Genomic DNA, 57,671 nt, shown 5'->3' with positions numbered 1-57,671 from the left:
AAACCATGCAGCTGAAAGTCTTTGAGGATATGACCAACTGGCTGGAACAGGGTCTAGAGATTCTCCCAATTTCGATCAACGCAGCACCCGTCGAATTCCTGCGTGATGATTATGCTGAAAAGTTATTAGAACGGCTGTCTCGCTTTGATATTCCAGTCGACAAGGTGGAACTGGAAATTACTGAACAAAGCCTGTCAGAACGTGGGGCTAATTATGTGATCCGGGCTCTGAACTTGCTAAAACAGGCTGGCATTCATATTTCCATAGATGACTTCGGTACCGGCCATTCTTCCTTGACCCGTTTGCAGGAATATCCGGTGGACTGTATCAAGATTGACCGTAACTTTGTGAAACGGCTGAATACTGACCCCTCTGCATTAGCGATTGTCAAAGCCATTACCCAGATCGGTTCCAGTATTGAGCTCGATGTGCTAGTGGAAGGTATTGAAAATACCGAGCAACTTTCTACCTTGATTAAGTGTGACTGCCAGATCGGACAAGGTTTCTATTTTTATCGGCCAATGGCAGGCAACGCAGCACAAGAATTACTGCATAGCACCGTGTGTTAGATCGAAAGTTCTAGCGCACCCAGCGCACAATATGGTCTTCCATTTCGTCTTCATCGACTTCAAGCTCACTCAAGCAGCGACCTGCAGCAGACTTGCGTGCTTTAATCACACTTTCACGTGAACCACTAATCAGATAGTGCCAAGATGGCAACTGCTTTCCTTCTGCAACTCTGCGATAGGCGCAACTGGCTGGCAACCAGTGAATCGCTGCCAATTTTTCAGGCGTAAGCTGAATACAGTCAGGAACAAACTGTAAACGGTTGGGATAATTCGAACAGCGTGCCGTTTGGCAGTCAAGCAGTTTACAGGCAACGCGTGTATAGGTGACTTCCTGAGTATCTTCATCTTCAAACTTGATGAGGCAGCAGAGCCCACAACCATCACATAATGCCTCCCATTCCTGAGGCTTCATTTGGTTCAGGGTATAGTATTTCCAGAATTCGGGACGCAAAGTATCAGTCATAACAACAGGCAGAGATGAGACAGGAGAAATCTATTATAACAGTCCTGCACCAGACAAACGTACTGTAAGCATCTGATAACTATACTCACACGATTACTAACCATTAGACAGATTATCAACAAAAGACGAACAGTTTGAGGAGTTTATTGTCCCTATACTGATTTTGAGAATAAAAACACATGGAGATTCAAAGATGTTTCGTTGGGCTATTATATTCGCTGTTATTGCATTAATTGCCAGTCTGCTCGGTTTTGGTGGAGTAGCCGGTCTATCTAAAGATTTCGCGATTATTCTGTTGGTGATTGCGGTCATTCTTGCAATTGTTGGCTTCTTGTCCCGCGGTAAGGTCTAGAGTAACGGATCTTGTCATGACTCAAAGCCATCTAATGATGGAATAAGAAGTAAAAAATAAGAGCTCAATGGCTCTTATTTTTTTATATGAATTTTATGGTTTAAGATGTCGCGGTCGGAAGCCGGTCAAGACCAATGCAAGCAGGTAAACTGCAACTCCGACAATGCATAGCCCGATGACTTCAGCCACGCGGATCCATTGTGATACATCACCATTATACCAGGTCAGTGCATACGCCAGCGCTGCGATCATGGCAAAGTTGGCAAAACCAAACTGCAACATGAGCTTTTTCCAGTGGCCACCAAAGCGGAAAATATCACGCTTATGCAGATAGAAATATAGCATTCCGGCATTTACCAAAGCGGAACCTGAAGAGGCTAAAGCCAATGCCATGTGTTCCGCCTCCCAGTCAATCAGCTTGAAGAATCCAATAAAGATGACGTTCAAAATCGCATTGGCAGCTACTGCAATCAAACCGACACGTACCGGTGTTCTGGTATCTTGCTGGGCATAAAAACCTGGTGCAAAAACTTTAATCAACATGAATGAAATCACGCCAGCACTCATACATTGCAGTGCCATTGCCGTCATCTGGGTATCTTCCAGATCAAACTGACCACGTTGGAACAGTGCCTGAATGATCGGCGTAGAAAGCATGAACAGTGCAATACTGGCCGGTAGGCCGACCATCACAATCACTTTCGCTGCCCAGTCGATCATGCTGCGGAATTTGGCCTGATCCTGCTCGGCATGACGTGCCGACAGAGATGGCAGAATCACGGTACCGATCGCCACGCCAATCAAGCCCAATGGCAATTCTGTCATACGTTCAGCACTGTAAAGCCAGGACACCGAACCATCCTGCATAAAGGATGCCCAGATGGTATTAAGTAACAGGTTAATCTGCGTCACCGAAACACCAAATAGCGCTGGCAACATCAGTTTCATGATGCGGTCTACACCTTCATGCTTGAAATCAACTTTTGGTGGAATCAGCAGTTTCTTGCGCCATAATTCCGGGATCTGAATCGCCAGTTGCAAAGCACCGGCAATCAATACTGCCCAGCCTAATGCCATGATCGGCTCAGCCATGTGCGGGGTAAGCCACAATGCGCCAGCAATCATTGCCACATTCAAAAGCACCGGTGCAAAAGCAGGTGTAGTGAATGAACCGTAGCTGTTCAGGATACTGCTGGCAAAAGCCGTCAGCGACATAAACAGCAGATAAGGAATGGTCAGGCGGAACATGTCTGACGCCAATGCGAACTTCTCAGGGTCTGCATGGAAGCCCGGTGCATAGACATAAATAATGGCAGGTGCAGCTACCATCGCCACAAAGGTCAGCAGACTCATAACGGTAGACAGGCAGCCAAATACCCGGCTAATCAGGATCTGCACCTCGGCATGCGTGCGTGTCGTTTTATATTCGGTCAGTACCGGGATAAAAGCCTGTGAAAAAGCCCCTTCCGCAAACAGACGCCGGAAGAAATTGGGAATACGGAATGCGACCACGAAGGTATCGAAGTCCTTGCCTGCACCAAAGACATTGAGCAGTACAATATCCCGGACCAGACCCAGTACCCGTGACAACATGGTCATCGCACTGACAATGACGGTCGAACGCCACAGCGCCATACTGTTCACCTAATGTTTAAATTTTGCCTATTGTAATGAAACTTCTGACAGAAGTTCATTGCTTTATCACATTCCTATTCAGGTATTGATGTATTTTTATAATGATGCAATTGTTCACGGAATGCGGCCCAGTTGAAATGTAGGCCTGGATCAGTTTTACGTCCCGGCGCAATATCAGAATGTCCGGCAATGTGCTGCTGAATTTTTGGATAATGAGCTTGCAAACAGGCAGTTACCTGTACCAGCGCATCGTACTGTGCCTGTTCAAATGGAAGGTCATCGCTGCCTTCAAGCTCGATGCCGATAGAATAATCATTGCATTCTTTCTTCGCGAGATAGGTCGAACGACCTGCATGCCAGGCACGGTCATTAAAATTAACAAACTGCAGCACTTCCCCATTACGCAGGATCAATAAATGGGTAGAGACTTGCATGCCCTGAATGGTCTGAAAATAGGGATGCACCGACCAGTCCAGCTGATTCTGGAAAAACTGCTCGATATAACCACCACCAAATTGGGATGGCGGCAGGCTGATGTTATGTACCACGATCAGCTGAATCTCGGTATTTTCCGGACGCTGGTTAAAGTTGGATGAGGGAATCTGGCGTGCACCGATGAGTTGTCCATCCTTCACATGAAACGCAGGTGCTTGTTGCATAAAAACTTTCCTATCCCCAACTAAAATGACTGCTGCATAATGCAGCTGGCTTAATGCTAAAACTTTCGCATCCAAATCTCAATTCGGCGGTGATGAGTATGCGAAAAATCGCTCATTTTTATGTAACAGTGCTAATATAACGCGCAATTTTCACGGCTTAATAAAGATACGGAAATACTCATGAGCATATCTCAAGCTTTGCTAGAACAGTCGATTCAGATCAATATTCAACAGGCGCTGGCAGAAGACATTGGTGATGGCGACATCACTGCCCTGCTGACCCCTGAAGATGAACAGGCTACTGCCACCATCATTAGCCGTGAAGATATGGTACTGGCTGGACAACCTTGGGTGAATGCTCTGATTCAGGCCTATGATCCAGAAGTTGAAGTGATCTGGCTGAAGAATGACGGTGAACTTGTCCAGGCCAATGAGGCCTTCCTGAAACTGGCAGGTTCTGCGCGTAGCCTGCTCACTGTAGAACGTCCGGCACTGAACTTTGTGCAAACTTTGTCTGCGGTTGCGACCAAAACAGCAAGCTATGTAAAAGAGCTGGAAGGTCTTCATACCAAGTTATTAGATACGCGTAAAACCATTCCAGGCCTGCGTATCGCACAGAAATATGCCGTCGCAATTGGTGGTGGTCAGAATCATCGTCTGGGTCTGTTTGATGCCTTTTTAATTAAAGAAAATCACATCATGGCGGCTGGTGGAATCACCCAAGCGATTGCCAAGGCACATCAGATTGCACCCGGCAAGCCGGTAGAAGTTGAAGTTGAAACCTGGGATGAGCTGAATCAGGCTCTTGAAGCTAAAGCAGATATCGTGATGCTGGATAACTTTAGCCAACAACAAATGATTGATGCCGTAAAGCATGTAGCAGGTCGTTGCAAACTGGAAGCTTCGGGCAATATTACGATTGAGAATTTGCGTGAAGTAGCAACTACAGGTGTAGATTACATTTCTATGGGCGTTCTCACCAAGGACGTGAAAGCAGTTGATTTATCAATGCGTTTTAATGCCTAGATTTTGCTAAACACGCGGTAGAAGAAGGGTGCGAAGCACCCTTCTTTTATTTTTCGATTTTTTTGCGCAGTTTTTGCACAAAAAAATAATAGAGATGAATGAAGTGATACTTGGGTGTGATTACTAATTGGTATTTTGTCCTGCTGGTGCAGAAGCACCATCCCGATCTGCATCACGGGAATTATTATCACAGGCGGCAAGACCAAGAACTGTACAAACTGAAAGTGCCATGAAGAATATTTTCATACTTTGACCCTCTATATTTGAGTAGATTAAAAATCATCTCTCGAAATACAGCGATACAGTAGGCAGGTCCTGTTCAATTTTTGTGAGACAATGTTGAAGCCTAAAACAGCCATAAAAAAACGCATCCGAAGATGCGTTTTTTACCAGAAGATTACCAGCCCAAAGCTTCTTGCTGTTTCTTGATCAGCTCCTGGATGCCCTTCTCCGCCATTTCCAGCATGTCATTGCATTGGCTACGGGTAAATGGCTTGTCTTCCGCAGTGCCCTGAATTTCAATAAATTCACCCACTTGCGTCATCACGACATTCAGGTCAGTCTGGCAGTTAGAATCTTCTTCGTAGCAAAGATCCAGTAATACTTCATCTTTGAAAATACCCACAGAAATTGCAGCAACCAGACCTTTGAGTGGGTCCTGCTTGATTTTTTTCTTCTCAAGCAACACATTCATCGCATCGATGAGTGCGACTGCAGCACCGGTAATAGAGGCTGTACGGGTACCGCCATCCGCCTGGATCACATCACAGTCGATAGTAATCGTGTTTTCACCGAGTTTTTTCAGGTCCACCATAGCGCGTAGGCTACGGCCGATCAGACGCTGGATTTCCTGAGTACGGCCACTCTGTTTGCCACGTGCCGCTTCACGGTCACTACGAGTATGTGTTGAACGTGGCAGCATGCCATATTCTGCGGTTACCCAGCCTTGGCCCTGACCTTTCAGGAAACGGGGTACCGAGTTATCAATGCTGGCAGTACAAAGCACTTTAGTATGACCAAATTCAACCAATACTGAACCTTCCGCATAACGTGTGTAGTTGCGGGTAATTTTGATGTCACGTAATTGATCTAATGCTCGCTGGTCGATACGCATAATAAGTCCTGCTTTGACTGAAAAATAATTGCGGCTCAGTATAGCAGAAGCCTCTGCCAAGATTGCCCAGCCCTTGGCATGATTTACAAAATCAATCGGTTTTGTTCGATCAAAATACAAAATCAGATCATTTAAATGGCACTGTGTGATTGCTTATTTTTTGTTAGACTTAAAGGGAAATATCGAGAATATTTTTATGTCTTTACGTGAAGAACGCAAGCAGCAAAGTCATCAGGCGATTATTGATGCCGCACTGGTACTGAGCAGTCGTGGTCGGGCATTTAGCAATATTAGTCTGCGTGAACTTTCCCGTGAAGTAGGGCTGGTTCCAACGGCATTCTATCGACATTTTAAGGACATGCAACAGCTGGGTCTGGAATTGCTCGATCAAGTCGCTCTTAAATTAAAAAGTATCCTGAATCAGCTCGTTGATGCTTATCTACATCAGGTGCATTCAGATACTGAAACCAGTATCAGTCTGTTCTTTCAGGCAGTTGAAGAGCATTCTGAGCCCTGGTTATTTTTTAGTACCGAGCGTTGGGGTGGATCGGACTTTTTGCGAACCAGTATCGAGCGAGAATTGCAATTTTGGATTGCTGATCTGGTAGATGAGCTGGGAAATCTTTATTCCGCTCAGGGAATCGAACAGCCTCAACATTTGAAGCTGCTGATCCAAATGCTCATGGATTTATCCCTGAATTGGGCGATGGGTTGGCTGAGTATTCAGGCGCTGGCAGATGTGAATCTTAAACAAAGTCGCGCAGCAGAATTTAAAGCTCAAACTGTGATTCAGATGCAACTGCTGTTTCAAGGCATTCATGCATAAACCGCCTTCAGACAGCTAGCGTAGATATTTTCAACAATAAAAAACCTGCAGCAATGTGCAGGTTTTTTAAGATCAGGCAGAAATTATTTTGCCTTACGCTCTTTTTCTACCAGAAAATTTACCACCTGAATGACTTTGGCATCATCACCCTGAACGACATACTTACCATTCACTGTCACGGCTGGTACACCCGTTAACTGATAAGATGCTGCCAGATTTTTCGCCTGGGCGATTTTTGAAGAAATCGGGAATGATTTATAGGTGCTGTTGAACTTCGCTTCTGAAATACCATAACGGGTATAGAATTTCGCTAAGCCTGGCTGTTCAAGCAGGCTTTGGTTACGACCTTCATGAATATTATGGAACAATTGTAAATGGGCTTTTTGACGAACACCCAAGGCTTCAGACACATAATAGGCACGTGCTGCCTGTTCCCATAGTGGGTTCATTGCGGCTGGGGTACGGACAAAACGGATATCTTTAGGTAGTTGTTTCAACCAGGTCTGCATATGCGGTTCAAGTGTGTAGCAGTGACCACAGCCATACCAGAAGAATTCACGTACTTCAATTTTCCCCGGCTTTTCAACTTTGACTGGATTCGCCAGCACTTGATAGTCTTGGCCTGCTACAAAGTTGGCCATCGCACTGCCAGAAAATGCTAAAACGGATGCGGCGACAGTGCCTAAAATAAATTTTTTCATTGGAATTATGATCCTCTAAATCTTTATGATTAGCTTATGCAGATACTATAAATCAAATATGCGGCTTTCGTTTTTATTCTGTGAACTTTTTTAAGGCTTTTATCGCTTTTTTTGCAGGAAGCGCTACACTAATCAGCATTGAACTTTTTTAAAATATAACGACTTGATTGAGGTGACACCGATGTCGCAATTGAATGTTGATCCACAAGAAATTGCCAAATTTGAAGCTTTCGCAGCCATATGGTGGGATCAGCATTCCGAGTTCCGCCCTTTGCACATGATTAATCCATTACGTCTGAACTGGATTGATGAGCATGCTGGTAGCTTGAGCGGCAAGAAAGTTCTGGATGTGGGCTGTGGCGGCGGCATTCTGGCAGAAAGCATGGCACGCCGTGGTGCTGATGTGCTCGGGATTGATATGGGTGAAGCACCCTTAAATGTGGCACGTCTGCATGCCGAACAGGAAGGTGTCAGCAATATTCAATACCGTCAGGTTCCTGTTGAGCAGCTGGCAGAAGAACAGGCGGGTCAATACGACGTAGTGACCTGTATGGAAATGCTGGAGCATGTTCCAGACCCGGCTTCTATCATTCAGGCTTGCCATAAGCTGGTAAAACCAGGCGGCCATGTGTTCTTCTCCACCATTAACCGTAATCCGAAATCGTATCTGTTTGCCATTATCGGTGCGGAATATGTGCTGCGTATGCTGGCACGTGGTACCCATGACTACAGCAAATTTATCAAGCCATCTGAACTGGCACATGACATCCGTAATGCTGGCCTGAAACTAAAAGATATGACTGGTCTGCACTATAACCCGCTGACCAAACGTTACTGGTTAGCACCAAATGTGGACGTTAACTATATGGTCTACACGGTAAAAGAAAATGCCCATGGAGCTGCTGAATGAAAGCAGTTCTCTTTGATCTGGATGGCACCTTAATTGACACAGCCGCTGACTTTGTCCGCATTCTTCAGGACATGTGCCGTGAAGAAGGTCGTGAAGTAATAGCCCCAGAGCTGATCCGGACTCAGGTTTCAGAAGGTGCTCGCGCCATGGTCAAGCTGGTTTATCCAGAACTCGAGCTGGAAGATCCATTACTATTGGCTCATCGTCAGCGTTTTCTGGACCTGTATGGGGCCGATATTGCAGTAGATACTGACTTATTTGACGGCATGTATCCCCTGCTGGAAGCTTTGGAAGCACACAGTATTCCTTGGGGCATCGTTACTAATAAACCACGCTGGTTAAGTGAATCACTGCTTGCCGCATTGAATTTATCAGAGCGCTGTTCGGTACTGGTCTGTCCGGAAGATGTTGGCCGTACCAAACCAGATCCAGAACCCATGTATCTGGCAGCGAAACAGATTGATCTGGCGGCTGAAGACTGTATCTATGTCGGTGATCATCCACGTGATATCGATGCCGGACGTGCAGCCAATATGTATACCATTCTGGCGGCCTATGGTTATCTGCCCCTAGAACATAAAGACGATTTAAACGCTTGGCAGGCGGATTGTATCGCGCATAGTGTAGAAGAATTACATCAACGAATTCAGGATCTGGTTTTAAAGCCGGTACTCAGCTAAAACCCCGGTTCCGATCAGAACATTAAACTTAACAACAATAAGCAAGAAATCAGGAGGTCGTTCATGAAGTATTCAGAATATCAACCTCGCTCAGACCTGTTAAAGGATCGAATTATCCTGATCACAGGTGCCGGCGATGGCATTGGACGTGCGGCAGCAATCAGCTATGCCCTGCATGGCGCGACAGTAGTGCTGCATGGTCGTACCCTGAACAAGCTCGAAGTCATCTATGATGAAATTGAAGGTTTGGGTGCACCACGCCCAGCAATTTTGCCTTTACAGCTTTCCAGTGCGTCTGAGCGTGATTACGAGCTCCTGTTCGAGACCTTAAGTAAACAGTTTGGCCGTCTGGACGGAATTCTGCATAATGCGGGTATTCTCGGTGAACGTACTGAACTGGCAAATTATAGTCCCGGTGTCTGGGATGATGTCATGGCTGTCAACCTACGTGCGCCGTTTGTGCTAACTCAGGCCCTGCTTCCTCTGCTCGAAAAATCTGAGCATGCTTCCGTCGTCTTTACCAGTTCAGGTGTAGGCCGTCAGGTGCGTGAACGCTGGGGTGCTTATTCGGTATCAAAAATCGCTATTGAAGCAGTGAGTCAGTTATTTGCCAAAGAAAATGTACATCCAAATGTACGTTTTAACTGTATTAACCCAGGTGCAACCCGGACTGCGATGCGCTCTAAAGCCTATCCGGATGAAGATCCACTGACCTTGCCAGCACCAGAATCGATCATGCCGGCTTATCTTTACCTGATGGGCAATGACAGTCTGCATATGAATGGCCAGAGTATTGATGCGCAGGATTAAATCCTGATCGAAGTAAAGATGATTAAAAAAAGGGAGCCATGGCTCCCTTCTTTATTGCAGTTTCCAAGCGAAATAATGCATAAATCTTGCCGAAGTCCCCCTTAGTCGCATTGAGTTTCGCTAAAATTCACCCATACTACCTCTATAACAGATTTTGATTCGAGTGCAACATGACTGACTTAAACAACATCACCGTGACCACTTTGGAAGATGGCATGGTGTCGCTTCTGATTGATCAGCAACCGATTTCTGATAAATACGGCGTGAAGTTTGAAGCCAGCATTGTGGACGACATCAAAGCACTCGAAAATGGCGGCAAGCTAAAGCTATTCGAGCAGTTTATCTTTTCCCATACCGATCTGAACTTTAAACATGCCTATTACTATGTCACTGGCATTGAAAAACTGGATGATGGTTACCGTTTAGCGAAACATTTTGTGTATCGCATTAAAATTGAAAGTCAGCCGGATATCGAACATGTGATTACCAATCAGGGCAAAGCAATGACCGCTGATGATGTGCGTGCCTTTATTAATGCACATATCCAGAAGTCCCTGACTGACTATACCGATCTGAACTACGCTTACTAATCGGATTTCCAACCTTTTCTAAGAGCACGCCAAGCGTGCTTTTTTTATTCGGCCAATCTTTTATAAACAACAATAAATCGTTTTTTTATATTGTTATGATAATTTTATTCGGTTTTTCAAATCAAAGTCTGTACACTATGATGCCTGTATTCAAGATGATGACCAGATACAGGAGAGCACAGCATGGCTGACCAAAAACGTAAAATCGAGACCATTCGCCATATTGAAAGCCTACAATTATCAGATACCTTGATCCACGCTCTGGATGATGCCAATACAGCTGAATGTGTGGCTGAAGCAATCCAGTCTTTACAGGGTTTGACTGAACAATGGAACTAGTTCAAATCTGCAAATACTGAAGTGCTATTCGACTGGAATATAGGAGATAAATTGCCCTAATTGACCGGGTTTTCCTTGACCTCAAAATACATTGCCCTCAGGATAGTATCCTACAGCTTCTCAAGCGCTTAGCCTGTACAAGGCGTTCAAAAACTGCTGAAATTATGGCATAGTCATAATCTCTCTGCATTCTTTAAAGAATACATGCCTGATCTTCACAGTTTCTCTGCAATTTTTGCGTAAATTAGACCTGTAGAAAATGAACAATTGATTGAGGGTTCACCATGAAAAAGCTTTTGGTTGCTTTGACAATGTCTATCAGTGCATTAATGCTGACGAATGTTGCCAATGCTGCACCGCATTTTGATGATGAACGTCATATGGATAAACGCCAAGGTCAGGCTAAGAAATTCCGTGATCGCGCAGATAACAACCAGGAAGACCGTCGCCGCATGCGTGAAGAACGTGGGGTGAAGCGTTTACAGCAAATGAAATGGCAACCCGGCTATGTAATGCCACAGCATTATCGCGGTAAAGGTTATAAAGTTGAATACAGAGACCACAAGTTGCCTAAACCTGACCGTAAACAGCAATGGTATAAGGTTAACAATGAATACATTCTGGTCGATTCAGACAATAACAGTATCATTCGAATTCTTGGACATTAAGTCCTAATATCTTCATAGACCCAACTTGTTTGGGTCTTTTTTATTTTGGCTAGCTGTTCTTTGATGCGGTTCTGGGCTAAAAAATCTGTAATTCCCTCTTATCCTTCTTTTTTTCTTCATAAATTTAACAATTCGCCTAAATTGCCCTCACGGTTTATCTCTACTGATCCGCTAATTTAGTCTCATCGAAACGATAATGATGAATTCAGGTGAATGCCATGAAAAAAGTGTTAACAACAATCGCTTTATCCTTGAGTGCTTTAGTTGCAACTTCTGCAATGGCGGCACCGCAACATGATCCGCGTTATGCGCCACATAAACCGGCACCGCATTGGGATCATAAAGATGCGAAAAAATGGGACGATCGCCGTGATGACCGTCGCTGGAATGATAAACGCTATAACAACCGTGTAGTAAATCCAAGCCGTGACTGGCGTGTTGGCCAAAAGTTGCCTAAACAATATGACAACCGCCGTTTTGAAGTAAGTGGTTATGAAGCGCGTCGTCTACCAAATGCAAATAGAAACCAGCAGTGGTACAAGATCAATGGTGATTACGTGCTCGTAAATGAGCGTAATGACAAGATTATTCGTATCATCAACTAAGTCTCAATTCTAAATCTTTTCTCTATTACACCTGAAGCCCACGCTTCAGGTGTTTTTTTATTGCTGTACTTCGTTCCCGGCTTTTTTTAGAATCAAATTCAATTAAGTATTATTTTTTAATATAGGTCAGCGCATGAATTCAGCAGAACCTTCTCAAAGCACAACTTTGCAATATGTGCATTGGTTTCGACATTCTGCGCCCTATATCAATGCGCACCGCAACAAGACCTTTGTGATCATGTTTGATGGCGAGGCGGTGCTGCATGACAACTTCCAGCATATTATTCATGATATTGCCCTGCTACATTCCCTCGGAATCCATCTGATTCTGGTGCATGGTGCGCGTCCACAGATCAACCAGAATCTGGCAGCGAGCCAGATGAGCACGCCGTTTCATCGCCAGCGCCGAATCACCACCCGTGAATCGCTAAGCTGTGTCATGAATGCAGTGGGTTCAATCCGCCTGCAGATTGAAGCCCTGCTCTCGATGGGACTAGCCAACTCACCCATGTATGGTGCCCGCATTGATGTGGTATCCGGTAATTTTGTGACTGCCAAGCCTTATGGAATTCGTGACGGTATTGATTTCCAGTTAACCGGTGAGGTCCGTACGGTAGATACCGATGCGATTCAGCGTCATCTCGACAGCCATAACATTGTAGTGCTTGGACCAACCGGCTATTCCACCACTGGCGAAGTGTTTAACCTGCTGGCTGAGGAAGTGGCAACTAAAACTGCGATTCGCATTAAGGCAGATAAGCTGATTTTTCTGGGTAAACAGCATGGCCTGCTGAATACGGATGGACAATTGCAGCGTGAAGTGCAGCCAAGTCAGCTGGATGCTTATATGATGCAGGATGCTCAAGACGTGCCATCCGAACTTACTTTGCAACTTCGTGCCGCACAGGAAGCCTCGATGAATGGCGTCAATCGCGTACATCTGATTTCCTATGCTCATGATGGCGCGCTGCTGGAGGAACTATTTACCCGAGATGGTTCCGGCACCCTGATTACCGATGCACATTATGAAGATGTACGCATGGCCACCATTCAGGATGTTGGCGGTCTGATTAACCTGCTACGTCCTTTGGAAGAAGAAGGCATTCTGGTGTATCGCTCACGCGAACGTCTGGAAAATGAAGTTGAGCAATTTGCGGTTATTGAACGTGATGGCATGATTCTGGCCTGTGCCGCATTATACCCGATTCCAACCACAGGGAATGAGCTGCGTTCTGCTGAAATTGCCTGTGTTGCTGTGGATCCGAGTTACCGCAAGTCCAACCGCGGCAGCCAGATTCTGAATTATCTGGAAGATAAAGCCCGAAGCATGGGTATTCAACAGCTATTTATTCTCACTACTCGCACCGCACACTGGTTCCTGGAACAAGGCTTTGAACAGTCTTCTGTCGATGATCTGCCCGATGCCCGTCAGGCGCTGTATAACTATCAGCGTAATTCTCTGGTGTGTAAGAAGTCACTTTAATGTGACTTTTTATTTGCTCATATATCTTATTTTTTGCTAAAGATATTTAGATTTCTTAAGTAGTTACCTGAATAATCTTTGCATGGATTTTCATATCGATATCTTTATATTTCATTAATGAAATTAAATATATATTTCAATAATTTAAATAATATAAAAATTAAATTCTATAAAAATTATAAATCACTTTTCTGCATAAGTTTTGCGCTTTTTTATTTATCTTTTTTTCTCATTAGAAATTCCCGAATTGTTATTTTTTTGAAAAATAAAAAACGATTAGCGTATGCCTAACTTATCTATTCCATCTAATTGACTTTTTGTCAGGAGTTTATATTCATGCGCCAGTCTACGATTAAGTTCATTGCAAAAACAGCAGCTCTCAGTACTGCTATTGCTGGCGTGATGTTGCTCTCTGGCTGCTCCAAAAAAGAAGAAAATGTAACGCTGAATATCGGCTTCCAAAAATATGGCGTACTTCCAATCTTGAAAGAACGCGGCACCTTGGAAACCTCATTAAAACAACAAGGCGTAAATGTGAAATGGGTAGAATTCCCGGCGGGCCCACAGTTACTTGAAGGTTTAAATGTGGGCAGCGTGTCTTTTGGTGAGGCGGGTGAAGCACCACCCATCTTTGCACAAGCAGCGAACTCAAAGCTGGTGTACGTAGCCAACCAGCCTGAAGCACCAAAAGCTGAAGCTTTAATCGTACAAAAAGACTCAAACATTCAGTCTGTACAGGACCTGAAAGGCAAACGTGTTGCACTAAACAAAGGTTCAAACGTTCATTATTTACTATTAAAAATCCTTGAAGCCAATAATCTGAAACTCAGTGATATCGAAGTGGTTTACCTGCCACCTTCTGATGCACGTGCAGCTTTTGAGCGTGGTGCGGTTGATGCCTGGGTGATCTGGGATCCGTTCTTCGCCGCAGCAGAACATCAGATTGGTGCACGTGTAATTGCAACTGGTGAGAATATCGTGAGCAACCATCAATTCTATCTGGCTGATCGTAAGTTTGCTGAAGCCAACCCACAGATTATTGAAGCGGTGGTGAATGAGTTGAACCTGACGACAGAGTGGGTGTATAGCCATCAGGATGAGGCAGCGAAACTTCTAGAAAAACCGACAGGCCTGGCATTTGATGTATTGAAAACCTCAATTTCACGTATGAGCTTTGGGGTAAAACCACTGACTCCAGAAGTGGCGCAAAAACAACAACAGGTCGCGGATGCCTTCTATGGCCAGCAACTGATTCCAGCAAAACTCAATATTCAATCAGCAATTTTAACCAAGTAAATCATAGGAAAATATCAGGGGATTTAATAATGACTCAACATCAGCGACACAACAAAGCAATTACATGGTTCAAGACCTCCAGTCATGGCATGAATGCCGTATTAGTTGCTTGTTCGATGTTGGGTTCAAGTGCCGCCTGGGCAGTGGATCCATCCGTGAAGCAGCTTCGTGTAGGCTATCAAAAAGCTTCAGTAAATCTGGTCATTGCAAAACAGCAAAAGCTGTTTGAACAGGAATTTCCAAATGCAAAAATTACCTGGAATGAATTTCCAGGCGGGCCGCAAATTTTAGAAGCATTAGCTGTAGGTTCTATTGATATCGGTGCAACTGGAGATACTCCTCCTGTCTACGCGCAAGCTGGCAATAAGCCATTACACTATTTTGCGTATGAAACTGCAAAACCGCTAGCATCTGCCATTCTGGTACAACACAATTCCAAAATTACCAAACTGAGCCAGTTAAAAGGTAAGCGTGTCGGCGTTCACCGTGGTTCCAGCTCACATTATTTACTGGTCCAGGCAATACGTAAAGCCGGTTTGCAATGGACTGATATCCAGCCCATCTGGTTAAGCCCTGCGGATGCACGTGCAGCTTTCCAGAAAGGTGCAATTGATGCCTGGGCGATTTGGGACCCGTACTATGCCGCAGCACAAATAGAAGATAAAGCAAGAGTCTTATCTTCAGGGAAAGGCTTAAGTCCCAATTACACCTTCTATCTGGCTTCAGAAAATTTAATCAAAAATCAACCGCAAGCATTAAAAGGCATTATCAAGCAGGTCAATGTTGCAGATAAATGGGTACAAAGTCATAGAACTGAATCTGCAAAAATCTTTGCACAAAGTACCGGGCTAAAGCCAGTGGTTAGCCAGACCTTTATCCAGCGTCGTCCTAATCCATCTACTGCTGCACCACTGACCAAAAAAGTGATTGCCGAACAGCAAGAACTGGCGAACCGTTTTAGCGAACTCAAGATCATTCCGAAATCTATCAATATTCAGCAAGCCGTTTGGGCAGGCAAATAATCCAAGGATCAAAGACATGAAAATTTTCTGGTTTATCCCGACACATGGTGACAGCCGCTACCTAGGCACCAGCAAAGGTGCACGCCAGGTCGATCATGCCTACATGAAGCAGATTGCGGTTGCGGTCGATAACCTGGGCTATGAAGGTGTGCTAATTCCAACAGGTCGTTCATGTGAAGATCCATGGTTAACCGCAGCCAGCCTGATTGACGCGACTAAAAAATTGAAATTCCTTGTGGCATTACGCCCGGGTGTAACAACGCCTGCATTGGCAGCACGTATGGCAGCCACCTTTGACCGCTTGTCGGGTGGTCGTGTCTTGCTAAATCTGGTCACGGGTGGTGATGAGCAGGAACTAAAAGGCGACGGCGTGTATGAAGATCACTCGACACGTTATAAAACTGCCAACGAATATGTACACATTTGGCGTGAAATTTTAACCCGTTCACACACAGGTGAAAGTTTTACATTCCACGGCGAACGTTTAAAAGTTGATGATGCCAAGTTACTTTATCCACCAATTCAACAGCCATATCCTCCACTATGGTTTGGTGGTTCGTCTGATGATGCGATTGAGCTTGCGACCAACCAAGTGGATACTTACCTGACTTGGGGTGAACCACCTGCAGCAGTCAAAGAAAAAATTGAAGTGGTACGCAAAAAAGCTGAAGCCAAAGGTCGTCAACTAAACTACGGTATTCGCTTGCATGTCATCGTACGTGAAACCAATGAACAAGCGTGGGCAGCAGCAGAAGAGCTGATTCAATATGTAGACGATGCCACTATTGCGGCTGCGCAAGCCAAATTTAAATCGATGGACTCTGTCGGTCAGCGTCGTATGGCTGAACTACATAACGGTGACCGTACCAAGCTTGAAGTGTCGCCAAACCTTTGGGCAGGTGTTGGGCTTGTTCGTGGTGGTGCTGGTACAGCATTGGTCGGTGATCCTGAAACAGTGGCAGCACGTATTCAGGAATATGCTGACTTAGGCATTAGCACCTTTATTTTCTCAGGCTACCCGCACCTTGAAGAATCGATTCGTTTTGCTGAATTGGTGTTCCCATTATTGCCTCTAGAAACACAACAGAAACTTGCTCAACCGAATTTAACGGGTCCTTTTGGTGAAATTGTGGCAAACAACTACACCCCTGAAGAGAACAAAAAGGCTCAGACAATTCAGGAGTCTGCTTAATGTCGAAAGTGGTTTCCGTCGAAACGCTGCAAGAAAAAAAGGTTTCACGTGGAACACAATTGGGGCAGCGTTTGCTGCCTTGGTTGGTTCCATTTGCTTTAATTACATTTTGGCAGTTAGCATCAAGCACGGGTTTGTTAGAGAGTCGAATCTTACCTGCGCCAACGGCAGTCGTTGCGGCATTCTGGGGTTTACTCATCAGTGGTGAACTGTGGACGCATGTGCAAGTCAGTGCTGGACGTGCCATCAGTGGTTTATTGATTGGTGGTGGCTTGGGTCTTATTTTGGGTTTACTCAATGGCTCATCTAAAACAGCTTCAACGTTGCTTGATACTACCTTACAAATGATTCGAAACATCCCTGCCCTGGCTTTGATTCCTTTGGTGATTTTATGGTTCGGGATTGATGAATCAGCAAAATTATTCTTGGTGGCGATTGGGGTATTTTTCCCGATCTATATCAACACCTATCATGGTATTCGCTCGGTTGATCCGCAACTCATTGAAATGGGAAAAAGCTATGGCTTAACCCGTTGGCAGCTCTATAAAGAAATTATTTTACCCGGTGCAATGCCTTCAATTTTAGTTGGGTTACGCTTTGCCCTTGGTCTTGTATGGGTATTGCTCATCGTTGCAGAAACGATTTCGGCGCAATCTGGTATCGGTTATATGACCATGAATGCACGTGAATTCCTGCAAACTGATGTCGTACTAGTCGGTATTTTACTCTATGCCCTACTCGGCAAACTGGCGGATGTTCTGGCGGTTGCTTTGGAACGTTTCCTGCTGCGCTGGCATGCTGGCTATCAAAAATAACTGAATAATATTGAGGAGCATGTGATGACTGATCTCAGCTTAGGGCGTCTCGCCAATGACCAAACTGCACCACAAGACTACGCTGCGGCAGATATCAATCCCCAAGCAGTCATCGGTGCTGAAATTATTATTGAACAGCTACATAAGTTCTATGGCTCGGTCAAGGTTCTGGAAGATCTGGACCTGCATATTCAGCCAGGCGAGTTTCTGGCGATTGTCGGTCGCAGTGGCTGTGGTAAAAGTACCTTGTTACGACTGATTGCTGATCTGGAAAAACAGAGCTACGGCGAAATCAAGTTCAAGTCTGCCCGTCATATCCGTGAAGGTATTACTTCGGACGATATCCGGGTGATGTTCCAGGATCCGCGTTTGCTGCCTTGGCGGAGTATTGAACAGAATGTGCAATTGGGCTTGCCCAAAGATCAGCATGCCAATGCATCCAGCATGCTGGAAAAAGTTGGCTTAAAGGAAAAAGCAGGATTATGGCCATCACAACTGTCGGGCGGTCAGCGTCAACGTACAGCCTTGGCACGTGCTTTATCTCATAAACCACGTATCCTGCTACTGGATGAGCCATTAGGTGCACTGGATGCCCTGACCCGTCTCGACATGCAGAACCTGATCGAGAAGTTATGGACTGAACAGGGCTTTACCGCCATCTTAGTGACGCATGATGTCAGTGAAGCCGTACAGCTGGCGGATCGTATCATCCTGCTGGATAAAGGACATATTGCCAAAGAGTTTCGTGTCAATTTGCCACGTCCACGTCAGAAAGGAATCCAGTTTGCTGAACTGGAACAGCACGTTCTGAATGCCGTACTGGCCACCTAAAAAAAACAAAACCCGGACCTAGAATCCGGGTTTTTATTTTGATGGGTGGATAGTCCTCAGAACGTCATCAAGATGAAAATTACAGTCCACCTTAAAAAATAAAATGTGATGAATTTGACATTCATTAAACTGATTGCTCAGTAACAAAAGACGTCAAAATAATTTAAACATTTTCAAAAGCTTGATTTTCATACCGGGATTCGCTAGTTTTGTAAGGATTACATAGTTGATCTACAGAATAAATCATCATTATTCAAAAAATTAGACTTCTACTTTGTGCACAAATCTGATGATTTGCCGTACAATTCAAGATTCCCTTTTTTAATTGTTTTTATATTGCTAATGGAACAAAAAAAGAGTACTCAAAAGCGCAACCAGCTGCTCAGTGCCGCTCTAGACGTTTTTTCCCTCTATGGTTTTAGTGGGGCAAGTCTGGATGAAATCGCACAAATTGCAGAAATGCATAAATCCAATATTTTCTATTACTATGAAAATAAAGAAGCTCTCTATGTAGAGGTGTTAACCACTGTACTGCAAAAATGGCTTGCACCGCTGCAAATGCTTGAAGCCGAGCTGGAACCTGAAGAAGCGATTACCAATTATCTGATGCAGAAAATTGAAGTATCACGCACACAACCGAAAGCATCTCGTCTGTTCGCATTAGAAGTGATTCAAGGTGCACCACATATTCTGGAGATCCTGAAAGGTCCACTGAAAAAACTGGTGAAACGTAAAGCTAAAGTGATCAGTAACTGGCAGGAACAAGGCAAGATTTCTAAAGATATCGACCCTGAACTGCTGATTCTGAATATCTGGGCGGTAACACAGAACTATGCCGACTTTGCGACACAAATGGAAATGGTGACCGGCAAAACTCTGCGTAACCGCAATATGCAGCAACGTGTGATCCAGCACACTGTACATATGATGCTTTACGGTGTACTACCACGCCCTGAACAAAACACATAAGTTTTGCCTGATATACGATCATAGTGATTATGGTCGCCGAACCGGTCTTTGACCTTATTATTATTTTAACATCTGATATAAAAATAACAGTTTTTGAGCGCCTAACAATAAGTTTTCCTCCCAGTCGAGATGAGCTGTGTCATTGGCACCATCGGTAATGTATTTTACAGAAATCAGGCGTACGCCGAGTTTCTTGCATACCTTGGCCAGTGCATAGCCTTCCATGTCGACCAGTTGGCAGGGCAATTTCGGTTGTCCTGTTTCGAAGCTATCCCCGGTTCCGCAAACACCTTTGGGCAAATGATCAAAGAAAGGCTCGAGCTCAATTGCCCCCGGGAAATGCTGATCCATAGGCGTTATGCCAACTTCAAAGCCTAATGGAGATACATCCATATCGCGTTGTACAAACTGACTGACTTCTACCAGTGCATGAGCGTCAAAGTGTGAACTACCTGCTGTACCGAGGTTCAATAAAGTCTTGCAACCCGTTTTCTGAATCACTTCAAAGGCTTTAAATGCTGCGTTGACCTTACCAATACCGCTGTAATGCACATCAATACCTTGTGCTTCAAATAAGCCTTTGGATTCACTGGGCAAGGCCATAATCAGTGCATGTTCGGACATCAAATTTTCACTTTTATTTACAAATAACCCGGTTATTAAAAGATAAACACGCATAGGCTGCAAATAAAAAATCGATTTCTGCTCATCAGAAAGAGGTCTGTCCCTATTTTCTAGAAAGCCTATTTAAACTGCCAGGAAAGTAGAACTTTCTCTCATTATTATGTAGGTAAAGAAGCTAGAACTATTGATTAATTTTTATTTCATTCAGCCGATTAAGCTTCTGGCTAAAGATTTTCCAGTAAAAGATATTGCATAAAAACACAACAGCAAGACGAAACGTAAAGATTATGGCAATATATAGCCTCTTCGTATTTCCAAGCACCTGATTCGCCCATGAAGCTGCTCCGTCTAAATGCCTTATCGTCTCGCACAGCGTTACCTAAAACGGTAGTTACCATTGGTAATTTCGACGGCGTGCATTTAGGACATCAGGTTATGATCAAACAGCTCAAAGCAGTTGCAGAACAGCAGCAGCTGAAAAGTGTAGTGATGATCTTTGAACCGCAGCCACTGGAATATTTCAAAGGCTATGAAGCCCCACCGCGTATTTCGTCTTTACGTGAAAAGGTGGAATACCTGACTGAATTGGGTGTGGACTATATTGCGGTAGCGAAATTTGATGAAAATTTCCGTAACCTGAATGCAGTACAGTTTGCCGATATTCTGAAAGATAAACTGAATTCCGAGCATCTGGTGCTGGGTGATGATTTTCACTTTGGTAAACACCGTCAGGGCAATAGTGAATTCCTGCGTAACTATGGTTTTCAGGTCACCAATCTGGATACCGTGCAACTCGACGGCGAACGTGTCAGTTCGACCCGTATCCGTCAGACGCTACAAGCAGGTGATCTTGCCCTGGCTGCCAAACTCCTGGGACGTCCTTATAGCATCACTGGCCGGGTGCAGTATGGTGACCAGATCGGCCGCACCATTGATTTCCCGACTATTAATGTGCGTCTGAACCGTCACAAGCCTTGTCTGCATGGCATTTATGGCGTGGAAGTGGTGTGTGAAACCGAATCTTTAAAAGATAAAGCCATAGCTGGTGATGCAAGTAAAAAAGGCATTGCTGGCTATGATCCCACCGGCCTGTTTGGTGCTGGACATGTCGGGACTCGCCCGGCCATCCAGCAGCAGCAACCAGAATGGCGATTAGAAATACATTTCCCTGATGTTTCTGCTAATCTGTATGGCCTGTTGATGCGGGTGACATTCTTAAACTATTTGCATGGCGAAAAGAATTATCCTTCGCTTGAAGCCCTAAAAGCCGGAATTGATGACGATGTCGAGAAACTACTTGAGTTTCGTCGAAATCACCCCACTTTTCCCTTTTAATCCCCCATATTTTTATTGTAAAACGTGTCTGTCAAATGACAGATTGAATTGGAAGACAACTTGCATGAGCGATAAGCAAACTCCTGAAAATGCAGTGGATTACAAAGCCACGCTAAACCTCCCAGGTACTGACTTTGCAATGAAAGCAAATCTGGCAGTACGTGAAGCGAAATGGTTAGAAGAGTGGTATGCCGACAACATTTATCAGCAGATTCGTGCGTCGCGTATTGGCAAGAAAAAATATGTGCTTCATGACGGCCCTCCATATGCCAATGGTCAAATCCATTTAGGTCACGCGGTCAACAAAGTTCTGAAAGACATCATCATCAAAAGCCGTGTCATGGATGGTTTTGATGCACCATACGTACCGGGCTGGGACTGTCACGGTCTTCCGATTGAACTGAAAGTTGAAGAAAAAGTCGGTAAAGTTGGCGTTAAAGTTGATGCTTCAACTTTCCGTAAAGCTTGCCGTGAATATGCCTACACCCAAGTTGAATTACAGAAGAAAGACTTCGTGCGTATGGGCGTGTTCGGTGACTGGGATAACCCTTACCTGACCATGAACTTCAAACAGGAAGCAGATATTGTTCGCTCATTGGGTGCAATTGCCAAAGCCGGTCACATCGAGCCAGGTCTAAAACCAGTCAACTGGTGTCTGGATTGTGGTTCATCTCTGGCTGAAGCTGAAGTTGAATATGAAGATAAAAAATCTGACGCGATTGATGTTGGCTTTACAGTTGTCGATCTTGCAGATCTTTCAGCGCGTCTTGGTGTAGAAGTTAAAGACTCAACTGATATCGTGATCTGGACCACAACACCTTGGACGCTTCCTGCCAACCAGGCGGTTGCTTTACATGCTGAAATTGAATACCAGCTGGTAAAAGCTCGCGGTGAAGAAAAAGCAGATCAAAACTTTATCTTGGCCAAAGACCTGGTGGAATCTGCAACTGAACGCTACGGTTTTACTACGGTTGAAGTCATTGCCGATTTTACAGGTAGCAAACTTGAGAATCTGGTTCTACAGCATCCTTTAATTAGCGATCGTCAAGTGCCAGTCATTTTAGGCGAGCACGTGATTGCAACCAGTGGTACCGGTGCCGTACATACTGCACCTGGCCACGGTGTAGACGACTATAAAGTTGGTTTGTTATACAACCTGAAAGTGGATAACCCAGTCGGTGGCAACGGTGTGTATTTACCGACATCACCACTGTTTGCAGGCGAGCACATTTATAAAGCCAATCCGAAAATTATTGCGGCACTCGGTGAAGCCAATAAACTATGGGCGCATAAGCCGATCAAACATAGTTACCCACATTGCTGGCGCCATAAAACTCCAATTATCTTCCGTGCGACACCACAATGGTTCATCAGCATGGATGCTAAAGGCTTACGTCAAGGCGCATTGAATGCGATTGAAAATGAGATCAGCTTCGTGCCGGACTGGGGTAAAAACCGTATCCAAGCAATGATCGAAGGTCGTCCAGACTGGTGTATCTCACGTCAACGTACTTGGGGCGTGCCAATTCCATTCTTCGTACACAAAGATACCAACGAGCTGCACCCACGTACGCCTGAACTGATCGAAGAAGTTGCCAAACTGATTGAACAGGAAGGTATTGATGGCTGGTACAACCGTGATGCGCGTGAGTTTATCGGTGATGATGCTGAACAATACAATGCAGTACGCGATACCCTAGACGTATGGTTCGACTCTGGTACAACTCACTTTGCTGTACTGCGTGAACGTGAAGAACTACAAGATCCTGCGGATCTTTACCTTGAAGGTTCAGACCAACACCGCGGCTGGTTCCAGTCTTCATTGCTGACCTCTATGGCCATCAATGAACGTGCGCCATACAAAGGCTTGTTAACGCACGGCTTCGTGGTGGACGAGAAAGGCCGTAAGATGTCGAAATCATTGGGTAACATCATTACCCCGCAAGACATCATCAAAGATATGGGTGCAGATGGTTTACGCTTCTGGATCGCATCGGCAGACTACCGTTATGAAATGACTGCGGGTAAAGAAATCTTTAGCCGTGCATCAGACGGTTACCGTCGTATTCGTAACACGCTGCGTTTCTTGCTGGCGAACCTGAATGGCTTCAAACCTTCAACAGATGCCCTTCCTGTAGATCAATTGATCGCGCTTGATCAATACATCCTGCAACGTGCGGCTGAAGTTCAGGAAACTATTCAGAAAGCATACGAAGATATGAACTTCCATATCGTCACCAATGCCTTAACCAACTTCTGTATTAACGATTTAGGTGGTTTCTACTTAGACATCATCAAAGACCGTCAGTACACCACCAAAGCGGACTCAGCAGCACGTCACTCTGCACAAACTGCGTTGTATCACCTGGTACAAGCCTTTGTACGCTGGATGGCACCAATCTTGAGCTTTACTGCACAAGAAGCTTGGCCACTGATTCCTGAGCAATCAGAGAAATACGTGTTCACCGCTGAATGGTATGACATTCCAGTTGCTGCAACTGCGAACCTGGTGACTGAAGCTGAATGGCAAACTTTAATTGCGGTGAAATCTGCAGTGAACAAGTTTATTGAAGCGGCGCGTACTGAAAAAACTGTGGGTTCTAACCTGTCTGCCAAAGTTGAACTTTGGGCGACTGCTGAGCTTAAAGCGGTACTTGATAAGTTAGATGATGAGCTTCGTTTCGTTCTGATTACTTCGCAAGTGATCGTGAATGAATTTGATGCAGCACAAGGTGAAGCTTCTGATTTAGAAGGCTTGAATGTGAAAGTATCGGCGGCTGATGGCGAAAAATGTGTACGTTGCTGGCATGTACTTCCAGATGTAAATACACATGCTGCACATCCGGGTCTATGCGGTCGTTGTATTATCAACCTTCCTACAGGTCAAGGCGAAGAGAGAAAATATGCCTAATCCACAAAATAAAAAGGGCTTATTCCAATTCTATCCCCACAATTTGTGGTGGATAGGCTTGGCAATTGTGGCAATCATTCTGGATCAATGGACCAAATGGATTGCGGTATCAAATCTGAATTATGCAGATCCAGTACCGGTACTGCCCTTTTTAAATTGGACATTACTACATAACTATGGCGCAGCTTTTAGTTTCTTGTCCGATGCCGGTGGATGGCAACGTTATTTCTTTACCTCGCTTGCAGGTTTAGTGTCTGTGATTTTTGTGTTCTGGCTGATGCGTATGCCAAAGAGCATAAAAGTGTTGCCACTGGCAATCGCCCTCATCTTAGGTGGTGCAGTGGGTAACCTGATTGACCGTGTGTCATTGGGTTATGTGGTGGACTTCATTCATATCTACTACAACAACAGTCACTTCCCTGCATTTAATATTGCAGACAGTGCCATTACTTTAGGTACTATTTTAATGCTGATTGACACCTTCTTCTTGGAAGGCAAACGCAATCAACAGCAGGCGAAACAACATGACTGATTTTATTAATCCTAACGAGGAAACTCGTATTGAAGCTGGCGCCAGAGTCGAGCTGCATTTCTCAGTCGCTATTGAAAATGGCGTTGAAATTGACAATACCCGCAGTCGTGCTGAACCAGTCAGTCTGGTGATGGGCGATGGTAGCTTGCTGCCAGGCTTTGAAAAAGCGCTGTTCGGTTTACGCGCTGGTGACCGTCGTACCGTAAGTCTTCCTCCAGAAGATGCTTTCGGTCCATGGAATCCTGAAAACGTACAAAAATTTGATACTGTGAAATTTGGCGAACGTCCAATTGAAGGTCACATGATTGAGTTTGAAGACAAAGCTAAACAAAGCCTGTATGGCGTGGTAAAAACTGTCGGTGATGACATCACTGAAGTAGATTTCAACCACCCGCTGGCTGGCAAGAATATTACTTTTGAAGTAGAAATCTTTAAAGTAACTCCAGCCGGTCAACAAGGTGTGAAATTGATGTAAGCATCATTTCACGACAAAGCGCCTTCGGGCGCTTTTTTTATGGCGCAGATATCAAGATACAAATCATGCCTATTCATCCCTGCTCATTCTGATTAATTTACATTTAGTGAAGCAATGACAGGATAATAAGATGAAGATTTACATCATTGTAGGCAGTATTCGCGAAGGACGTGTGGCGATCAAAGTAGCTGACTGGATCTTTAAACAAATTAAAACTTATCACTTCAGTACCGTGGAAGCTGAAATTGTCGATCTGAAAGAATGGGATCTACCAATATTTTCTGGGGCACATCCTCCACTTACCGGTATTTATGACCAGCCTAAACAGCAGGAATGGGCTGATTTTATTACACTGGCAGACGCCATTATTTTTATCAGCCCGGAATATAACCATGGCTATAGTCCAGCCCTGAAAAATGCCCTGGATTATCTGGGTAAGGAATGGCAAGGAAAACCGGCGGCTTATGTCGGCTATGGTGTGACCAATGGCTCGCGTTCTATCGACCAGATCCGTCAGGTCGGTACCCAGCTTGGTTTAGTAGATACCAATGCCGTGATAGAAATCCGTGATATTTTCAGTCGAGCTAAGGACTATACCTTTGAAGGGAATGAATTTGATAATAAAACCCTGCGAAATGTGGTAAATAAACTGATTCAGTATGTCAGTGCATAAGTTACCGCCGACAGCCTCGTCCGTTTTAGCTTACAAGCCAAGCAGAAATCACTGCTATTTGCCTATAAATATACACGCTATATTAAAGCCATCACCGGACAGGATGTCCAATTGCGATATAAGAATAAGAAAAAGCGCATCACAACAGGAAGTTGCCAGATCCGACAGGGAGTCAGATCTTCACAGCAAATCCAGAAGGCCTCGACAGGATGTCGGGGCCTTTTACTTTATGGGTTTTCTATAAGTTTAAGTACTCCCGCTATCCTGCTGCAAATTGCAGCACCCCTGTACGCTGTAGCGCACAAACATTGGGGAGAATTGAGACTATACCGGACCCTTACTTCCCCTTATAGTGAAGACATACAGGACAGGATGTCTTGAAGAATAAAAAACAATAAATGCAGCAGGAAGCTGATCGGTATGACAGGAGTTATACCTTGGTCAATGAATCTGGAAAAGCCCTGACAGGATGTCAGGGCTTTTCTCTTATATATCTATAAGCATATTTCATTCTTATACAAAAAAAGAGGATGCTAAAGAATCCTCTTTTTTTAAACTCAGAACTTAAAGCGCTGTGAGCTTTAATAAACGTGCCTGAGGGCCATCTTCAATCACCCAGATGCCCCCATCCTCAGCCTGTACTGCGCCACGAATCCGTGCTTTCATATCCAGCCGTTGCACTTCTTTTGCAGGTTGCTGCATCGTATCTACAATAACAATTGCCTTGGAAGAAAGACCTGTGGCTATCGCTTTATTTTGCCATTGTGGGAACATTTGTCCGGTATAGAAGTTCAGGTCAGATGGAGAGATTACGGGTGTCCAGTCCAGTGCAGGTGCTTCAAATTCAGGCCGGGTACTGTGATCTGGAATTGGTTTGCCATCATAATGATCACCATTAGACACAATCGGATAGCCATAATTCTTGCCCTTGATGACCTTATTCAGCTCATCTCCACCTTTAGGCCCCATTTCAATCACCCAGAGCTGCCCTTGTGGATCAAAAGCCAGTCCTAGAGGATTTCGGTGTCCCAAGCTCCAGATCTGCTTGGCAATTTCACCCTGATTCATAAAGGGATTATCTTGCGGTATCGAACCATCAGCATTCAGGCGAATAATCTTGCCAGTATTGGACTTCATATCTTGTGCAGGATCAAACTGTTGACGTTCACCCGAGCTGATCCAGAGCTTAGTATCTGAGCCAAAGACAATCCGGTGTCCATAATGACCCTGCCCCGAAGAAAACTTGGGAACCTGTGTCCAGATTTTTTCGATTTGGGTCAGTTTTGGTGTACTCTGCTTCAAATCCAGCTTGCCACGAACCACCACTGCACCATAGCCGCCTTGGCCCTGCTCAGCATAGCTCAGATAGATCCATGAATTATTGGCGAAATCAGGATGCAGCGCGACATCACCCAAGCCCCCCTGACCGCCATAGGCCACTTTTGGAATACCTTTAATTTCAGTCTTTTTCTTGGTCTGTGGATCAAATAAGTACAGTCTGCCTTTACGCTCGGTAATCAGTAGACGAACATCATTTAAAGGTGCTATGGCCCAAGGTTCATTGAACTGGGCAATATTATTGACCTTATAGGCTTGCTGTACTTGAGCGGAAGAGGAGGAAGCTACGGGTTGAGAAGTGGATTTTGTCTGCTCTGGACTCTTATTGAGTTCCTGCGACGTCTTGTCCTGTGCATGACAGGCAGTCAGACTATAAGGGATAAAGCCTAAACACAACATTGCTGCGAGATGAACCTGTTTCATTGTTATTCTACATACTTATTAAAACGAATAACCCACAATTTAGCATCTCAAACGCTCACTAAAAGCATAAAAAGGTTAACAATCGTAAACGGAGATGATAGCTGACTTAGATAAATGATGACTGTATTATAAAGCTGAGTATGAATCAGGCTGAGCCATATGACATAAAAAAGAAATATTCTATTACCAGTACAACATCTGACTATTAAATAGCGTTTAATCAGCAGTGAAAATGTGATTTTCTTTAAATTCTAAAGTCCACGCATAAAAAAACACCCCCTGTTGTCAGGGGGTGTTTTTGAATTAATGAGCTGGCGATGACTTACTCTCACATGGGTAACCCCACACTACCATCAGCGCTAAGAGGTTTCACTTCTGAGTTCGGGAAGGGATCAGGTGGTTCACTCTTGCTATTGTCGCCAGCACAACTGTTTATGGATACTCGCTAGGTCTTATTTAGATGCCTTGCTTTCTACCAAATGAGTTATTAACAGAGATACTTGAGTCAATCTAAGGTGTTCATTTTATCTAGCTTGATCACTAAATCAAGTTGCTTTGATTAATATGAAATCAATTGATGCTTTATATACAACTGTTTGGGTGTTGTATAGTCAAGCCTCACGAGCAATTAGTATTGGTCAGCTTCATGTATCACTACACTTCCACATCCAACCTATCAACGTCGTAGTCTTCAACGGCTCTTTAGGTGACATAAAGTCACAGGGAAATCTTATCTTGAGGTAGGCTTCCCGCTTAGATGCTTTCAGCGGTTATCCCTTCCGAACATAGCTACCCGGCGATGCGACTGGCGTCACAACCGGTACACCAGAGGTTCGTCCACTCTGGTCCTCTCGTACTAGGAGCAGATCCTCTCAAATTTCCAGCGCCCACGGTAGATAGGGACCGAACTGTCTCACGACGTTCTAAACCCAGCTCGCGTACCTCTTTAAATGGCGAACAGCCATACCCTTGGGACCTGCTTCAGCCCCAGGATGAGATGAGCCGACATCGAGGTGCCAAACACCGCCGTCGATATGAACTCTTGGGCGGTATCAGCCTGTTATCCCCAGAGTACCTTTTATCCGTTGAGCGATGGCCCTTCCATACAGAACCACCGGATCACTAAGACCTACTTTCGTACCTGCTCGACTTGTGGGTCTCGCAGTTAAGCGCGCTTTTGCCTTTATACTCTACGCGTGATTTCCGACCACGCTGAGCGCACCTTCGTACTCCTCCGTTACTCTTTAGGAGGAGACCGCCCCAGTCAAACTACCCACCAGACATGGTCCTCGCTCCAGATAATGGAGCAGAGTTAGAACCTCAATATTACCAGGGTGGTATTTCAAGGACGGCTCCATGGCAACTAGCGTCGCCACTTCAAAGCCTCCCACCTATCCTACACAAGTAAGATCAAAGTTCAATGTCAAGCTGCAGTAAAGGTTCACGGGGTCTTTCCGTCTAGCCGCGGGTACACCGCATCTTCACGGCGATTTCGATTTCACTGAGCCTCTGCTGGAGACAGCGCCCCCATCATTATGCCATTCGTGCAGGTCGGAACTTACCCGACAAGGAATTTCGCTACCTTAGGACCGTTATAGTTACGGCCGCCGTTTACTGGGGCTTCGATCAATAGCTTCGCTTGCGCTAACCACATCAATTAACCTTCCAGCACCGGGCAGGCATCACACCCTATACGTCCACTTTCGTGTTTGCAGAGTGCTATGTTTTTAATAAACAGTTGCAGGGGCCTGGTTTCTGAGGCTGTCGACAGCTCAAGGAGCAAGTCCTATCACCATCAACAGCGTACCTTCTCCCGAAGTTACGGTACCATTTTGCCTAGTTCCTTCAGCAGAGTTCTCTCAAGCGCTTTGGTCTACTCGACCTGACCACCTGTGTCGGTTTCGGGTACGATTCCTGTTTAACTGAAGCTTAGAGACTTTTCCTGGAAGTATGGTATCAGCCACTTCACTGTACAAGTACAGCTTGCTATCAGTTCTCAGCATAGAGTACCCCGGATTTGCCTAAGATACATGCCTACAACCTTCCACCTGGACAACCAACGCCAGGCTGACTTAACCTTCTCCGTCCTCTCATCGCATTAAACAGAAGTATTGGAATATTAACCAATTTCCCATCGACTACGCCTCTCGGCCTCGCCTTAGGGGTCGACTCACCCAGCCCCGATTAACGTTGGACTGGAACCCTTGGTCTTTCAGCGAGCGGGTTTTTCACCCGCTTTGTCGTTACTCACGTCAGCATTCGCACTTCTGATACCTCCAGCAGACTTCTCAATCCACCTTCATCGGCTTACAGAACGCTCCCCTACCACTTGCAATAAATTGCAAATCCGCAGCTTCGGCATATAGTTTTAGCCCCGTTACATCTTCCGCGCAGGCCGACTCGACTAGTGAGCTATTACGCTTTCTTTAAAGGGTGGCTGCTTCTAAGCCAACCTCCTAGCTGTCTATGCCTTCCCACATCGTTTCCCACTTAACTATAATTTAGGGGCCTTAGCTGGCGGTCTGGATTGTTTTCCTCTTGACTACGGACGTTAGCACCCGCAGTCTGTCTCCCGGATAGTACTCATTGGTATTCGGAGTTTGCATCGGTTTGGTAAGTCGGGATGACCCCCTAGCCGAAACAGTGCTCTACCCCCAATGGTATTCGTCCGAGGCGCTACCTAAATAGCTTTCGGGGAGAACCAGCTATCACCGAGTTTGATTAGCCTTTCACCCCTATCCACAAGTCATCCCCTGGCTTTTCAACGACAGTGGGTTCGGTCCTCCAGTCAGTGTTACCTAACCTTCAACCTGCTCATGGATAGATCACCCGGTTTCGGGTCTATACCCAGCAACTAAACGCCCTATTAAGACTCGGTTTCCCTACGGCTCCCCTATACGGTTAACCTTGCTACTGAATATAAGTCGCTGACCCATTATACAAAAGGTACGCAGTCACCGAACAAGTCGGCTCCCACTGCTTGTATGCATGCGGTTTCAGGATCTATTTCACTCCCCTCACAGGGGTTCTTTTCGCCTTTCCCTCACGGTACTGGTTCACTATCGGTCAGTCAGGAGTATTTAGCCTTGGAGGATGGTCCCCCCATATTCAGACAAGGTTTCACGTGCCTCGCCCTACTCGACATCATCATATCAGCCCTTTCGTGTACAGGACTATCACCCACTATGGTTGCACTTCCCAGAGCATTCCACTAAAACTGATATGACTTAATGGGCTGTTCCCCGTTCGCTCGCCGCTACTGAGGGAATCTCAATTGATTTCTTTTCCTAGAGGTACTGAGATGTTTCACTTCCCTCCGTTCGCCTCATTAACCTATGTATTCAGTTAATGATACCTGGCTTATACCAGGTGGGTTTCCCCATTCAGACATCTCCGGATCACAGGATATTTGCCGCCTCCCCGGAGCTTTTCGCAGGCTATCACGTCTTTCATCGCCTCTGACTGCCAAGGCATCCACCACATGCACTTAATTACTTGACTATACAACCCCAAACAGTCGTTTGTTCCTACAAGTAGAACAACCAACATAACAGTTTAGTGTCTTGTGAACTTAATCACTGTACAGCTTCAATTAGATTCATATACCAAAACGCTTGATTCAGTTTAATCGCTAGAACTCATTTCATTCAACTTTCACAATTGCTTGTTAGGTTGTTTAAAACGAGTTTGAACAAATTATTTCAACTCAAATATATTCTGTTAATGATTTCTCTAGCCTTCGTCAGGTCTAGATGCTGTGATAAATCACAGAATTTAATAAGATGCGCATATTACGCCAACTTCTTACTAAATTCTATAATCTAACAAACCGTTTGCTTATTACGTAGTCTTTCAACTGCGCGAAGCGTAGCTTCTTGCTTAAATTTCAAGGAAAAGCATGCTTTTCTTGTCTTGAAATTTGGTGGAGACTAGGAGAGTCGAACTCCTGACCTCCTGCGTGCAAAGCAGGCGCTCTACCAACTAAGCTAAGTCCCCAGCTTATCAATAAGTCAATGTTTCTGATTTCTTCACTCTGCAATTGCTTGCTTGTCGTTAGTGGTGGGTCTGACAAGACTTGAACTTGTGACCCCACGCTTATCAAGCGTGTGCTCTAACCAACTGAGCTACAGACCCTCAGATACATCGTCATGAAGAACAACTTGTTGTGGATTCTTACCAATCGTCAATCTTTCGTTAAGGAGGTGATCCAGCCGCAGGTTCCCCTACGGCTACCTTGTTACGACTTCACCCCAGTCATCGGCCACACCGTGGTAAGCGTCCTCCTTACGGTTAGACTACCTACTTCTGGTGCAACAAACTCCCATGGTGTGACGGGCGGTGTGTACAAGGCCCGGGAACGTATTCACCGCGGCATTCTGATCCGCGATTACTAGCGATTCCGACTTCACGCAGTCGAGTTGCAGACTGCGATCCGGACTACGATCGGCTTTTTGAGATTAGCATCCTCTCGCGAGGTAGCAACCCTTTGTACCGACCATTGTAGCACGTGTGTAGCCCTGGCCGTAAGGGCCATGATGACTTGACGTCGTCCCCGCCTTCCTCCAGTTTGTCACTGGCAGTATCCTTAAAGTTCCCGGCATAACCCGCTGGCAAATAAGGAAAAGGGTTGCGCTCGTTGCGGGACTTAACCCAACATCTCACGACACGAGCTGACGACAGCCATGCAGCACCTGTATCTAAGTTCCCGAAGGCACCAATCCATCTCTGGAAAGTTCTTAGTATGTCAAGGCCAGGTAAGGTTCTTCGCGTTGCATCGAATTAAACCACATGCTCCACCGCTTGTGCGGGCCCCCGTCAATTCATTTGAGTTTTAGTCTTGCGACCGTACTCCCCAGGCGGTCTACTTATCGCGTTAGCTGCGCCACTAAAGCCTCAAAGGCCCCAACGGCTAGTAGACATCGTTTACGGCATGGACTACCAGGGTATCTAATCCTGTTTGCTCCCCATGCTTTCGTACCTCAGCGTCAGTATTAGGCCAGATGGCTGCCTTCGCCATCGGTATTCCTCCAGATCTCTACGCATTTCACCGCTACACCTGGAATTCTACCATCCTCTCCCATACTCTAGCTTTCCAGTATCGAATGCAATTCCTAAGTTAAGCTCAGGGATTTCACATCCGACTTAAAAAGCCGCCTACGCACGCTTTACGCCCAGTAAATCCGATTAACGCTCGCACCCTCTGTATTACCGCGGCTGCTGGCACAGAGTTAGCCGGTGCTTATTCTGCGAGTAACGTCCAAACATCTAGAGTATTAATCTAGAGTTCCTCCTCCTCGCTTAAAGTGCTTTACAACCAAAAGGCCTTCTTCACACACGCGGCATGGCTGGATCAGGCTTCCGCCCATTGTCCAATATTCCCCACTGCTGCCTCCCGTAGGAGTCTGGGCCGTGTCTCAGTCCCAGTGTGGCGGATCATCCTCTCAGACCCGCTACAGATCGTCGCCTTGGTAGGCCTTTACCCCACCAACTAGCTAATCCGACTTAGGCTCATCTACTAGCGCAAGGCCCGAAGGTCCCCTGCTTTCTCCCGTAGGACGTATGCGGTATTAGCGTTCCTTTCGGAACGTTGTCCCCCACTAATAGGCAGATTCCTAAGCATTACTCACCCGTCCGCCGCTAAGATCCAGTAGCAAGCTACCTTCACCCCGCTCGACTTGCATGTGTTAAGCCTGCCGCCAGCGTTCAATCTGAGCCATGATCAAACTCTTCAGTTTAAAATCAATAGTACATATAGTGTACCAATCTTGGCTCATCAATTACTGACAAAAAATTTGCTCAAATAAACTTCGAGAAATTTCTACCAATTATCAATGAAAATATATTCGATTGATCAACCAGTAAAAATCCACACAAGTTGTTCTTCATAATCTCTTAATGATCTTTCTAACACCTCGTCAGTGCTAGAAGCTGGACTTGAAACACTTAACAACTCAGCAATCTGCTTCGTTCGTTTCCGTGTATCTCGTCGGTATGGGTGCATTATAGGGCAATTTCCTACACGTGCAAGTGCTTTTCACTGACACAAATCACGAGTGTACTATTTTTATGCACCAATATGAATCATTTTCACTCTATTATTCACATAAACACATGATTATAAAATAAAAATACCCATAAAATATTTCTGCATCATTTTTTACTTATTTTTGTGGGCTTGCTGTTTTAATGCTCACGCTATTAATAATAACGGGTTTTAGCGGCACATTTTGATGCATTCCATAGTTGGCAGTCGCTACACCAGCAATTTTATCAACCACATCCATACCTTTAGTGACTTTGCCAAACACCGCATAACCCGCATTCATACGAGAACGGTTCAAAAAGTTATTATCGACCAGATTCACAAAGAACTGAGAACGGGCTGAATCTGGCTGGTTCATACGTGCCATAGCCAAGGTGCCACGCGTGTTGGTTAAACCGTTATAGGATTCATTCTTAATGGACGACTTATTATTTGGCTTTTCCACCATATTCGCATCAAAGCCTCCACCCTGTACCATAAAGCCAGGAATCACCCGGTGGAAGATGGTGCCTTTATAAAAGTTATCTTTGACATAGGCTTCAAAGTTCTTGGCAGAGATCGGTGCTTTATCGTCATAAAGCTCAATTTCGATATTCCCCACAGAAGTTTTCATTTCAACTATTGAGTTGGCAGCCAGTACCGGTAAAGATAAAGCGGTTAAAGCTATTGCATATAATGGTTTTTTTAACATTTTTTAACTCATCTACTTAGAAGTAATGGTTGAGAATGAAGCTATATTAATCTTTGATACCCATTAATGCATTACCCTAACCGACCAATTACAAGAGAATAAGCATGAACGTGCACCGTTTGCAGGAGAAAAATATTCATCAGTTTCCTCCCTGGCATTTACAGGGAGAAGGTTTTATTTTGAATTATTGGATCACACCACATTTTATTCGTGAATCTCGAAACTTTGGAATTGCCCCCTCCCCACTGGGTCGTGTTGTACAAGTCATGCTGGTGCGTTATCACCATTCTCCTGTAGGTCCTTATGATGAACTGCTGATTATGGATCATCCCTTAATAAGTCGCAGACGTCTGTCTACCATTCCAAAGATTTATGTTTCTACCCAAGAATCTATTGTGCATGGTCAACATTTATGGGGTATTCCAAAGGAATATGCAGAATTTGAATGGCAGGAACAGGGACAGGAAGTGATTTGCCGTATTACACATCAGGGGCAAAGCATGACTGTCCACCTGAAAAAATCCAAATCACCACGTTCTTTCTATTTAAATAGTCACCATCTTCCGACTTCCATGTTAAAGATCCGACAAACCTGGAAATCGGTACATTATCAGTTTAGCCCGCAATTCCGTGGTTATCTTTCCAAACTTGCTCAGGCAGAGTGGCAAAACACGCAATCGATTTTCCCGGATTTTTCCCGAGCCAAATATATACAAAGCTTTTATGTACCTAAATTCAACTTGGTCTTCCCTGAAGCCAAGCTACATAAAAAGTAAAAAGGTGTTTCACGTGAAACACCTTTTCTAAGTTTTGCTCTATGCCTGGTATAAATAACTTTTAACTATGCTTATCCCAGAACTTGCGGAAGTGTTTGCTCATCTCAATGACATTCTTTTTGGCGCGTCTTGAAATAGTGGTCAGATTAATAAAGCCATGTGCCTGATCAGCATAGTCATGATAATGCACTTTCACCCCATGCTGACGCAGCTTATGGGCATAGATAGTTCCTTCATCATGCAGCACATCATGGCCTGCAGTAATCAGATAAGCTGGTGGTAAATTTTTCAGGTTGCCATAGGTCGGTGAAATCAGCGGATCATCCAATGCAACCTCATGTCGTTCCGCATAATGATAAGCCACCAATTCGATATCACCATCAGTGAGTACCAGACCATCTTTATAAGCAAAATAAGAAGGATGACGGCTTTTAAAGTCCATCGCTGGATAAATCAATAGTTGAGCCTGAGGCACATAAATCTTATCTGCACTGCGCTGAGCTACGACTGCCGCTAGATTGCCACCCGCACTGTCCCCTGCGACTGCAATACGTTTTTTTAGAATTCTGAGCTGCTTGCTGTGTTGATGTGCCCAAGCCAATGCATCCTCGCAAACTTGAACCATTTGTGAAGGATGATGCTCCGGCGCCAAAGGATAAGCCACACTTAATACCTGCGCATTCGCATGTTTGGCCAGCAAACGACAATACTCATCATGGGTGTCTAGACTACCAATCAGGAAGCCACCTCCATGATAGAACATAATTAAAGGCAACTTTTTAGCTGGAGCCGGGTGATAGTGACGTGCCTGTACGATGCCACTGTGCAAAGCTAACTGGATATCTTCAACCTGGCGAATGGCAGTCGGTTTGGATTTTAGCAACTGCATGCTCTGTTCAAAGAAAATGCGTGACTGCGCGATATCTTCGCTAACTATTCCAGCCTTGCCCTGTTTTAACTGCACGGCCATCAGACATTTTATAAAAGGATCAAGTTCAGGATAGTCATAAGGATAATCCAGACTTCTGACAATTCTTTCCTGAGCAATTTTAGGCAATCGGTCCAGCAGGCGCGCTGCTACCCCTTGACCCTTGTCCATCATGGCCTGTAGTTGCTGACTAGATATCACCATTACTTCGCATCCTTATTCGTTTAATTCTTCATATTTTCTACATGATCAGGGTGTATTTTGACCATATTCTTATATAAGTGCCTACATCGACATACAAATTTAGGTAGATCAATAAGCTAATCTGATTTTATCCCCCTGTCATTGACAATTTAAGCTGCCTAATAGGCGTAAATTGTAGGATTGACCTTAACAAGGAGTGCTCACCTATGGCTGGAAAACTGATATTCGTGTCAATTGCGACGAGCTTATTGGCTGTAGGTTGTGTCGCATTCCCTGAAGATGATTACTATGACGGACGTTATAATAAAGCGTATGACTATCGCTATGACCGCGACTACCGTTATGACAACCGCTATGACCGGCAGCGTTGGGAATATGAGCAGCAACGACGATTACAGCAGGAACGTCGCCGAACTGAACTGGAACGTCAGCGGCTAGAGCAACAGCGTCGCCAGTTGAATGATCAACGTAGAAAACAGATTGAATTGGATCGTAGACGTCAGCAGGAACGCCAGCGTATTGAACAGCAACGCAAAAAAGTCAGCAGCAACCAGGCGGCTAGAAACCGAGCCGAGGCAGAACGTAAAAAACGTGGACAGCAGGCCGATGCACGTCGCCGGACAGCTGAACAACAGCAACGTCGTAAAGCTGAACAGAACCGTAATGAACGTGATAAACGCTGGCAGGACTCACGCCGCTAGAATTGCAAGGTTGATCTAGATAATTGCAAGCTATCCTAAAACAGTTTCTGACCCAGATAAATTTTATCTATAACAAAGCCCGATCTCGGGCTTTTTTAATGTCTTTATAAATAGAAATAAATTTTAGATTGTTCTTCTAGAATAAAATTTCTGATGTATTTTTCTTTAGGCGATTTATAAAGGCTTATGTTTAAACCAACTTCTTCTTGTTTATTTGCTTCTCAACAAACTTTTAAAGAACTTCCTGTTCAAGATAAATAAATAGCAGATGGATTTGAGCACTTTACTCAGCCAACATTGCCTTGAATGCATACAGGATTTCACTTAGAGCCTTCCTGTAAGGATTTGATAACAGGAAAATGAGAATAAAATTATTAAATTTTACGCAAAAAAAAAGCTTATCTAGAGAGGATAAGCTTGAAAAACACATTTCAAAATAAGAAGAAACTACAGCGATAGAATCTGAAATGAATAATACGGAGTTGATCATTTTTTGTGAAATACTTTATTGCTTAGTGATTAATCGCTTTTATGTCTAAAAAACAGCCAGCAGGAAATTCAGGCAAAAAAATAACTGAGTCTTGGGGTACTCAGCTATAAATAGGCAAAACGAATCAGACACTGTAACCAGGCTCAGCTCCCTCCTGCTGAACCAAGTCACCGTTGATAAAGCTATCATGGTTCTTTTGATCTAATTTTTTAAAAAAGATAAATATTATTTATATCTAAAAATACGGTTCAACAGTTTTTATAAGTAAAAACATTATTTTAATAGACCTCTTGCGAAAGTTGTTATTGCAAGTTGATTCGGTTTACCAGTGCAGCAATTAAGTTCATGCGTAAACCGAATCTTTTCCGTCTATTTCGATAGCGTTCACTTAAGATTCTAAATGTTTTCAATTGACTATTAATGTGTTCGATCACAACGCGTATTTTTCCAATCATTTTATTGTACTTTTTCTCAACTTCAAATAAAGGAAAATTCTTCTTTTTCTTAATGGGCATCAATAATTTAAAGCCATCTTGCTCTAATCCGTAGTACCCTAAATCAGTCATAACATATTCACAATGTTTGAATTTCTTAACCGTTTTCCTTGCCAATTTAATGTCATGCTGACTGCCATACGATATATCTAATCCTATGATTTGTTTACTCTTAGGATGGTAGATCACTTGGGCTTTAAGCGTATGTTTCTTCTTTTTACCACTATAGAACTTACTCTGATTTTTTTTTCGGGCGTTCTATTGAACATTCTGTCGCATCAATAATGACCCAGTTAAAGCGTTCGTCTGTTGTGGTAAGGCTTCGTTTTGGCAGAGTAAAACGTCTTGATCTCATTAAGGCATCTTCAACCTTTTTAATGGTTCGGTTCACATTACTTTCAGCGATATGATAGTGTGCTGCTAACTCCAATTGAGTGCTATAATTTCGTAAGTAATTGAGTGTTAATAACAATTGATCCTCTATAGCTAAAGTATGAGGACGGCCTGATTTCTTTTTGAGTGATTCTGCTTTTTCTAAAACCTCGACCATTTCGGTAAAAACTGCTCGAGGTACGCCAACCAAGCGCTTGAATTCAGAATCTGAAAAACGGTTTAAGTTCTGATATCTCATGAAATCTATATGGGGATGGTTTTTACTTTCGCAAGAGATCTAATGAATACTCTATTTTCTGAAGACTAATTTAAGTGCTTAATCCTTCATCTTTAATTTCATGATCAAGATCAAAACTGATTAAAATTCCTGAGGTTTCATCCTCAAAAACAGAAAAATTATCTATTTTTTCTCATTTAAATCCGGTTTGAGATAAGAGAAACACGGACTTTTTCAATAAATCTTAAAATTAATCACTCATTTCGCTTGAATTTTGAAGCCCAGCCCCGACTTCTTTATGTAATTAAGAACTTCCCAAACCATGGCAGTTCAGCATTAACGCAGTTAACACTGATACCGAAGGACTGTACATGTTTAAGAACCCATTTAAACGGAGTAAATCAATGGCGACTGAGCAAAACGATCAAGCTCAAGAACTTGAGCAAGAGCAAACGGAACAACAAGCAGCTCAAGCTGAACCTGAACAAGTTGAAGTTACCGTTGAGTCTTTACAGGAACAAATCGCACAGCTTGAAGGCGATTTAAAACTTGAAAAAGCACGTACTGCAAATGCCGTATACGAAGCACAAAAAAGTGTGGAACGTATTCAACGCGAATCAGAAAAGCATAAAGATACGGTTCTAGAAAAATTCTCTAAAGAGCTCTTAGAAACTGTAGACAACCTGGAGCGTGCCATTATTGCTGCGGGTGAAGAACCAAGTCCGTTACGTGAAGGTGTCGAACTGACGCTGAAATCTTTATTAACGACATTAGAAAAATTTGGTGTGGTCGTCGTAGATACCAAGAATGGTTTTAATGCTGAACTCCATCAGGCAGTCGGTATTGCACCAGATGCTAAAGCCAATGAGATCGGTACAGTCTTGCAAAAAGGTTATGCCCTGAACGGCCGTTTGTTACGTCCTGCAATGGTCATGGTTGGCGCTTAAGCTAAATAAATTCGGGAGTTTGTGAAATTTTTTCTAAAAATTTACTTGAAAAAAACTGAACGGCTCTCATATCGGATAACAAGTAAATCCCTTTTTATTTCCCCTTTGATAAAGGGAAAAATCTGGGAATAAAAGAATTTTTGAGGAAACATCCAAATGGCTAAAATCATTGGTATTGACTTAGGTACTACAAACTCATGTGTTGCAGTACTTGAAGGCGACAAAGTTAAAGTTATCGAAAACGCTGAAGGCGCACGTACAACTCCATCTATTATTGCGTACAAAGATGGCGAGATCCTTGTTGGTCAATCAGCTAAACGCCAAGCGGTAACCAACCCTAAAAACACATTATTCGCGATCAAGCGTTTGATCGGTCGTAAGTACCAAGACCAAGCAGTTCAAAAAGATATCGGTCTTGTACCATACAAAATCATCAAAGCTGACAATGGCGACGCTTGGGTAGATGTAAACGACAAGAAACTTGCTCCACAGCAAATCTCTGCTGAAATCTTGAAAAAGATGAAAAAAACAGCTGAAGATTATCTTGGCGAAACAGTGACTGAAGCGGTAATTACTGTTCCTGCTTACTTCAACGATGCACAGCGTCAAGCGACTAAAGATGCAGGTAAAATTGCAGGTTTAGAAGTTAAACGTATCATCAACGAACCAACTGCTGCTGCACTTGCGTTCGGTATGGACAAGAAAGAAGGCGACCGTAAAGTTGCTGTATACGACTTGGGTGGTGGTACTTTCGACGTATCAATCATCGAAATCGCTGACCTTGATGGCGACCAGCAAATTGAAGTGTTATCTACAAACGGTGACACATTCTTAGGTGGTGAAGACTTTGATAACGCCTTAATTGAATTCCTGGTTGAAGAGTTCAAGAAAGAGCAAAACGTTAACTTGAAACAAGATCCGCTTGCGCTGCAACGTTTAAAAGAAGCTGCTGAAAAAGCGAAGATTGAACTTTCTTCTTCTAATGCAACTGAAATCAACCTTCCATACATCACAGCTGATGCGACTGGTCCTAAACACTTAGTGATCAACGTAACACGTGCAAAACTTGAAGGTTTAGTTGCTGACCTGGTTGCCCGTACGATTGAGCCTTGCCGTATTGCGCTTAAAGATGCTGGTCTTTCGACTTCTGACATCTCTGACGTAATCCTGGTGGGTGGTCAGTCTCGTATGCCACTGGTACAACAGAAAGTACAAGAGTTCTTCGGTCGTGAGCCACGTAAAGACGTGAACCCTGACGAAGCGGTAGCAATGGGTGCTGCGATTCAAGGGGCAGTATTGTCTGGTGACAAAACTGACGTACTTCTTCTTGACGTAACGCCTTTAACGCTTGGTATTGAAACCATGGGCGGCGTGTTGACTCCAATCATCGAGAAAAACACCACGATTCCTGCGAAAAAATCGCAAGTGTTCTCTACAGCTGCTGATAACCAGCCTGCAGTAGACATTTCGGTTTACCAAGGTGAACGTAAAATGGCTCAACAAAACAAATTGTTGGGTAACTTCCAGTTAGGTGACATCCCACCTGCTCCACGTGGTGTGCCACAAATCGAAGTATCGTTCGACATTAACGCCGATGGTATCTTGAAAGTATCTGCGAAAGACAAGAGCACTGGTAAAGAGCAATCGATCCAGATCAAAGCAAACTCAGGTTTGTCTGATGCTGAAATCGAAGCAATGATCAAAGATGCTGAAGCGAATGCTGAAGAAGACCGTAAATTCGAAGAGCTTGCAAAAGCGCGTAACGAAGCGGATGCGCTTGTATCTTCTGCTCAAAAAGCAGTGAAAGATCTTGGCGAACAAGTGACTGCTGACGAAAAAACTGCAATCGAAACTGCGGTTTCTGAGTTAGAAGCGTCTACCAAAGAAAATGATGTTGAGGCGATCAAAGCGAAAACTGAAGCGCTGCAAAACATTATCATGCCGATCACGCAACGTGCGTATGAAGCAGCTCAAGGCCAAGGCGGTGCGCAAGGTTTTGATCCAAACGCATTCCAGGGCGGTGAAGGTCAACAACAAAAAGCGGACGACGGCGTTGTAGATGCTGAGTTCACTGAAGTGAAAGATGACAAAAAATAATTTGTCAGCTTAAGCTCAAAAAGACCGCGCGAAAGCGCGGTTTTTTTTATCTTCATTCCGCTAGGAATTGCTTAATTTTTCCGCTACATTGAGCAAAAATAAAGATTTTAAAATACTATGCGTATTCTTTATCTGCTCATGGCTGTGGTACTGCTACTTGCAGGTTTTCTGCATCTACAGACCCAGTCTCATCCGCAGCTAAAATTTAATTCTCTATCTGACCGTCTTACCCACCCTTTTGATACACGCCTACGCTTTAAAGTAGAGCAGGTCGATCCAGGCTTTGGTCTGACCCGAGAAGAAGTGATTCAACTGGCACAAGAAGCGGTTGAGATCTGGCATCGTGGAACTGGCCGTAATGACCTGATGGTTTATGATGACAATGCTCAGCTGAGTATCAAGCTAATTTATGATCACCGTCAGCAGGAATATGACGCATTAAAGCAAACCACACAGAAATTGCTTCGCGATGAAGCCCAATATCAACGTCAGGCAGAAAACCTGACAGCTTCACAAGATCATCTGGATCAGCAACAACGTCACCTGTTAGAGCAGCGTAATCTGCTACAAATCCAGTTCCAGCAACTGCTACAACGGCGCAATCAGCCGGGACTCTCTGCCTATCAGCGTGAGCAGCTGCAACAGGAATTTAATGAACTACAACTCAAGTCAGAACGTTTCCAGCGTGAAGCAGAATATCTGCAACAACAGCAACTGGCTTTTAACACCCAGGTTTCCGCCTATCAAAGCAGTGTCCAGTCTCACCAGAACAATATCACTCTAGCACAGCAACGCTTTCCGCCACGTCAGTTCCATAAAGGGGTTTTTAAGGGTGATGAAATTCATGTCTATCAGTTTGATGCGCAAGACGATCTGCGCTTGACGCTGGCACATGAACTGGGGCATGCCCTGGGATTACTGCATCATGAGGATCCGGAAGCATTGATGTATCCAATACTGGGTGAACAGAAGCTGGAAAATTTTGAATTACGCCCGGCAGACAAGACTCTGCTCTATACACGCAAGTCTTAAGCAGTTTAATTCCTTATAAATTTTACGTCTTTATTATCTGTTTGAACGACTATACCCGGTAATTTCATGTTATTGTGAGGATCTATCATTCACCTAAGCCCTCTGTGGAGATCGGCATGAGTTATTACCATATCCTGATTGAAGCCAATGATCATATCAGTACAATTGATGAAACTCGTGATATCGAAATCTTTGATATTGTAGAACTTCAGCCTTATTTACATTCTGTCCTTTTGCCTTATTTTAATGAGCAGCTGATTGAACTTGAGGATGAAAATATTGCCTATAAGGACATTCTGCATTTAGAAGTGAAGCAGACTTTGTTGCCGATCAATGACCTGATTGAAGAAGAACAAAAGCTGTTACCAAGTGATACCGATATCACCATCACAGCTTATGAGATTTTTAATAATCGTGAGCTTAGTCAGGATGTAACGACTGTAATCTTTGACCTGCTTGAAGCGGCAAAACTCGAAGCTTAAATATAAAAATAGCGCATAAAAAAGTCCTCATTTTGAGGACTTTTTGATTTCTATGGTCTAAATCTCGAAGTATGTTTAGATAGAGAAAGATGAACCACAGCCACAGGTTGTAGTGGCGTTCGGGTTTTGTACCACAAAGCGTGAACCTTCCAGACCTTCCAGATAGTCAACCACTGAACCTACCAGGTACTGATAGCTGAGTGAGTCGACCAGCATTTTCACATCGCCATTGATAAATTCTGCATCATCTTCATTTTGGCTTTCAGCAAAGTTAAAGCCATAAGAGAAACCTGAACAGCCGCCACCCGTCACATAGACACGCAGCATGAGATCTTGGTTACCTTCACTGTCACGCAATTGGCGTACTTTATTGGCAGCATTGTCAGTCAGCACAAGTGCTTGAGCATTCATGATGGATTCCTCTGTTCGGTTCGGGCATCTTTAAAAAGAAAAGACCATATTTCAAGTATAGTATACTCAATATATGGTCAGTCTTTGTAAATTAAAGCTTAATCAGAGTAAATTTATCAGGATTGTTTATAATTTTCATCCTGTAGCGCACACTCAAAGTTTTTTGGGTCCTGCTTACAGCGGAACTGCCATAACAGTTTCATCATGCGCTTGTCATAAATCCCACGCTTGGTCAGATCAATACGCGCTTCACGCATCATTTTTTGATAACCAGGTTTGTCTGCTGCTGGAATATCCATCCAGTATTTAGATGGAATATCAGCTTTCATTTTACCCAAGATACCCAAAGCACGTGGCAATTCACCTTTCACCCATTCACGTGATTTCTGACCAAAACCTGCCGGGAATCTATCTGGACGGATGATGATATTACCCGTGACTTGAAGAATTGGATAATTCACAATTGCACCTTTGCTGCCTAGACCTTTATGCAGCTCTAAGGGTTTAAATACCGCAGCAGGTGCGCCAATGATATCCACCTGACCATTGTTAAACTTGGCACCAAAATTGGTGACATCGGCACTTACCGCTTGTGCACCGACCTGCTGCACCATGATTTTTTGCGCTTCGTCATAATCAAGTACCGCAATTTTTTTACCTGCTGCTTTAGCTACGGTATTAATACTGCGGTCATTGACCAGCAGGAAAGCATCCCCCACTGGAATCACTCCAGCGACTTCATATTTGCCTTGTACCATATGCTTGGCAAACGTCTTACTTGCCAGCCCTTGCATCACTTTAACCGCCAGATTCAGATCCGGGATCGCACCAATCGCATCCAGTGAACCGGTAAAATTATTGAACTGGCGACCGCGCATTCCCGTGACGCTAATACCATCACATTTTCCAGCTTTAAAATCTTCTGCAACCACAGCCTCATTGGTATTTACCCGTAGCTCGATATTCGCGCCCCAATTTTTTGCAGCCAGCTGATAATCTTTCATCACAGCGTACACATCGCCATTTTTACCGACCAGATCAAATACACAGACGATTTGCTTTGCCTGTACTGCACTGGAAGCTGCAACCATGCCTATACCGAGTGCGAGCGCCTTGAACCAAATTTTCATATTTTATTCCTTAAAAAATTGTTTTTGTTTTCTTAGGACTGCTGCATATCATTGTTTTTATGAGAAAGATGATAGCATGACTGATATTCATTCTAATGATTTTCAAGTCACAGACAATGGCAAAGTTGCCTGCCTTAACATAAACAAAGCCTGGAGTTTTCCAGGCTTTTTTCCTTTTAAAATCAGCTTATTCACCTGATAGTGAACATTCGAAGTTTGCCTTATCGACAGAACAGCGGGCACGTTTCAGTACGCTCATCATAGAAGCATCATAAATGCCCTGCTTGGTCATATCCATACGACCATCACGAAGCATTTTTTGATACTTGGTTTTATCTTCTGCACTCAGGTTCATTTTATATTTGGCAGGGATACCTGCTTCTAAACGGTTAATCATCGCCATGCTCTTCGGCAAGTTTTTAACAAACCAATCACGTGATTTCTGTCCAAAGCCTGCCGGGAAGCTTTCAGGACGGATTACAAAGTCTGAAGTGACATGCAGCACCGGGAAGTTAAACATCGCACCACTATTGCCTAAGCCTTTATAGATTTCTAGCGGCTTGTAAGCATAAGCAGGTGCACCCACCATATCGACCTGACCATTATTAAACTTGGCCACAAAGTTAGATACATCCGATACAACAGCCTGTGCACCTACGCGCTGCACCATGATTTTTTGTGCATCGTCATAGCCCAATACAGCAAACTTTTTACCGGCCGCTTTTTCAATCGAGTTGATGTTTTTGTCACGCACAAAGATAAAAGCCGAACCCAGTGGAGCAATCCCGGCAATTTCATATTTTTTGCCGCCTAAATTACTCACCATCTTGGCAGCATTACGTTTATCCAAAGCAAAGGTAATGGCACGCTGTGCAATAGCATTGCTTGGCACACCGCCTAACGCATCAATAGAACCTGCAAATTTATTGTATTGACGTGCACGCATCGCCGTCATAAATACGCCGTCACATTTACCCGCTTTAAAGTCATTGTCTGCAACTGCTTCATCCTGACGAGCAATCAGATTAATTTCTGCTCCCCAAGATTTTGCTGCCAGTGCCCATTCCTGAGCCATCTGGAAAGACTCCCCAGATTTACCGAGTAAGTCAAAAACACAGATATCGACTTTTTTTGCTTGTGCTGTACCTGCGAAACCAACGGCAGAAAATGCCGCCAATGCTAGAAGTGTTTTTTTCATTGTAATAATCCTTGCAAAATCTTGTTCTTCGATGGGGTTTCCATACTTGTGACAAATATTAGCAAGTTTCTTTAAAAAAAATAGAGTATTTACTCCATTACAATCAAGTGGTTTGTCCCCTATTAGCAAAATGTGTCCCGTATTCACATTTTGAATATAACAAAGTCTATATATATCAATTTTTTAGCTATTTATCTAAAAGTCAAAAGACTTACATTTTTTTAATTCAATTTACAAACAAATACATTAGAGCGCTATTCGCCACCTAATCAGCATTCAACATTGGTATGTTCTAGCGTACAACGTGCCCGTTTCAATACCCGCATCGTAATCGGGTCTTAGATCTCTTGATTGGTCAGCTCCATCCGGCCATCACCCTTGCCTGAGTTAAAGTCCTGATCGAATTTGGCTTCACTGTATTTATTCTTAGTCATTTTTATTGATACTTGTATTTCAATATCGTCTTATTTTTCATTGAAAATACTGGTTCTATTTAAATATAAATTCAAAAATATGAATCTATGTGAAGGATGAAGTGCAGGATCGTGTGAATTCTCCAGCAAGATTTTTTTATTTTGATGGGCTTTCCTTTAGAATAGCGCCATTCTTCTTGTCGAATGTCAGTACAGCTCCATGATTCAGTTAGATCAGTTAAGCATACGCCGCGGTGGACGCATCCTTTTCCAGAAAGCCTCCATGCAATTGCATCCTGGATGGAAAATTGGCCTGACCGGTGTCAATGGAGCCGGTAAGTCCACCCTATTTTCAGCACTCCTGGGCGGTATTGAATCTGACAGCGGCTCCCTGACCCGTCCTGCAGTCTGGACCGTGGCGCATATGGCCCAGGAAATCAAAGCCTTGAATATGAAGGCGATTGATTTTGTCCTGTCTGGCGATGAGGAATACTGGGATATTCAACAAAAGCTGAACCATCCTGAACAGCTGGATGATGCTGAGCTGGCACACCTATATGGCCGCTTTGATGAAATTTCCGGTTATGCTGCACCGTCTAAGGCTTCTCAGCTAATGGCAGGTTTGGGCTTTATGGATTATCAATCTGAGCTGGATGTTGCCAGTTTCTCGGGGGGATGGCGTATGCGTCTGAATCTGGCGCGTACCCTGATGAGCCGTTCTGATCTGTTATTACTGGATGAACCGACCAACCATTTGGATTTAGATGCCATTTTATGGCTAGAAGATTGGCTCAAAGCCTATGAAGGGACTTTGGTGCTGATTTCGCATGACCGCGATTTCCTGGATGCCATTACGGATCATATCCTGCATATTGAAAATCAGGAACTGATTCTATATACCGGTAACTACTCGACCTTTGAGCGTACCCGTAGCGAACGTCTGGCACAGCAGCAACAAGCTTATGAAAAGCAGCTTGAAGTACGTGCCCATTTGCAAAAATTCATCGACCGATTTAAGGCCAAAGCCACTAAGGCGAAACAGGCTCAAAGCCGGATCAAGCAGCTGGAGCGGATGCAGGAACTCTCTGTTGCGCATGTAGATACGCCATTTACTTTCAGCTTCCGTGAACCGACCAAGATGAGTTCACCATTACTACAACTGGAAAATGCCGATATTGGTTATGGCGACAAGCTGATTGTAGGTAATGTCAGCCTGCAAATTACTCCGAATAGCCGCATTGGCCTGCTGGGGATGAATGGTGCCGGTAAATCGACGCTGATTAAATCTCTCGTCGGTGACTTAGCTTTAATCAAAGGTCTTCGTAAAGACTCAGAACTGTTAAATATTGGCTACTTTGCCCAACACCAGATGGATGCACTAGATGGTAGTGCCAGCCCGATGCTACAACTGGCACGTATTGCTGATTCTAAAATCAGTGAAGCCAGCTTGCGTTCTTTCCTCGGCAGCTTTGGTTTTAGCGGCGAACGCATGGATACGCCAAGTGAAAGTTTCTCTGGCGGTGAACGTGCCCGTTTGGCACTCGCGTTAATCGTATGGCAGCGTCCAAACGTGTTGATTCTGGACGAACCGACTAACCATCTGGACCTGGATATGCGTCATGCTCTGACTATGGCGCTGCAAGACTTTGAAGGCGCTGTCGTGCTGGTTTCGCATGAACGTCAGCTGATCGCCAGTGTCTGTGATGAACTGCTGTTAGTTCATAATAGCAAATGTACTGAATTTGATGGTGATCTGGTAGCGTATGCCGAATGGTTACGTCAGGCACGTGCGGAATTATTAAAAAGTGTGCCTAAAACTGCTGAAGTGGTGAAAGTACAGCAAGCTGAAGCAAAACCTGCACCAAGTAAAGTGGATAAAGAAGCACAGCGTAAGGAGGCAGCTCGTCAACGTGAGCAGACTCGCCCGATTCGCAAGAATATTGAAAAATGTGAAAGTCAGATCGCTAAGTTGCAGCCGAAACTTGCTGTCATTGAAGACAAGCTGGCAGATACCGGTCTGTATGAGGCATCCCGTAAGGATGAACTGCTTAAACTCATGAATGAGCAGACTGAACTGAAAGCACAGCTGGAAACTGCTGAAGAACAGATGCTGGAACTGATGATGGAATTAGAAGAACTGGAACAATCTTTCCAGGACAGCTAACTCCATTAGCATTTTAACAATTGAAGGATCAGCGGCTCTTGTCACTGATCCTTTTTTTATAGCTTTATTTGGTCGATTAAAACATTTTTATCTACGCTCTAAGGTCGTTTTTATTAGTTTAGTCATTTGCGAGATTTTTGACATATTTTGTAGTGAATTACGCAAGCACTATATAAGTTTATCTTTTAAACAGTCCGGTTCCTTATTTCATACATTAATTTACAGCTCTGAGTCGGGAGATGAGGCTCTAATAAAAAGGCTTTTTAATAATCAGCAGCCTTGTTTAAGTCTGTTTTAATGTTGAACGAGAGAGGAAATCCATATGCGTGCACTGACCTATCATGGTACTCGGGATGTCAGAGTTGAATCTGTTCCAGATCCAGTGATTCAGGAAGCAGATGATGTCATTTTAAGGGTAACAGCCACTGCAATTTGTGGTTCAGACCTGCATCTTTATCGTGGAAAAATTCCGGCCATTGAACAAGGCGATATTTTTGGCCATGAATTCATGGGCATCGTGGAAGAAGTTGGCCCTGCGGTAACTGAAGTTAAAAAAGGTGACCGGGTTATTATCCCCTTTGTGATTGCCTGTGGTCACTGCTTTTTCTGCGAACATGAATTAACCGCTGCCTGTGAAAATACCAATACGGGTCGTGGTGCAATCATCAATAAAAAGCAGATTCCACCAGGTGCTGCCCTGTTTGGTTATAGTCATCTGTATGGGGGCGTACCGGGTGGACAGGCCGAATATGTACGAATTCCCAAAGGGAATGTGGGACCATTTAAGATTCCCGGCTCCTTGCCTGATGAAAAAGTATTATTCCTCACCGATATTCTACCGACGGCCTGGCAGGCAGTGACCAATGCTCAAGTTACCCGCGGCTCAACCGTGGCAATTTATGGTGCAGGCCCAGTTGGTCTATTGTCCGCAGCTTGTGCCCGTATGCTCGGTGCCGAACAGATCTTTATGGTCGATCACCATCCTTATCGCTTGCGTTTTGCTTATCAAACCTATGGGGTAATTCCGGTTAATTTTGATGAAGTTGATGCAGCTGAATTTATTATTCAAAATACAGCAGGTTATCGTGGTGTAGATGCGGTTATTGATGCTGTTGGTTTCGAAGCCAAAGGTAGTGTTCTGGAAACCGTAATGACCAACCTGAAACTAGAAGGTTCGAGTGGTTCAGCGCTAAGACAATGTATTGCAGCGGTCCGCCGTGGCGGTGTAATGAGTGTACCTGGAGTTTATGCCGGTCCAATTCACGGCTTCCTGTTTGGTGATGCCTTTGACAAAGGCTTGACCTTTAAAATGGGACAAACCCATGTGCATAAATATTTGCCACAGTTACTAGAACATATTGAAAATGGAGATCTGTCTCCAGAGGTAATTATTACCCATCGCATGAAACTGGAAGATGCTGTGGAGGGTTACCGTATTTTTGATAAAAAGGAAGAAGACTGCCGTAAAGTCATTTTAACGCCGTAAATATACTAAAAGATTAAAAGCGCCTTCCTAGGCGCTTTTTTATATTCGTAGATTCTCAATCAAAAAATTCCGTCTAGCAGAAGCGATTTAATTTCTATTCCTCTCTGACTCGCAGGAAATCGTTCTGAAAAGTTCAAATCCAAATGCTGATCTCGAAAAGAAACCTAAAGAAAAAAATTAGTAATAAAAATTTTTAATTCAATGATTTATAAAAAATGAAAGTTCACTTGATTGTTGAAATAATTATGTAGTTTAACTACATCTGAATTTTCAACGCAAAAATATGTTCCACGCCGACTATTAAATAAAACTACATCAATAATATAAGTGAATGTTTTATAAAATATTTATTTTAATTTTCTATAAAACTAGCATTCAAACTGATCTGTTCTGAAATTTGACTTAAACACAGAAAATCAGCACCAGCTGGTAATTCAAATTTAAAACATTATTTTAAATTTAAAAATATTTATCCACAAGATACCAGAGAATAAATTTAAATTTAAAAATTAAAGGTAATTTAGAAGGAGTTTTATTGTGGATAAATACTATCTTATTCACCCAAATAAATATGGATAACTTTGGAGTTATCCACACTATTGATCAAGCTTTGAGCTTATTTAGAAACAATACTATTCACACATAATTTGATTTATTCATTACTTTATTTTTGTAAGTTTCTTAACTGATTGAAAATCTAGGATTTCAGAAATCGAAGTTCAATAATTTTCCATTCCTCTTCATAGCGCCACAATTCCTGAATACGATGTTTATCTTTGGCTAAACCAGTCACTACACAGCATTCAGTCTGATCCGCATTATATTCGTATTCTTCATATTCTACTTCGGGCTTATGCGGTTTCCACACCCCATTTTTGACTGCATGTGCAATCCGGTCATAACGGACATAACTGGTTTCTACACGCTTTTTCTGCTCAAAAACCACCTTAAACTCTTCATGCTCATACTGACGCAGAACATCATAGTTACCGATATAGAATGCATTAGCCCAAATTTCACGGACTTGTTCAAGCTGGCTATCCATGGATAAACCTCTTTATTGCCATAGGCTGACCCAGATCAGACAAATACTGCAAATAAAAAATCACCAGATATGGTGTCAGAATCACTGATCAGCTGCTGAGTATGCTCACCAGTTAAAATGACATTAGCATAAATTGATCATAAAAAAAGCACCCCGAAAGGTGCTTTTTTAAGTGGATTGTGTATCAGTTATGCATCGATATCTGCGTTCAAAGCATTCTCTTCAATGAAGGCACGACGTGGTTCTACGTCATCACCCATCAAGCAAGAGAACATACGATCCGCTTCAATTGCATCCTGCACCGTCACCTGTAGCATGTTACGGTTTTCTGGATCCATGGTGGTTTCCCACAGCTGATCCGCATTCATCTCGCCCAGACCTTTATAGCGCTGGATCATCATACCGCGACGGGAGTCTTGCAGGATGTGCTGCCATACTTCATGGAAGCTATTGACCAGAATCTTGCGCTCGCCTTTTTGCAGGTAAGCACCTTCTTCAAGTAGCGTGAACCAGCTCTTCGAGTTCTTCAATAAACGTGCATATTCACTTGAACCCAGCAGACCTGAATCCAGCAGATAAGCATGTGGCAGGTTATGGATATAAATCGTGATACGTGGCAGATAAGTCACAGACTTGTTACCTTCTGCATCTTCCTTCTCGAAGGTTTCAATACCCAGTTCAGGACGCAAGCTTGGTTGCTTGTCTTCGATATGTTGACGCAACTGCATTGCCCAGTTTTCTACATAATCCAGATCAGTTGCTTGATCCAGCTTAAATGCTTCAAGTGCCAACAGACCATCTAACAATGTTGCAGGATAACGTAGCGTCAAACGATTCAAGCTTTTTTGCGAGGTTTGGTAATCCGCAATCACCTTTGCCAATGCATCCCCACGAATGGCAGGTGCATCAGCGCTGATGTGCAGTTCAAGTTCATCAATCGCATTCGAAATCAGGTAAGTTTCCAGTGCATCATTATCCTTGATGTACTGTTCCTGCTTGCCTTTTTTCAGCTTATACAGCGGTGGCTGTGCAATATAGATATGACCACGTTCTACCAGTTCCGGCATTTGACGGAAGAAGAAGGTTAACAGCAGCGTACGGATGTGTGAACCATCCACGTCAGCATCGGTCATGATAATGATTTTGTGATAACGCAACTTGTCCGGGTTGTATTCTTCACGGCCAATACCACAGCCCAGTGCAGTAATCAGCGTACCCACTTCAGCAGATGAAATCATACGGTCGAAACGCGCACGTTCCACATTCAGAATTTTACCTTTCAGTGGCAAAATTGCCTGCATCTTACGGTTACGGCCCTGTTTAGCAGAACCACCCGCAGAGTCACCTTCGACCAAGTACAGTTCAGACAATGCTGGATCTTTTTCCTGACAGTCTGCCAGTTTACCTGGAAGACCTGCAATGTCTAAAGCACTCTTACGACGTGTCATCTCACGTGCTTTACGCGCTGCATCACGGGCACGTGCTGCATCAATGATTTTACCCGCAATTGATTTCGCTGCTTGTGGGTTCTCTAATAAGTATTCAGAGAATGACTTATTCATTGCCTGTTCGACCGCAGTTTTGACTTCGCTCGACACCAGCTTTTCTTTGGTTTGTGATGAGAATTTCGGATCAGGCACTTTCACCGAGACAATCGCAGTCAAGCCTTCACGTGCATCGTCACCAGATACTGCAACTTTTTCTTTTTTCAGAATATTTTCACTGTCCATGTAGTTGTTTAAACCACGGGTCAGTGCAGCACGGAAACCGGCTAAATGGGTACCGCCATCCTTTTGCGGGATGTTGTTGGTAAAGCAGCGTACATTTTCCTGATAAGAATCATTCCATTGCAGTGCCACTTCTACCCCGATCCCGTTCTCCGCCATCGTCGTAAAATGGAAGATATCATTCAGATGGGTCTTGCCTTCATTGATATATTTTACAAATTCGGACAAGCCTCCTTCGTAATCAAATATATATTCCGCATTGATGCGTTCATCACGCAGTACGATACGTACACCGGCATTCAGGAAAGACAGTTCACGTAAACGACGCGCCAAAATATCGACATTGAAAATGGTTTGGCTAAAGGTTTCAGAACTTGGCCAGAAACGTACACGTGTACCTGTACGGTCGGTATCACCGATCACTTTTAGCGGATATTGTGAATCGCCATGACGGTATTCCTGTTGATGGATATGACCAGCACGATGAATGGTCAATTCCAGTTTTTCTGACAGTGCGTTTACAACAGAAACACCTACGCCATGCAGACCACCAGAGACCTTATAGCTGTTGTCATCAAACTTACCGCCGGCGTGTAGAATGGTCAGAATTACTTCTGCTGCAGACACCCCTTCTTCAGGGTGAATATCCGTTGGAATACCACGTCCGTTATCTGATACTGACACCGATTCATCTTCATGAATAGTCACTAAAATTTCATCACAGTGACCTGCCAGTGCCTCATCAATCGAGTTGTCAACCACCTCGAAAACCATGTGGTGTAAGCCTGTACCGTCGTCTGTATCACCAATGTACATGCCCGGACGCTTACGCACTGCGTCTAAACCACGTAATACCTTGATGCTAGAGGAATCATAAGCCTTTTCAATGGTTTGTTCTGGTTGAGAAGCAGCTTGATCTTCTGAACTCATGGTTTCTCCCTAGTGAAAAATAGGTCTATCCAAAGATGGGTAAAACTTTAAAATACTATTGCACAACAACCTGAACGATACCGTTTTCAACATTGAATAACTGATATGAGATAGACAAATCATGTAAATGCTTTTGTACTGATTCGTGGTCTAAAGTGGTAATAAAAACTTGACTACCAAGTTGGCTCAATCGCTCAATTAAACGTTGTTGTGCGGTTAAATCTAATTCTGCTGTCAGATCATCTAATAATACCACAGTTTCCTTATTACAAGAATGTAGCATTGCAATTTGAGACAGTTTTAACGCCATCAGCAGCAGCTTTTTCTGTCCACGAGACAGGATCACATCTGCATCTCCCAGAGGGGTCTTCAGGCGCAAATCTGCGCGATGTGGACCATATTCTGTATAGCGTCTCTCACAGTCCCGCTCATGATAATTGGTCAGGTCATTTAACAGCCCCGTTTCAGCATGAAAACCGGGACTATAATCCAGACTAATACTGAGATCTGGCAGCAGATGCTTAAGGTCTTCCTCAAAGAAAACTTTCCATTGCTCGACAATACCTAGCCGCTGCGAATGTAGAATCTCGCCATACTGACTCAGCATCTGGTTCCACGGTTCCAGTTCAGAAAGGCTGAGATAGCGTTTGGACTTCAGCAGACTATTTCGCTGTTTCAGAGCACGCGAGTAATATTGCCAGGCGTGATAGAATTCTGGTTCCACGTGGAACATTAACCAGTCTAATAACTGTCGCCGTGGCTTGGCACCATGATCAATAATATCGGTACTTTGTGGATCAATCAGTTGTAAGGGTAGCAACTTGGCCAGCTGCCCCTGTGTCGCCACCAGATCACCATTCACCTTGATCAGCTGCTCCCCGCTCGCCATCTTTTGCATACCGACTTTTTCGGTATCAGACTGGGCAAAGACGATCGCATCCGAAGCACTGTGCTGAATGTAGTTTTTAGGAATATGGGTACGAAAAGAACGCCCTGTAGCCAGCAGATGAATGGCTTCCAGAATAGAGGTCTTACCTGAACCATTCTGGCCATAAAAAACATTAAACGGCTGCAATCCCTGGAGAGCAACCGTCTTTAAATTTCGTACACGCTCGATATGCAAACGCGTAATGTGCATGACTAGCTTGTGCCTGAATGCCGCCGCTTAAACGCGCATCGGCATGACCACATAGGTTTGGTCTGTATGTGCAGGATCCTGAACCAGTACCGACTGGTTGGCTTCAGTCATGCTCATGGATACATCATCACCATCCAATACACCCAGAACTTCTAGCAGGTATTGCGCATTGAACGACATTTCCATGGGTGCATCTGCATACTGGATTGCCAGATCTTCAATCGCTTCATCCTGTTCCGGGTTATTGGCACGCAGTTGTAAAGAATCCGCATTAAAGTTCAGGAATACGCCGCGCAGTTTTTCATTACTTAAAATCGCGACACGTTGCAGAGATTGTTTGAATACGTCATGGGCAATGATGACATGCTTGTCACCACCACGTGGAATCACACGACGATAGTCCGGGAATTTACCGTCAATCAGTTTTGTGGTGAAACGTACTGTAGTATCACCCTGTTCTTTATCACGGCTTGGTACAGTAATGGTCACATTTAATAATTCACGACCGATCAATAAAGATAACTGGTCATCTTCAACGCTAAGCAGACGCTGTAATTCACCCACCGCCTTACGTGGCACAATGGCCTGAATTGGCTGAGTGGCAGTGGATTGGGCAGCTGTTTCACACAGCGCCAGACGATGACCATCGGTAGTCACTGCACGCAATTGGTTGGCATCAATTTCCAGTAAGGTACCAGTCAGGTAGAAACGTACATCCTGCACTGCCATTGCAAAAGCAGTCTTTTCAAACAGGCGTTTTAGTTCACGCTGGGTCACAGTGACTTGCGTGCCCTGACTGTTTTCAGTCGACAGCAATGGATAGTCTTCAGCAGGCAAGGTACCCAGTACAAAACGACTATTACCTGATTTCAGGATACAGCGCTGATCTTCAGTAATTTGCAGATCAACCAAAGCAGCGGATGGCAAAGATTTACAGATATCAATCAGTTTACGGGCAGGAACTGTGGTTTCACCCGCTTGCAGACACGCACCTTCATTCAGAGGCGTACTTGCCACCAGTTCAACTTCAAGATCTGAACCGGTCACCGTTAATGCTTGAGCTGTCACTTGAATTTTCAGGTTAGACAGAATGTTGAGGGTATGGCGACGTTCAACCGCTCCTACGACATGTGATAGAACATTCAGTAAGCTCTCTTTCGCGATTTTTAAACGCACGGTACATTCCTCTAAAACTGAAGATAAATATAGAAAAAGTTAATTTTTTAGCACTGTACTATGCGGCAAAAAAAGCCGCATAGCAAGCGCAGAATTTGAGCGATTTAGATCAACTTTGCAACAGGCGCTGCAGGTTTTTATAGTCCTCGTTGAAGATCGGATCTTCCTCACGCAGACTTAATACTTTTTCACAGGCATGCATCACGGTACTGTGGTCACGACCACCAAATGCCATGCCAATTTCCGGGAAACTATCCCCGGTCAGTTCACGTGCCAGGCCCATTGCAAGCTGACGCGGACGTGCATAAATACGGGTACGTTTCGGACCCACCAGTTCTTTCAGTGGAATGCGGAAATATTCACTCACCACACGCTGAATATTTTCCGTACTGATGGTGCGGGCACGAATCGCCAAAACATCTTTTAAGGATTCACGCACCACATCCAGATCAATTGGCGTACCTTTAAAGCGGGAAATCGCCACCACTTTATTCAGTGCACCTTCAAGCTCACGCACGTTGGCGACCACTTGCTGTGCAATAAACAGTGCACAGTTGCGTGGCAGATCGACTTCATTGCTTTCAGCTTTTTTAAGTAAAATTTCAATACGGGTTTCAATATCGGGTGGTTCAACCCCGACCGACAAGCCCCAAGAGAAACGTGAAACCAGACGTGGATCCAGTTCAGTCAATTCTTTAGGATAACGGTCCGAGGTCAGGATGATCTGTTTAGATTCATCCAGCAACGCGTTAAAGGTATAGAAGAACTCGACCAGACTGGCTTCTTTACCTGCCAATAAATGAATATCATCGACCAGCAATAAATCCAGCGAACGGCAGTTTTTCTTAAATTCTTCAACCTTGCCCTGCTGTAAAGAACTGACAAAATCCTGCACAAAACTTTCCGCAGTCATATACATCACCCGGGCATTCGGCTTGGCTTGCAATAATGCATTACCCACGGCCTGCATCAAGTGGGTTTTACCCAGACCGGTCGGACCATACAAAAATAACGGATTATGTTGAGACGCACCAAGCTGGGTCAGAACCTTACGACAGGTTTCTGCAGCCATCTGGTTCGAGCGACCTTCCACAAATAGAGAAAAAGTAAATAAGGGATTCAGCTGACGCTTGCGGCTATTTTTAACCGATTCTTCTTTTTCTTTACGAGGGCGAGGCGCAGGTACACTCACAGGCTGGGTTTCTAAAGCAGCCGTGGTGGTCGCTGGCTGTTCACTGGCAGACAAAATTGCACCAGGACGGGAATCCACCAGAATTTCGACTTTACGGATACGGCCTTCAGATAACTGTTCCGCCAGAATCGAGATCAGCTCCAGATGATGTTCTTGAATGTAGCGCGTCCAGTAAGGGTTCGGTGCATAAAGACGAAGGGTATCGTCCAGTTCCTCGGCAACCAGTGGGCGTATCCACATTGTAAAGACATTTCCAGAGAGCTCTTGTCGCAAGCGATTTAAGCAGTCTGTCCAAAGCAT

General features: G+C 44.1%; 50 protein-coding genes, 2 tRNA genes, 3 rRNA genes and 1 pseudogene (1 of these 56 running past the window's edge). 31 read left to right on the top strand and 25 right to left on the bottom strand.

The features are described from left to right. On the top strand, positions 1 to 569 hold the 3' portion of the coding sequence (locus IHE35_RS00275; protein ID WP_242788381.1) for an EAL domain-containing protein. The gene continues 1,567 nt to the left of window position 1, outside the view; only the last 569 of its 2,136 coding nucleotides appear in the window; its start codon lies beyond the left edge, outside the window; its stop codon occupies positions 567 to 569. Positions 570 to 579: 10 nt separating this feature from the next. On the opposite strand, the gene IHE35_RS00270 is transcribed toward IHE35_RS00275, so the two are convergent. Next, positions 580 to 1,032, bottom strand: coding sequence for a YcgN family cysteine cluster protein (locus IHE35_RS00270; protein WP_242788380.1), 453 nt, complete (start codon positions 1,030 to 1,032; stop codon positions 580 to 582). Positions 1,033 to 1,225: 193 nt separating this feature from the next. Here IHE35_RS00270 and IHE35_RS00265 point away from each other — a divergent pair, with 193 nt between their 5' ends. Next, positions 1,226 to 1,384 carry a DUF1328 domain-containing protein gene (locus IHE35_RS00265; RefSeq protein WP_004647174.1) on the top strand — a complete coding sequence of 53 codons (159 nt, stop codon included), beginning with the start codon at positions 1,226 to 1,228 and terminating at the stop codon, positions 1,382 to 1,384. Between the two features lie 93 nt (positions 1,385 to 1,477). Here the strand turns inward: IHE35_RS00265 and murJ are convergent, their stop codons facing one another. Together murJ and ampD are read right to left on the bottom strand one after the other, a co-directional pair. Next, complete coding sequence (murJ, locus tag IHE35_RS00260) at positions 1,478 to 3,028, bottom strand: murein biosynthesis integral membrane protein MurJ (protein ID WP_242788378.1); 1,551 nt, start codon at positions 3,026 to 3,028, stop codon at positions 1,478 to 1,480. 65 nt (positions 3,029 to 3,093) lie between these two features. Further along, complete coding sequence (gene ampD, locus IHE35_RS00255; protein ID WP_242788377.1) at positions 3,094 to 3,678, bottom strand: 1,6-anhydro-N-acetylmuramyl-L-alanine amidase AmpD; 585 nt, start codon at positions 3,676 to 3,678, stop codon at positions 3,094 to 3,096. 180 nt (positions 3,679 to 3,858) lie between these two features. Between ampD and nadC the strand changes: the two genes are divergently transcribed. Then, the gene (gene nadC, locus IHE35_RS00250; protein ID WP_242788376.1) at positions 3,859 to 4,704 is read left to right on the top strand and encodes a carboxylating nicotinate-nucleotide diphosphorylase; all 846 of its coding nucleotides are present in this window, start codon (positions 3,859 to 3,861) and stop codon (positions 4,702 to 4,704) included. A 123-nt stretch (positions 4,705 to 4,827) separates the two neighbouring features. On the opposite strand, the gene IHE35_RS14645 is transcribed toward nadC, so the two are convergent. Further along, positions 4,828 to 4,950, bottom strand: a complete 123-nt coding sequence (locus IHE35_RS14645) for a hypothetical protein (RefSeq protein WP_275975175.1) — start codon at positions 4,948 to 4,950, stop codon at positions 4,828 to 4,830. A gap of 151 nt (positions 4,951 to 5,101) precedes the next feature. Next, on the bottom strand, positions 5,102 to 5,818 hold the full coding sequence (gene rph / locus IHE35_RS00245) for a ribonuclease PH (protein WP_242788375.1): 717 nt from the start codon (positions 5,816 to 5,818) through the stop codon (positions 5,102 to 5,104). 196 nt (positions 5,819 to 6,014) lie between these two features. Between rph and IHE35_RS00240 the strand changes: the two genes are divergently transcribed. After that, complete coding sequence (locus IHE35_RS00240) at positions 6,015 to 6,644, top strand: TetR family transcriptional regulator (RefSeq protein WP_242788374.1); 630 nt, start codon at positions 6,015 to 6,017, stop codon at positions 6,642 to 6,644. 83 nt (positions 6,645 to 6,727) lie between these two features. Here the strand turns inward: IHE35_RS00240 and IHE35_RS00235 are convergent, their stop codons facing one another. Further along, the gene (locus IHE35_RS00235) at positions 6,728 to 7,345 is read right to left on the bottom strand and encodes a thiol:disulfide interchange protein DsbA/DsbL (protein WP_242788373.1); all 618 of its coding nucleotides are present in this window, start codon (positions 7,343 to 7,345) and stop codon (positions 6,728 to 6,730) included. Positions 7,346 to 7,526: 181 nt separating this feature from the next. Here IHE35_RS00235 and ubiG point away from each other — a divergent pair, with 181 nt between their 5' ends. The 14 genes from ubiG (at position 7,527) to IHE35_RS00165 (ending at position 19,555) form a co-directional block, all read left to right on the top strand. Beyond that, positions 7,527 to 8,255: a bifunctional 2-polyprenyl-6-hydroxyphenol methylase/3-demethylubiquinol 3-O-methyltransferase UbiG gene (ubiG, locus tag IHE35_RS00230; protein WP_242788372.1), complete on the top strand. Its 729-nt coding sequence runs from the start codon at positions 7,527 to 7,529 to the stop codon at positions 8,253 to 8,255. Continuing rightward, positions 8,252 to 8,935 (top strand): HAD-IA family hydrolase, encoded by a 684-nt coding sequence (locus IHE35_RS00225; protein WP_242788371.1) that lies wholly within the window; start codon positions 8,252 to 8,254, stop codon positions 8,933 to 8,935. Before ubiG ends, IHE35_RS00225 begins: the two co-directional genes overlap by 4 nt. A 63-nt stretch (positions 8,936 to 8,998) precedes the next feature. Beyond that, the gene (locus IHE35_RS00220; RefSeq protein ID WP_242788370.1) at positions 8,999 to 9,745 is read left to right on the top strand and encodes a YciK family oxidoreductase; all 747 of its coding nucleotides are present in this window, start codon (positions 8,999 to 9,001) and stop codon (positions 9,743 to 9,745) included. 170 nt (positions 9,746 to 9,915) lie between these two features. Then, a complete protein-coding gene (locus IHE35_RS00215) occupies positions 9,916 to 10,335 on the top strand; it encodes a hypothetical protein (RefSeq protein WP_242788369.1) in 420 nt (139 codons plus the stop codon). A gap of 183 nt (positions 10,336 to 10,518) precedes the next feature. Then, positions 10,519 to 10,674 (top strand): hypothetical protein, encoded by a 156-nt coding sequence (locus IHE35_RS00210; RefSeq protein ID WP_242788368.1) that lies wholly within the window; start codon positions 10,519 to 10,521, stop codon positions 10,672 to 10,674. Positions 10,675 to 10,958: 284 nt separating this feature from the next. Further along, positions 10,959 to 11,342, top strand: a complete 384-nt coding sequence (locus IHE35_RS00205; RefSeq protein WP_242788367.1) for an RcnB family protein — start codon at positions 10,959 to 10,961, stop codon at positions 11,340 to 11,342. 218 nt (positions 11,343 to 11,560) lie between these two features. After that, entirely contained in the window at positions 11,561 to 11,947 is a 387-nt protein-coding gene (locus IHE35_RS00200; protein ID WP_242788366.1) for an RcnB family protein, read from the top strand. A gap of 133 nt (positions 11,948 to 12,080) precedes the next feature. Further along, positions 12,081 to 13,430, top strand: a complete 1,350-nt coding sequence (gene argA / locus IHE35_RS00195) for an amino-acid N-acetyltransferase (RefSeq protein ID WP_242788365.1) — start codon at positions 12,081 to 12,083, stop codon at positions 13,428 to 13,430. A 336-nt stretch (positions 13,431 to 13,766) separates the two neighbouring features. Further along, positions 13,767 to 14,726 carry a sulfonate ABC transporter substrate-binding protein gene (locus IHE35_RS00190; protein WP_242788364.1) on the top strand — a complete coding sequence of 320 codons (960 nt, stop codon included), beginning with the start codon at positions 13,767 to 13,769 and terminating at the stop codon, positions 14,724 to 14,726. Between the two features lie 89 nt (positions 14,727 to 14,815). Then, positions 14,816 to 15,748, top strand: coding sequence for a sulfonate ABC transporter substrate-binding protein (locus tag IHE35_RS00185; RefSeq protein WP_242789929.1), 933 nt, complete (start codon positions 14,816 to 14,818; stop codon positions 15,746 to 15,748). A gap of 16 nt (positions 15,749 to 15,764) precedes the next feature. Beyond that, complete coding sequence (gene ssuD, locus IHE35_RS00180) at positions 15,765 to 16,940, top strand: FMNH2-dependent alkanesulfonate monooxygenase (protein WP_242788363.1); 1,176 nt, start codon at positions 15,765 to 15,767, stop codon at positions 16,938 to 16,940. Continuing rightward, positions 16,940 to 17,755, top strand: a complete 816-nt coding sequence (gene ssuC / locus IHE35_RS00175; protein ID WP_242788361.1) for an aliphatic sulfonate ABC transporter permease SsuC — start codon at positions 16,940 to 16,942, stop codon at positions 17,753 to 17,755. Before ssuD ends, ssuC begins: the two co-directional genes overlap by 1 nt. Before the next feature lie 24 nt (positions 17,756 to 17,779). Beyond that, positions 17,780 to 18,586: an ATP-binding cassette domain-containing protein gene (locus tag IHE35_RS00170; protein WP_242788360.1), complete on the top strand. Its 807-nt coding sequence runs from the start codon at positions 17,780 to 17,782 to the stop codon at positions 18,584 to 18,586. Positions 18,587 to 18,919: 333 nt separating this feature from the next. Beyond that, the gene (locus IHE35_RS00165) at positions 18,920 to 19,555 is read left to right on the top strand and encodes a TetR family transcriptional regulator C-terminal domain-containing protein (protein WP_242789928.1); all 636 of its coding nucleotides are present in this window, start codon (positions 18,920 to 18,922) and stop codon (positions 19,553 to 19,555) included. Between the two features lie 60 nt (positions 19,556 to 19,615). Here the strand turns inward: IHE35_RS00165 and IHE35_RS00160 are convergent, their stop codons facing one another. Then, a complete protein-coding gene (locus IHE35_RS00160; RefSeq protein ID WP_242788359.1) occupies positions 19,616 to 20,182 on the bottom strand; it encodes a 5'-nucleosidase in 567 nt (188 codons plus the stop codon). A 330-nt stretch (positions 20,183 to 20,512) separates the two neighbouring features. Here IHE35_RS00160 and ribF point away from each other — a divergent pair, with 330 nt between their 5' ends. The 5 genes from ribF to IHE35_RS00135 all read left to right on the top strand — a co-directional run bounded on the left by ribF (position 20,513) and on the right by IHE35_RS00135 (position 26,105). Beyond that, positions 20,513 to 21,514 (top strand): bifunctional riboflavin kinase/FAD synthetase, encoded by a 1,002-nt coding sequence (gene ribF, locus IHE35_RS00155; protein ID WP_242788358.1) that lies wholly within the window; start codon positions 20,513 to 20,515, stop codon positions 21,512 to 21,514. Positions 21,515 to 21,578: 64 nt separating this feature from the next. Then, positions 21,579 to 24,425: an isoleucine--tRNA ligase gene (gene ileS, locus IHE35_RS00150; protein ID WP_242788357.1), complete on the top strand. Its 2,847-nt coding sequence runs from the start codon at positions 21,579 to 21,581 to the stop codon at positions 24,423 to 24,425. After that, a complete protein-coding gene (lspA, locus tag IHE35_RS00145) occupies positions 24,418 to 24,957 on the top strand; it encodes a signal peptidase II (RefSeq protein WP_242788356.1) in 540 nt (179 codons plus the stop codon). The genes ileS and lspA overlap by 8 nt, the downstream gene beginning before the upstream one ends. Further along, on the top strand, positions 24,950 to 25,432 hold the full coding sequence (locus IHE35_RS00140) for a peptidylprolyl isomerase (RefSeq protein WP_242788355.1): 483 nt from the start codon (positions 24,950 to 24,952) through the stop codon (positions 25,430 to 25,432). Before lspA ends, IHE35_RS00140 begins: the two co-directional genes overlap by 8 nt. Positions 25,433 to 25,562: 130 nt before the next feature. After that, entirely contained in the window at positions 25,563 to 26,105 is a 543-nt protein-coding gene (locus tag IHE35_RS00135) for an NAD(P)H-dependent oxidoreductase (protein ID WP_242788354.1), read from the top strand. A 564-nt stretch (positions 26,106 to 26,669) separates the two neighbouring features. Here the strand turns inward: IHE35_RS00135 and IHE35_RS00130 are convergent. The 7 genes from IHE35_RS00130 to IHE35_RS00100 all read right to left on the bottom strand — a co-directional run bounded on the left by IHE35_RS00130 (position 26,670) and on the right by IHE35_RS00100 (position 34,600). Then, positions 26,670 to 27,866 carry a PQQ-dependent sugar dehydrogenase gene (locus IHE35_RS00130; protein WP_242788353.1) on the bottom strand — a complete coding sequence of 399 codons (1,197 nt, stop codon included), beginning with the start codon at positions 27,864 to 27,866 and terminating at the stop codon, positions 26,670 to 26,672. A gap of 309 nt (positions 27,867 to 28,175) precedes the next feature. Next, positions 28,176 to 28,290, bottom strand: a 5S ribosomal RNA gene (rrf, locus tag IHE35_RS00125). Positions 28,291 to 28,473: 183 nt separating this feature from the next. After that, a 23S ribosomal RNA gene (locus IHE35_RS00120) occupies positions 28,474 to 31,367 on the bottom strand. 419 nt (positions 31,368 to 31,786) lie between these two features. Next, positions 31,787 to 31,862, bottom strand: a tRNA-Ala gene (locus tag IHE35_RS00115). A gap of 61 nt (positions 31,863 to 31,923) precedes the next feature. Continuing rightward, positions 31,924 to 32,000 (bottom strand) — tRNA-Ile (locus IHE35_RS00110). A gap of 61 nt (positions 32,001 to 32,061) precedes the next feature. Then, positions 32,062 to 33,601: ribosomal RNA gene (locus IHE35_RS00105) — 16S ribosomal RNA — on the bottom strand. Together the 16S, 23S and 5S rRNA genes with 2 tRNA genes alongside form the textbook arrangement of a ribosomal RNA operon. 426 nt (positions 33,602 to 34,027) lie before the next feature. After that, on the bottom strand, positions 34,028 to 34,600 hold the full coding sequence (locus IHE35_RS00100; RefSeq protein ID WP_242788352.1) for a peptidylprolyl isomerase: 573 nt from the start codon (positions 34,598 to 34,600) through the stop codon (positions 34,028 to 34,030). Between the two features lie 104 nt (positions 34,601 to 34,704). Between IHE35_RS00100 and IHE35_RS00095 the strand changes: the two genes are divergently transcribed. After that, complete coding sequence (locus IHE35_RS00095; RefSeq protein ID WP_242788350.1) at positions 34,705 to 35,376, top strand: acetoacetate decarboxylase family protein; 672 nt, start codon at positions 34,705 to 34,707, stop codon at positions 35,374 to 35,376. A gap of 61 nt (positions 35,377 to 35,437) precedes the next feature. Here IHE35_RS00095 and IHE35_RS00090 read toward each other — a convergent pair whose 3' ends face one another. Beyond that, positions 35,438 to 36,508 carry an alpha/beta hydrolase gene (locus IHE35_RS00090; RefSeq protein ID WP_242788348.1) on the bottom strand — a complete coding sequence of 357 codons (1,071 nt, stop codon included), beginning with the start codon at positions 36,506 to 36,508 and terminating at the stop codon, positions 35,438 to 35,440. A 206-nt stretch (positions 36,509 to 36,714) separates the two neighbouring features. On the opposite strand from IHE35_RS00090, the gene IHE35_RS00085 reads away from it, so the two are divergent. Next, the gene (locus IHE35_RS00085; protein ID WP_242788347.1) at positions 36,715 to 37,209 is read left to right on the top strand and encodes a hypothetical protein; all 495 of its coding nucleotides are present in this window, start codon (positions 36,715 to 36,717) and stop codon (positions 37,207 to 37,209) included. Positions 37,210 to 38,001: 792 nt separating this feature from the next. Here IHE35_RS00085 and IHE35_RS00080 read toward each other — a convergent pair. After that, positions 38,002 to 38,824 (bottom strand): IS5 family transposase gene (locus IHE35_RS00080; RefSeq protein WP_242786769.1). Its coding sequence is split into 2 segments (ribosomal slippage): positions 38,002 to 38,442 and positions 38,444 to 38,824, totalling 822 coding nucleotides; the frame shifts between segments, so codons are not numbered across the junction. A 383-nt stretch (positions 38,825 to 39,207) separates the two neighbouring features. On the opposite strand from IHE35_RS00080, the gene grpE reads away from it, so the two are divergent. The 4 genes from grpE to IHE35_RS00060 all read left to right on the top strand — a co-directional run bounded on the left by grpE (position 39,208) and on the right by IHE35_RS00060 (position 43,361). Beyond that, a complete protein-coding gene (gene grpE, locus IHE35_RS00075; RefSeq protein WP_242790032.1) occupies positions 39,208 to 39,750 on the top strand; it encodes a nucleotide exchange factor GrpE in 543 nt (180 codons plus the stop codon). A 156-nt stretch (positions 39,751 to 39,906) separates the two neighbouring features. Beyond that, entirely contained in the window at positions 39,907 to 41,847 is a 1,941-nt protein-coding gene (gene dnaK / locus IHE35_RS00070; protein ID WP_242788346.1) for a molecular chaperone DnaK, read from the top strand. Positions 41,848 to 41,964: 117 nt separating this feature from the next. Next, the gene (locus IHE35_RS00065; protein ID WP_242788345.1) at positions 41,965 to 42,879 is read left to right on the top strand and encodes a matrixin family metalloprotease; all 915 of its coding nucleotides are present in this window, start codon (positions 41,965 to 41,967) and stop codon (positions 42,877 to 42,879) included. 104 nt (positions 42,880 to 42,983) lie between these two features. Next, positions 42,984 to 43,361, top strand: a complete 378-nt coding sequence (locus IHE35_RS00060; protein WP_242790031.1) for a hypothetical protein — start codon at positions 42,984 to 42,986, stop codon at positions 43,359 to 43,361. A 75-nt stretch (positions 43,362 to 43,436) separates the two neighbouring features. Here IHE35_RS00060 and erpA read toward each other — a convergent pair whose 3' ends face one another. From erpA to IHE35_RS00040, 4 genes and pseudogenes are all read right to left on the bottom strand, one after another. After that, a complete protein-coding gene (gene erpA, locus IHE35_RS00055) occupies positions 43,437 to 43,772 on the bottom strand; it encodes an iron-sulfur cluster insertion protein ErpA (protein WP_242788344.1) in 336 nt (111 codons plus the stop codon). A 116-nt stretch (positions 43,773 to 43,888) separates the two neighbouring features. Beyond that, positions 43,889 to 44,863 (bottom strand): putative solute-binding protein, encoded by a 975-nt coding sequence (locus IHE35_RS00050; protein WP_242790030.1) that lies wholly within the window; start codon positions 44,861 to 44,863, stop codon positions 43,889 to 43,891. Between the two features lie 226 nt (positions 44,864 to 45,089). After that, positions 45,090 to 46,100, bottom strand: coding sequence for a putative solute-binding protein (locus tag IHE35_RS00045; RefSeq protein WP_242788343.1), 1,011 nt, complete (start codon positions 46,098 to 46,100; stop codon positions 45,090 to 45,092). A 269-nt stretch (positions 46,101 to 46,369) separates the two neighbouring features. Then, positions 46,370 to 46,474: pseudogene (locus IHE35_RS00040) on the bottom strand (RND transporter); the annotation flags it as partial. Between the two features lie 259 nt (positions 46,475 to 46,733). Here IHE35_RS00040 and IHE35_RS00035 point away from each other — a divergent pair. After that, a complete protein-coding gene (locus IHE35_RS00035) occupies positions 46,734 to 48,677 on the top strand; it encodes an ATP-binding cassette domain-containing protein (protein ID WP_242788342.1) in 1,944 nt (647 codons plus the stop codon). Between the two features lie 322 nt (positions 48,678 to 48,999). Next, entirely contained in the window at positions 49,000 to 50,163 is a 1,164-nt protein-coding gene (locus IHE35_RS00030) for a zinc-dependent alcohol dehydrogenase (protein WP_242788340.1), read from the top strand. Between the two features lie 697 nt (positions 50,164 to 50,860). Here IHE35_RS00030 and IHE35_RS00025 read toward each other — a convergent pair. The 5 genes from IHE35_RS00025 to dnaA form a co-directional block, all read right to left on the bottom strand. Then, positions 50,861 to 51,208: a hypothetical protein gene (locus tag IHE35_RS00025; protein WP_242788338.1), complete on the bottom strand. Its 348-nt coding sequence runs from the start codon at positions 51,206 to 51,208 to the stop codon at positions 50,861 to 50,863. 188 nt (positions 51,209 to 51,396) lie between these two features. After that, positions 51,397 to 53,865: a DNA topoisomerase (ATP-hydrolyzing) subunit B gene (gyrB, locus tag IHE35_RS00020; RefSeq protein WP_242788336.1), complete on the bottom strand. Its 2,469-nt coding sequence runs from the start codon at positions 53,863 to 53,865 to the stop codon at positions 51,397 to 51,399. 55 nt (positions 53,866 to 53,920) lie between these two features. Continuing rightward, complete coding sequence (gene recF, locus IHE35_RS00015; protein WP_242788334.1) at positions 53,921 to 55,003, bottom strand: DNA replication/repair protein RecF; 1,083 nt, start codon at positions 55,001 to 55,003, stop codon at positions 53,921 to 53,923. Between the two features lie 27 nt (positions 55,004 to 55,030). Beyond that, positions 55,031 to 56,179: a DNA polymerase III subunit beta gene (gene dnaN / locus IHE35_RS00010; protein ID WP_099337835.1), complete on the bottom strand. Its 1,149-nt coding sequence runs from the start codon at positions 56,177 to 56,179 to the stop codon at positions 55,031 to 55,033. 109 nt (positions 56,180 to 56,288) lie between these two features. Continuing rightward, positions 56,289 to 57,671: a chromosomal replication initiator protein DnaA gene (dnaA, locus tag IHE35_RS00005; protein ID WP_242788332.1), complete on the bottom strand. Its 1,383-nt coding sequence runs from the start codon at positions 57,669 to 57,671 to the stop codon at positions 56,289 to 56,291.

It is taken from the genome of Acinetobacter sp. ASP199, assembly GCF_022700675.1.
GTDB lineage: Bacteria > Pseudomonadota > Gammaproteobacteria > Pseudomonadales > Moraxellaceae > Acinetobacter.
Note: the sequence above shows the minus strand (reverse complement) of the source record. Positions and strands in the feature narration are given on the sequence as shown.

What these genes read in the sequence shown, in the direction of transcription:
- IHE35_RS00205 (WP_242788367.1), top strand. Translation starts at nt 10,959, where the DNA reads ATGAAAAAGCTTTTGGTTGCTTTGACAATGTCTATCAGTGCATTAATG.
- IHE35_RS00045 (WP_242788343.1), bottom strand. Translation starts at nt 46,100, where the DNA reads ATGAAAAAAACACTTCTAGCATTGGCGGCATTTTCTGCCGTTGGTTTC.
- recF (WP_242788334.1), bottom strand. Translation starts at nt 55,003, where the DNA reads ATGCACATTACGCGTTTGCATATCGAGCGTGTACGAAATTTAAAGACG.
- IHE35_RS00210 (WP_242788368.1), top strand. Translation starts at nt 10,519, where the DNA reads ATGGCTGACCAAAAACGTAAAATCGAGACCATTCGCCATATTGAAAGC.
- IHE35_RS00235 (WP_242788373.1), bottom strand. Translation starts at nt 7,345, where the DNA reads ATGAAAAAATTTATTTTAGGCACTGTCGCCGCATCCGTTTTAGCATTT.
- IHE35_RS00025 (WP_242788338.1), bottom strand. Translation starts at nt 51,208, where the DNA reads ATGGATAGCCAGCTTGAACAAGTCCGTGAAATTTGGGCTAATGCATTC.
- IHE35_RS00215 (WP_242788369.1), top strand. Translation starts at nt 9,916, where the DNA reads ATGACTGACTTAAACAACATCACCGTGACCACTTTGGAAGATGGCATG.
- IHE35_RS00100 (WP_242788352.1), bottom strand. Translation starts at nt 34,600, where the DNA reads ATGTTAAAAAAACCATTATATGCAATAGCTTTAACCGCTTTATCTTTA.
- ribF (WP_242788358.1), top strand. Translation starts at nt 20,513, where the DNA reads ATGAAGCTGCTCCGTCTAAATGCCTTATCGTCTCGCACAGCGTTACCT.
- IHE35_RS00065 (WP_242788345.1), top strand. Translation starts at nt 41,965, where the DNA reads ATGCGTATTCTTTATCTGCTCATGGCTGTGGTACTGCTACTTGCAGGT.
- IHE35_RS00225 (WP_242788371.1), top strand. Translation starts at nt 8,252, where the DNA reads ATGAAAGCAGTTCTCTTTGATCTGGATGGCACCTTAATTGACACAGCC.
- ubiG (WP_242788372.1), top strand. Translation starts at nt 7,527, where the DNA reads ATGTCGCAATTGAATGTTGATCCACAAGAAATTGCCAAATTTGAAGCT.
- lspA (WP_242788356.1), top strand. Translation starts at nt 24,418, where the DNA reads ATGCCTAATCCACAAAATAAAAAGGGCTTATTCCAATTCTATCCCCAC.
- argA (WP_242788365.1), top strand. Translation starts at nt 12,081, where the DNA reads ATGAATTCAGCAGAACCTTCTCAAAGCACAACTTTGCAATATGTGCAT.
- dnaA (WP_242788332.1), bottom strand. Translation starts at nt 57,671, where the DNA reads ATGCTTTGGACAGACTGCTTAAATCGCTTGCGACAAGAGCTCTCTGGA.
- IHE35_RS00270 (WP_242788380.1), bottom strand. Translation starts at nt 1,032, where the DNA reads ATGACTGATACTTTGCGTCCCGAATTCTGGAAATACTATACCCTGAAC.
- IHE35_RS00095 (WP_242788350.1), top strand. Translation starts at nt 34,705, where the DNA reads ATGAACGTGCACCGTTTGCAGGAGAAAAATATTCATCAGTTTCCTCCC.
- IHE35_RS00265 (WP_004647174.1), top strand. Translation starts at nt 1,226, where the DNA reads ATGTTTCGTTGGGCTATTATATTCGCTGTTATTGCATTAATTGCCAGT.
- IHE35_RS00185 (WP_242789929.1), top strand. Translation starts at nt 14,816, where the DNA reads ATGAATGCCGTATTAGTTGCTTGTTCGATGTTGGGTTCAAGTGCCGCC.
- ampD (WP_242788377.1), bottom strand. Translation starts at nt 3,678, where the DNA reads ATGCAACAAGCACCTGCGTTTCATGTGAAGGATGGACAACTCATCGGT.
- IHE35_RS00220 (WP_242788370.1), top strand. Translation starts at nt 8,999, where the DNA reads ATGAAGTATTCAGAATATCAACCTCGCTCAGACCTGTTAAAGGATCGA.
- nadC (WP_242788376.1), top strand. Translation starts at nt 3,859, where the DNA reads ATGAGCATATCTCAAGCTTTGCTAGAACAGTCGATTCAGATCAATATT.
- ssuC (WP_242788361.1), top strand. Translation starts at nt 16,940, where the DNA reads ATGTCGAAAGTGGTTTCCGTCGAAACGCTGCAAGAAAAAAAGGTTTCA.
- IHE35_RS00170 (WP_242788360.1), top strand. Translation starts at nt 17,780, where the DNA reads ATGACTGATCTCAGCTTAGGGCGTCTCGCCAATGACCAAACTGCACCA.
- IHE35_RS00085 (WP_242788347.1), top strand. Translation starts at nt 36,715, where the DNA reads ATGGCTGGAAAACTGATATTCGTGTCAATTGCGACGAGCTTATTGGCT.
- gyrB (WP_242788336.1), bottom strand. Translation starts at nt 53,865, where the DNA reads ATGAGTTCAGAAGATCAAGCTGCTTCTCAACCAGAACAAACCATTGAA.
- IHE35_RS00190 (WP_242788364.1), top strand. Translation starts at nt 13,767, where the DNA reads ATGCGCCAGTCTACGATTAAGTTCATTGCAAAAACAGCAGCTCTCAGT.
- IHE35_RS00130 (WP_242788353.1), bottom strand. Translation starts at nt 27,866, where the DNA reads ATGAAACAGGTTCATCTCGCAGCAATGTTGTGTTTAGGCTTTATCCCT.
- dnaK (WP_242788346.1), top strand. Translation starts at nt 39,907, where the DNA reads ATGGCTAAAATCATTGGTATTGACTTAGGTACTACAAACTCATGTGTT.
- ileS (WP_242788357.1), top strand. Translation starts at nt 21,579, where the DNA reads ATGAGCGATAAGCAAACTCCTGAAAATGCAGTGGATTACAAAGCCACG.
- erpA (WP_242788344.1), bottom strand. Translation starts at nt 43,772, where the DNA reads ATGAATGCTCAAGCACTTGTGCTGACTGACAATGCTGCCAATAAAGTA.
- grpE (WP_242790032.1), top strand. Translation starts at nt 39,208, where the DNA reads ATGGCGACTGAGCAAAACGATCAAGCTCAAGAACTTGAGCAAGAGCAA.
- IHE35_RS00200 (WP_242788366.1), top strand. Translation starts at nt 11,561, where the DNA reads ATGAAAAAAGTGTTAACAACAATCGCTTTATCCTTGAGTGCTTTAGTT.
- IHE35_RS00090 (WP_242788348.1), bottom strand. Translation starts at nt 36,508, where the DNA reads ATGGTGATATCTAGTCAGCAACTACAGGCCATGATGGACAAGGGTCAA.
- IHE35_RS00135 (WP_242788354.1), top strand. Translation starts at nt 25,563, where the DNA reads ATGAAGATTTACATCATTGTAGGCAGTATTCGCGAAGGACGTGTGGCG.
- IHE35_RS14645 (WP_275975175.1), bottom strand. Translation starts at nt 4,950, where the DNA reads ATGAAAATATTCTTCATGGCACTTTCAGTTTGTACAGTTCTTGGTCTT.
- IHE35_RS00140 (WP_242788355.1), top strand. Translation starts at nt 24,950, where the DNA reads ATGACTGATTTTATTAATCCTAACGAGGAAACTCGTATTGAAGCTGGC.
- IHE35_RS00240 (WP_242788374.1), top strand. Translation starts at nt 6,015, where the DNA reads ATGTCTTTACGTGAAGAACGCAAGCAGCAAAGTCATCAGGCGATTATT.
- IHE35_RS00035 (WP_242788342.1), top strand. Translation starts at nt 46,734, where the DNA reads ATGATTCAGTTAGATCAGTTAAGCATACGCCGCGGTGGACGCATCCTT.
- rph (WP_242788375.1), bottom strand. Translation starts at nt 5,818, where the DNA reads ATGCGTATCGACCAGCGAGCATTAGATCAATTACGTGACATCAAAATT.
- IHE35_RS00050 (WP_242790030.1), bottom strand. Translation starts at nt 44,863, where the DNA reads ATGGTTGCAGCTTCCAGTGCAGTACAGGCAAAGCAAATCGTCTGTGTA.
- ssuD (WP_242788363.1), top strand. Translation starts at nt 15,765, where the DNA reads ATGAAAATTTTCTGGTTTATCCCGACACATGGTGACAGCCGCTACCTA.
- IHE35_RS00030 (WP_242788340.1), top strand. Translation starts at nt 49,000, where the DNA reads ATGCGTGCACTGACCTATCATGGTACTCGGGATGTCAGAGTTGAATCT.